General features: G+C 62.0%; 51 protein-coding genes, 1 other RNA gene and 1 pseudogene (1 of these 53 cut by a window edge). 33 read left to right on the top strand and 20 right to left on the bottom strand.

Annotated elements, in window-relative coordinates:
- Positions 1-475: 475 nt before the first annotated feature.
- The 7 genes from C6Y62_RS05990 to ftsE all read right to left on the bottom strand — a co-directional run bounded on the left by C6Y62_RS05990 (position 476) and on the right by ftsE (position 8,476).
- Entirely contained in the window at positions 476-916 is a 441-nt protein-coding gene (locus C6Y62_RS05990) for a hypothetical protein (protein WP_173953192.1), read from the bottom strand.
- A gap of 240 nt (positions 917-1,156) precedes the next feature.
- Positions 1,157-3,766 (bottom strand): adenosylcobalamin-dependent ribonucleoside-diphosphate reductase, encoded by a 2,610-nt coding sequence (locus C6Y62_RS05995; protein WP_173953193.1) that lies wholly within the window; start codon positions 3,764-3,766, stop codon positions 1,157-1,159.
- A gap of 787 nt (positions 3,767-4,553) precedes the next feature.
- Positions 4,554-4,913: a hypothetical protein gene (locus tag C6Y62_RS06000; RefSeq protein WP_173953194.1), complete on the bottom strand. Its 360-nt coding sequence runs from the start codon at positions 4,911-4,913 to the stop codon at positions 4,554-4,556.
- 180 nt (positions 4,914-5,093) lie between these two features.
- Positions 5,094-5,882, bottom strand: a complete 789-nt coding sequence (locus C6Y62_RS06005; RefSeq protein ID WP_246274415.1) for a lysophospholipid acyltransferase family protein — start codon at positions 5,880-5,882, stop codon at positions 5,094-5,096.
- Positions 5,883-5,885: 3 nt separating this feature from the next.
- The gene (locus C6Y62_RS06010; RefSeq protein WP_068464872.1) at positions 5,886-6,539 is read right to left on the bottom strand and encodes a YdcF family protein; all 654 of its coding nucleotides are present in this window, start codon (positions 6,537-6,539) and stop codon (positions 5,886-5,888) included.
- A gap of 190 nt (positions 6,540-6,729) precedes the next feature.
- The gene (locus tag C6Y62_RS06015; RefSeq protein ID WP_173953195.1) at positions 6,730-7,836 is read right to left on the bottom strand and encodes a cell division protein FtsX; all 1,107 of its coding nucleotides are present in this window, start codon (positions 7,834-7,836) and stop codon (positions 6,730-6,732) included.
- On the bottom strand, positions 7,820-8,476 hold the full coding sequence (gene ftsE, locus C6Y62_RS06020) for a cell division ATP-binding protein FtsE (protein ID WP_068464868.1): 657 nt from the start codon (positions 8,474-8,476) through the stop codon (positions 7,820-7,822). Before ftsE ends, C6Y62_RS06015 begins: the two co-directional genes overlap by 17 nt.
- A 224-nt stretch (positions 8,477-8,700) precedes the next feature.
- Here ftsE and hpt point away from each other — a divergent pair, with 224 nt between their 5' ends.
- The 3 genes from hpt to C6Y62_RS06035 all read left to right on the top strand — a co-directional run bounded on the left by hpt (position 8,701) and on the right by C6Y62_RS06035 (position 11,358).
- Positions 8,701-9,252 (top strand): hypoxanthine phosphoribosyltransferase, encoded by a 552-nt coding sequence (hpt, locus tag C6Y62_RS06025; RefSeq protein ID WP_068464865.1) that lies wholly within the window; start codon positions 8,701-8,703, stop codon positions 9,250-9,252.
- 269 nt (positions 9,253-9,521) lie between these two features.
- Positions 9,522-9,908: a response regulator gene (locus C6Y62_RS06030; protein WP_173953196.1), complete on the top strand. Its 387-nt coding sequence runs from the start codon at positions 9,522-9,524 to the stop codon at positions 9,906-9,908.
- A gap of 118 nt (positions 9,909-10,026) precedes the next feature.
- Positions 10,027-11,358 (top strand): hypothetical protein, encoded by a 1,332-nt coding sequence (locus C6Y62_RS06035; RefSeq protein WP_173953197.1) that lies wholly within the window; start codon positions 10,027-10,029, stop codon positions 11,356-11,358.
- A 22-nt stretch (positions 11,359-11,380) separates the two neighbouring features.
- Here the strand turns inward: C6Y62_RS06035 and C6Y62_RS06040 are convergent, their stop codons facing one another.
- The 4 genes from C6Y62_RS06040 to mobA all read right to left on the bottom strand — a co-directional run bounded on the left by C6Y62_RS06040 (position 11,381) and on the right by mobA (position 14,911).
- Positions 11,381-12,064 carry a class I SAM-dependent methyltransferase gene (locus C6Y62_RS06040; protein WP_173953198.1) on the bottom strand — a complete coding sequence of 228 codons (684 nt, stop codon included), beginning with the start codon at positions 12,062-12,064 and terminating at the stop codon, positions 11,381-11,383.
- Between the two features lie 166 nt (positions 12,065-12,230).
- Positions 12,231-13,256 carry a GTP 3',8-cyclase MoaA gene (gene moaA, locus C6Y62_RS06045; RefSeq protein WP_173953199.1) on the bottom strand — a complete coding sequence of 342 codons (1,026 nt, stop codon included), beginning with the start codon at positions 13,254-13,256 and terminating at the stop codon, positions 12,231-12,233.
- A 435-nt stretch (positions 13,257-13,691) separates the two neighbouring features.
- The gene (gene mobB, locus C6Y62_RS06050) at positions 13,692-14,234 is read right to left on the bottom strand and encodes a molybdopterin-guanine dinucleotide biosynthesis protein B (RefSeq protein ID WP_173953200.1); all 543 of its coding nucleotides are present in this window, start codon (positions 14,232-14,234) and stop codon (positions 13,692-13,694) included.
- A complete protein-coding gene (mobA, locus tag C6Y62_RS06055) occupies positions 14,231-14,911 on the bottom strand; it encodes a molybdenum cofactor guanylyltransferase MobA (protein WP_173953201.1) in 681 nt (226 codons plus the stop codon). Before mobA ends, mobB begins: the two co-directional genes overlap by 4 nt.
- Before the next feature lie 63 nt (positions 14,912-14,974).
- On the opposite strand from mobA, the gene C6Y62_RS16175 reads away from it, so the two are divergent.
- A complete protein-coding gene (locus C6Y62_RS16175) occupies positions 14,975-15,139 on the top strand; it encodes a hypothetical protein (protein ID WP_198491335.1) in 165 nt (54 codons plus the stop codon).
- Between the two features lie 31 nt (positions 15,140-15,170).
- Positions 15,171-16,292 carry a twin-arginine translocation signal domain-containing protein gene (locus tag C6Y62_RS06060; protein ID WP_173953202.1) on the top strand — a complete coding sequence of 374 codons (1,122 nt, stop codon included), beginning with the start codon at positions 15,171-15,173 and terminating at the stop codon, positions 16,290-16,292.
- 65 nt (positions 16,293-16,357) lie between these two features.
- On the opposite strand, the gene C6Y62_RS06065 is transcribed toward C6Y62_RS06060, so the two are convergent.
- The 5 genes from C6Y62_RS06065 to C6Y62_RS06085 form a co-directional block, all read right to left on the bottom strand.
- Entirely contained in the window at positions 16,358-16,843 is a 486-nt protein-coding gene (locus tag C6Y62_RS06065; RefSeq protein WP_173953203.1) for a hypothetical protein, read from the bottom strand.
- Entirely contained in the window at positions 16,840-18,057 is a 1,218-nt protein-coding gene (locus tag C6Y62_RS06070) for a tetratricopeptide repeat protein (protein ID WP_173953204.1), read from the bottom strand. The genes C6Y62_RS06065 and C6Y62_RS06070 overlap by 4 nt, the downstream gene beginning before the upstream one ends.
- Positions 18,058-18,292: 235 nt before the next feature.
- Complete coding sequence (locus C6Y62_RS06075; protein ID WP_173953205.1) at positions 18,293-18,739, bottom strand: cupin domain-containing protein; 447 nt, start codon at positions 18,737-18,739, stop codon at positions 18,293-18,295.
- Positions 18,740-18,887: 148 nt separating this feature from the next.
- Positions 18,888-20,693 (bottom strand): TRAP transporter large permease, encoded by a 1,806-nt coding sequence (locus tag C6Y62_RS06080; protein ID WP_173953492.1) that lies wholly within the window; start codon positions 20,691-20,693, stop codon positions 18,888-18,890.
- A 32-nt stretch (positions 20,694-20,725) separates the two neighbouring features.
- Positions 20,726-21,325 (bottom strand): TRAP transporter small permease subunit, encoded by a 600-nt coding sequence (locus C6Y62_RS06085; RefSeq protein ID WP_173953206.1) that lies wholly within the window; start codon positions 21,323-21,325, stop codon positions 20,726-20,728.
- 356 nt (positions 21,326-21,681) lie between these two features.
- Between C6Y62_RS06085 and C6Y62_RS06090 the strand changes: the two genes are divergently transcribed.
- From C6Y62_RS06090 to C6Y62_RS06135, 10 genes and pseudogenes are all read left to right on the top strand, one after another.
- The gene (locus tag C6Y62_RS06090; protein ID WP_173953207.1) at positions 21,682-23,304 is read left to right on the top strand and encodes a P-loop NTPase; all 1,623 of its coding nucleotides are present in this window, start codon (positions 21,682-21,684) and stop codon (positions 23,302-23,304) included.
- A 214-nt stretch (positions 23,305-23,518) separates the two neighbouring features.
- Positions 23,519-24,040 (top strand): annotated as a pseudogene (gene infC / locus C6Y62_RS06095) (translation initiation factor IF-3); the annotation flags it as partial.
- A 319-nt stretch (positions 24,041-24,359) separates the two neighbouring features.
- Positions 24,360-24,560: a 50S ribosomal protein L35 gene (rpmI, locus tag C6Y62_RS06100; RefSeq protein WP_068464816.1), complete on the top strand. Its 201-nt coding sequence runs from the start codon at positions 24,360-24,362 to the stop codon at positions 24,558-24,560.
- Between the two features lie 73 nt (positions 24,561-24,633).
- The gene (rplT, locus tag C6Y62_RS06105) at positions 24,634-25,005 is read left to right on the top strand and encodes a 50S ribosomal protein L20 (protein ID WP_068464813.1); all 372 of its coding nucleotides are present in this window, start codon (positions 24,634-24,636) and stop codon (positions 25,003-25,005) included.
- A 263-nt stretch (positions 25,006-25,268) separates the two neighbouring features.
- Positions 25,269-26,351, top strand: coding sequence for a phenylalanine--tRNA ligase subunit alpha (gene pheS, locus C6Y62_RS06110; RefSeq protein WP_173953209.1), 1,083 nt, complete (start codon positions 25,269-25,271; stop codon positions 26,349-26,351).
- 24 nt (positions 26,352-26,375) lie between these two features.
- Entirely contained in the window at positions 26,376-26,609 is a 234-nt protein-coding gene (locus C6Y62_RS06115) for a hypothetical protein (protein WP_173953210.1), read from the top strand.
- 7 nt (positions 26,610-26,616) lie between these two features.
- Positions 26,617-29,055, top strand: a complete 2,439-nt coding sequence (gene pheT / locus C6Y62_RS06120; protein ID WP_173953211.1) for a phenylalanine--tRNA ligase subunit beta — start codon at positions 26,617-26,619, stop codon at positions 29,053-29,055.
- A 154-nt stretch (positions 29,056-29,209) separates the two neighbouring features.
- Entirely contained in the window at positions 29,210-29,806 is a 597-nt protein-coding gene (locus C6Y62_RS06125; protein WP_173953212.1) for a nucleotidyltransferase domain-containing protein, read from the top strand.
- 313 nt (positions 29,807-30,119) lie between these two features.
- Positions 30,120-30,332: a hypothetical protein gene (locus tag C6Y62_RS06130; protein WP_173953213.1), complete on the top strand. Its 213-nt coding sequence runs from the start codon at positions 30,120-30,122 to the stop codon at positions 30,330-30,332.
- Between the two features lie 276 nt (positions 30,333-30,608).
- Complete coding sequence (locus C6Y62_RS06135) at positions 30,609-31,949, top strand: NAD(P)/FAD-dependent oxidoreductase (protein WP_173953493.1); 1,341 nt, start codon at positions 30,609-30,611, stop codon at positions 31,947-31,949.
- 199 nt (positions 31,950-32,148) lie between these two features.
- On the opposite strand, the gene C6Y62_RS06140 is transcribed toward C6Y62_RS06135, so the two are convergent.
- Complete coding sequence (locus C6Y62_RS06140) at positions 32,149-33,558, bottom strand: lytic murein transglycosylase (RefSeq protein ID WP_173953214.1); 1,410 nt, start codon at positions 33,556-33,558, stop codon at positions 32,149-32,151.
- Between the two features lie 178 nt (positions 33,559-33,736).
- Between C6Y62_RS06140 and lepA the strand changes: the two genes are divergently transcribed.
- The 6 genes from lepA (at position 33,737) to C6Y62_RS06170 (ending at position 39,493) form a co-directional block, all read left to right on the top strand.
- Positions 33,737-35,539 carry a translation elongation factor 4 gene (lepA, locus tag C6Y62_RS06145; RefSeq protein ID WP_173953215.1) on the top strand — a complete coding sequence of 601 codons (1,803 nt, stop codon included), beginning with the start codon at positions 33,737-33,739 and terminating at the stop codon, positions 35,537-35,539.
- 279 nt (positions 35,540-35,818) lie between these two features.
- Positions 35,819-36,157 (top strand): BA14K family protein, encoded by a 339-nt coding sequence (locus tag C6Y62_RS06150; protein ID WP_338074331.1) that lies wholly within the window; start codon positions 35,819-35,821, stop codon positions 36,155-36,157.
- Between the two features lie 404 nt (positions 36,158-36,561).
- Positions 36,562-37,278, top strand: coding sequence for a D-Ala-D-Ala carboxypeptidase family metallohydrolase (locus tag C6Y62_RS06155; protein ID WP_068464793.1), 717 nt, complete (start codon positions 36,562-36,564; stop codon positions 37,276-37,278).
- Between the two features lie 527 nt (positions 37,279-37,805).
- Positions 37,806-38,012 carry a cold-shock protein gene (locus tag C6Y62_RS06160; protein WP_068464790.1) on the top strand — a complete coding sequence of 69 codons (207 nt, stop codon included), beginning with the start codon at positions 37,806-37,808 and terminating at the stop codon, positions 38,010-38,012.
- 139 nt (positions 38,013-38,151) lie between these two features.
- The gene (gene infA / locus C6Y62_RS06165) at positions 38,152-38,436 is read left to right on the top strand and encodes a translation initiation factor IF-1 (RefSeq protein ID WP_068464787.1); all 285 of its coding nucleotides are present in this window, start codon (positions 38,152-38,154) and stop codon (positions 38,434-38,436) included.
- Positions 38,437-38,833: 397 nt separating this feature from the next.
- Positions 38,834-39,493, top strand: coding sequence for a thermonuclease family protein (locus C6Y62_RS06170; RefSeq protein WP_246274416.1), 660 nt, complete (start codon positions 38,834-38,836; stop codon positions 39,491-39,493).
- 311 nt (positions 39,494-39,804) lie between these two features.
- Here C6Y62_RS06170 and C6Y62_RS06175 read toward each other — a convergent pair whose 3' ends face one another.
- Positions 39,805-40,482, bottom strand: a complete 678-nt coding sequence (locus C6Y62_RS06175) for an SH3 domain-containing protein (RefSeq protein WP_173953217.1) — start codon at positions 40,480-40,482, stop codon at positions 39,805-39,807.
- A gap of 463 nt (positions 40,483-40,945) precedes the next feature.
- Between C6Y62_RS06175 and C6Y62_RS06180 the strand changes: the two genes are divergently transcribed.
- Positions 40,946-42,136: a hypothetical protein gene (locus tag C6Y62_RS06180; RefSeq protein WP_173953218.1), complete on the top strand. Its 1,191-nt coding sequence runs from the start codon at positions 40,946-40,948 to the stop codon at positions 42,134-42,136.
- A gap of 389 nt (positions 42,137-42,525) precedes the next feature.
- On the opposite strand, the gene C6Y62_RS06185 is transcribed toward C6Y62_RS06180, so the two are convergent.
- Complete coding sequence (locus C6Y62_RS06185; protein WP_173953219.1) at positions 42,526-44,355, bottom strand: phosphoenolpyruvate carboxykinase (GTP); 1,830 nt, start codon at positions 44,353-44,355, stop codon at positions 42,526-42,528.
- A 458-nt stretch (positions 44,356-44,813) separates the two neighbouring features.
- On the opposite strand from C6Y62_RS06185, the gene rnpB reads away from it, so the two are divergent.
- Both rnpB and C6Y62_RS06195 read left to right on the top strand, forming a co-directional pair.
- Positions 44,814-45,260, top strand: an RNA gene (gene rnpB, locus C6Y62_RS06190) — RNase P RNA component class A.
- Positions 45,261-45,659: 399 nt separating this feature from the next.
- A complete protein-coding gene (locus tag C6Y62_RS06195) occupies positions 45,660-46,010 on the top strand; it encodes a hypothetical protein (protein WP_157066874.1) in 351 nt (116 codons plus the stop codon).
- 57 nt (positions 46,011-46,067) lie between these two features.
- Here C6Y62_RS06195 and C6Y62_RS06200 read toward each other — a convergent pair whose 3' ends face one another.
- The gene (locus C6Y62_RS06200; protein WP_173953495.1) at positions 46,068-46,472 is read right to left on the bottom strand and encodes a RidA family protein; all 405 of its coding nucleotides are present in this window, start codon (positions 46,470-46,472) and stop codon (positions 46,068-46,070) included.
- A gap of 497 nt (positions 46,473-46,969) precedes the next feature.
- On the opposite strand from C6Y62_RS06200, the gene C6Y62_RS06205 reads away from it, so the two are divergent.
- The 9 genes from C6Y62_RS06205 to C6Y62_RS06245 form a co-directional block, all read left to right on the top strand.
- Entirely contained in the window at positions 46,970-47,479 is a 510-nt protein-coding gene (locus C6Y62_RS06205) for a division/cell wall cluster transcriptional repressor MraZ (protein ID WP_068464773.1), read from the top strand.
- Positions 47,476-48,504 (top strand): 16S rRNA (cytosine(1402)-N(4))-methyltransferase RsmH, encoded by a 1,029-nt coding sequence (gene rsmH / locus C6Y62_RS06210; RefSeq protein ID WP_173953220.1) that lies wholly within the window; start codon positions 47,476-47,478, stop codon positions 48,502-48,504. The genes C6Y62_RS06205 and rsmH overlap by 4 nt, the downstream gene beginning before the upstream one ends.
- Positions 48,505-48,633: 129 nt before the next feature.
- Positions 48,634-48,951: a cell division protein FtsL gene (gene ftsL / locus C6Y62_RS06215; protein WP_157066873.1), complete on the top strand. Its 318-nt coding sequence runs from the start codon at positions 48,634-48,636 to the stop codon at positions 48,949-48,951.
- A gap of 2 nt (positions 48,952-48,953) precedes the next feature.
- Positions 48,954-50,750: a peptidoglycan D,D-transpeptidase FtsI family protein gene (locus tag C6Y62_RS06220; protein WP_246274417.1), complete on the top strand. Its 1,797-nt coding sequence runs from the start codon at positions 48,954-48,956 to the stop codon at positions 50,748-50,750.
- Between the two features lie 56 nt (positions 50,751-50,806).
- Positions 50,807-52,258 carry a UDP-N-acetylmuramoyl-L-alanyl-D-glutamate--2,6-diaminopimelate ligase gene (locus tag C6Y62_RS06225; protein ID WP_173953221.1) on the top strand — a complete coding sequence of 484 codons (1,452 nt, stop codon included), beginning with the start codon at positions 50,807-50,809 and terminating at the stop codon, positions 52,256-52,258.
- 3 nt (positions 52,259-52,261) lie between these two features.
- Complete coding sequence (locus C6Y62_RS06230) at positions 52,262-53,671, top strand: UDP-N-acetylmuramoylalanyl-D-glutamyl-2,6-diaminopimelate--D-alanyl-D-alanine ligase (protein WP_173953222.1); 1,410 nt, start codon at positions 52,262-52,264, stop codon at positions 53,669-53,671.
- An 89-nt stretch (positions 53,672-53,760) separates the two neighbouring features.
- Complete coding sequence (gene mraY / locus C6Y62_RS06235) at positions 53,761-54,843, top strand: phospho-N-acetylmuramoyl-pentapeptide-transferase (protein ID WP_068464761.1); 1,083 nt, start codon at positions 53,761-53,763, stop codon at positions 54,841-54,843.
- A gap of 40 nt (positions 54,844-54,883) precedes the next feature.
- Positions 54,884-56,311, top strand: a complete 1,428-nt coding sequence (murD, locus tag C6Y62_RS06240) for a UDP-N-acetylmuramoyl-L-alanine--D-glutamate ligase (protein WP_173953223.1) — start codon at positions 54,884-54,886, stop codon at positions 56,309-56,311.
- Positions 56,308-56,632 carry the 5' end (the start) of an FtsW/RodA/SpoVE family cell cycle protein gene (locus C6Y62_RS06245; protein ID WP_068464757.1) on the top strand. The gene runs 866 nt beyond the window's last position, so the window shows 325 of its 1,191 coding nt (coding positions 1-325); its start codon is at positions 56,308-56,310; its stop codon lies beyond the right edge, outside the window. Before murD ends, C6Y62_RS06245 begins: the two co-directional genes overlap by 4 nt.

A 56,632-nucleotide genomic window follows, 5' to 3' on the forward strand; every position in this document is an offset into this window, starting at 1 on the left:
GTTTCGCGCGCTCATGGCGTGGACGTGGCCTGGCGGCCTGAGCACCGACGGGTTGACACCGCAGCGCTGGAGGATGCGGGAGCGGGTTTAGTTCAGCCGCTATCGCGGTTCGTGTTCGCCTCTAGCTGCGCAGGTTTTCAACCTCTTCGCATTGGCAGAGATCTGGCTCAGCATGGAATGCTGTCGCGAAGAGCGATCCAAGAGATTCGATGCTGCCGGAGAAAGCGGCCGCCCCAGTTGCTGACAGTGTCGCGCTGTCACCTTAGCCTTTTTGATGCGATCGATGCTTCATACTGCGGCTTCGTGGGTCTAAAGCGTTCAGGCGCCAATGCCGCGCATCGGATCGCGCGCGTTTCCACGCGCGCAGTTCAGGCAATACCGGACGAGAGAGCTGCTTGCTTCGCGTTGAAGCCACGTCTTGAGGCACGCAGCTAACGCGTCTGTCTGGGTGACCAAATATTTCGACAAGCCGGGTTCAGTGGAGGCGATTGGAGCCCGCACTCGCTACGTTCAGCTCAGTCTGTGCCTGGGCCGTGCGCAGATCGAACTCAATCAACTTGCTGATCTTGTTCGACGGTGCCAGTAGGTGGACATGCACCTCGTCGGCGGCGAGCTCGGCACCGCGCTGACGAATTTCTGCGAGGTTCAGAGTGTCAGCCTCGTGCGTCACGCGACCGATAGCAAGCGCTTCTGCGCGGCCGTCTTCATGTCGGCGAACAAGCACATAATTTGCGGCGGGCAATGCCGGGCATTCACGCAGGCTGTAGATGTGATGCACATAGCGCTTGCCTGAAGCGCCGGCCCAGAAGTGGAAGCTTGCTCGCTCCTTCGCGAGCGCGGCTTTCTCAGCAACTTCCCGGTTAGCTAGGGTTCGCTGTGCCCGATACACGGCCAGCTCAATGATACGCGCAACCATTACTGATGTTCCCTTCGCGGCCTTGCGGCGCGCGCTGTGTTCGACGCTCTTTTCTTTTCGTGCCAGCCTAGGGTTCATTCCTTAACGATGAACGTGGTTTCGAGCTTAATTGTGGCTCGATGTCAGTGTTTTTTGGGCAAAGTGAATGCATTCTTGCGGCGTGTCGCAGACATTGATGCGCCGGCGCGGAGCAATAATTTAATTGACCGTTAGTGTCCGTTTATGGACTTTCAGCGCCAATCACCCGCAACGGGAAAATCCGCATCTGTTGCATGTCCAGCAGCCTTCTCTTTGCACGTAATCGGCGTCCGAGCAGCGCGGGCACAATTTGATGGGAGCTCGCGCAGTCTGTTCCGCTGATGGTGTGGCACTGCTGCGTGAAGGCGCGCGTTCGCTAGAACTGATCAGTGAGTGAGCAGCGTGTCCGGCAGCGGATTTCGCGGTGTCGTTATCGCGGGCCTCAGCCGGTGCCGCGCTGGAACCGCTGAGAGCACCGATGCGGCGCATGTGGTTTTCTATGACCTCGCCGATGGCAGCCAGCAGGCTGGGTACGTAGCGGCCGCCGAGCCAGTGGCCTCCCTGCGGGTCAAATACCGCTTTCAATTCCTCCGCGACGAAACTGACATCGCCGCCACGGCGGAACACCGCGCTGATCATTCGCGTGAGCGCGACTGTCCATGCATAGTGTTCAAGGTTGCGGGTGTTGATGAAAATCTCGAACGGTCGCCTACGTTTTTGTGACGTTCCCGGCACAATCTGTTCGATGTCGTTGATGGTGACGTAAATCGCGTGGTCGCTGGCTGGCCACCTGAGTTTGTAGGTTTGTCCGGACAGCACCGGCTCGCGCTGCAGCGGTTGAGCCATGTAGACGACGCCGTCGTGGCCGGCGGTGGAGTTGCGGAGAGCTGAAGTGCCAAGCTCGCGCGTCAAACCCTCGCCTTCGAAGTCATGCGTTGAGGAGAGTGGCGATGGCTCCGGCTCCAGATATGGGACTGCGGGGCGAGGCGTAGCGCCTAGTGTTGTGCCTGAAGCCGCTTCCTCGACCCCAGAATGGGGTGAAGGCGAACCGGCAGTCGATGGCATAGCAGCGGCAGCGCCGGGAGAGGGCGTGGATGGGGCAGCGGCAGCGGTTTGCTGGATCGATTGCAGGACCGACCCGGTGATTGGGTTGGGACGGTAGGTGGTGCACCCCTTCAAGCCTGAACCGTACGCGCTGAGATATACATCTTTGAAGTTATCGAACGGGATGTCTTCCGGGCAGTTGATGGTCTTGGAGATGGCGCTGTCGACATAGGGCTGCAGCGCTGCCTGCATCGCCAGATGTTCTCCGGGCGTAAGATCAGACGCCCGCACGAAGGTGGCGGGAAGTGGCGTATCTGCGCCAAAGCGTTCCCGGAAGCGAGCGTAAGCGTAGTCCTCAACGGTTTCTTCGTGGCTAGTTCCGTCGCGGGCCAGGATGCGCCGCGTGTAACGGTAATCGAACACGGGTTCAATGCCGCTGGAAACGTTGCCCGCGAGCAATGAGATTGTCCCTGTCGGTGCGATCGAGGAGAGGCAGCCATTACGAATGCCATGCTGGCGGATCGCCTTGCGCACGTCCTTGTCCAGCAGTGCAACGTTGGGCGAGGCAAGAAATGCATCGGCCTTATAGAGTGGAAATGCGCCTTTCTCAGCTGCAAGGTCGGCGCTAGCGGCATAGGCTGAGTTTTGGATGGCTGACATCCAGCTCTCCGCGGCGTTGACTGCTTCGGGAGAGCCATAACGCAACCCGCAGAAAATGAGCGCATCGGCAAGCCCTGTTATGCCAAGGCCGATACGTCGCTTTGCGAAAGCTTCATCCCGCTGAGCTGCCAACGGATAGTTGGAAATATCGATGATGTTATCGAGGAAGCGAACGGCCACCGCCACCCGCTGCCTAAGCTTCTTCAGGTCAATCCGTGCGCGATCGGTGAACGGATGCTCGACGAGCCGGGCAAGATTGATCGAACCGAGAAGACACGCGCCGTAGGGCGGAAGAGGCTGCTCTCCGCAGGGGTTCGTGGCGCTTATTTGCTCACAATAGTGCAGGTTGTTGCGCGCATTGATGCGGTCAATGAAGATGACGCCGGGCTCGGCAAAGTCATAGGTGGAGCGCATAATGCGCTCCCAAAGCGCCCGTGCTGAGACTGTGCGATACGTCTTGCCTTCGAACTTGAGATCCCACGGCTGGTCAGCGCGCACGGCGGCCATAAAGGCATCGGTTACGAGCACCGATAGGTTGAAGTTGCGCAGCTTGAGCGGGTCGGATTTGGCATCGATGAAAGCCTCGATGTCCGGATGATCGCATCTCAGCGTTGCCATCATGGCGCCCCGCCGGCTGCCTGCCGACATGATCGTGCGGCACATGGCGTCCCACACTTCCATGAAGCTCACTGGGCCGGAGGCATCGGCGCCTATGGAAGCGACGGCGGCGCCGCGTGGGCGCAGGGTGGAGAAGTCGTGACCTATGCCGCCGCCCTGCTGCATCGTGAGTGCAGCTTCCTTCACGCCGTCGAATATGGCGGACAGATCGTCTTCTATGCGGCCGAGGACGAAGCAGTTGAAAAGCGTGACTTGCCGGCCGGTGCCAGCGCCCGCGAGAACACGCCCTGCGGGCAGAAAGCCGAAGTCAGACATGGCTGAGTGGAAGCGGCTGGCCCACTTGGACCGTGCTTTCCGCCCTTTTTCTGGTGCGGCGGCGGCATTGGCTACACGCCAGAACGTGTCATCCAGCGCACCATCGATCGGGGCACCGTGTGCATCCTTAAACCTGTACTTGCTGCCCCATATTTCGCGGGAAATTGGGGCTGGAAAGTCGCCTACATCAGACATCGGACCATCCTGGCACTCATTTCTTTCAATATAGGAATGCGGGAGCTACACGTCAATCAAATGTTCCCACTATGATCGCTAAATGTTCTTGCGCAAATGATTGGCTGTGGCTAGGCTGCAGAGGATGACAGTCAGCGCGCGGAATAGAGGGCATGGGTGTCGGGATTGGAAAGTACGGTCTTGGAGAGGATGAGGCTGGGGCCTTTGAACGAAGGGGGAAGCAAGAACCCGTACAGCTTGCGTGTTCAGTGAACGTCATCGCGTGCGGTAGCGGAGCACTGCAGATGCCATAGCTTCAGAGATAGGAGGCAGAGAAGAGGAAGATCTCGTGCTGTGAGGTCAGGCGTAACCAGACAATGGGCACGGAAGCAGCGCACAGCAACTAAGGGCTGCTCAGCTGTGAACAGGCCGGGCGTGCGGTGTCGAGCGGGGTGCGCGAAGGCGTGTGCGCATGGTGGCAATGATGGGTTTTACGTGAATATCGGGCCGGTCGGCCGAGCGCGCGGGCGATCTGGAATGTCGGCTATCGCCTCGAGCAGCATAGCGCGGCGGTCCGCCAAGCACGCACGACGCCGATGTTGCAGTGCTGTTGCGCAACTGCGGCCGAGGTTCAATGCGCTCTTCTATCGTGCGCAGATGTGAGGAGACGCTCGAACGCCAGCGGATAGATGCATCCGGGTGATTTGCGGGAAGTGAGCGAGTGTAGGAGGGGCAGAACCAACTGGGCTTGGGGCCAGTGCGTGAGCAGGGAAGTCGAAGCATGATTGAAGGCAGCGACGGGTGCTGCTCAACGACGTGGCAATGATGGCGCATCGAGGCCGTTCTGCACAACTTTACATGCAGCACACTGAATAGCGCCGGTGGACCACTGGTAGAATGTGATACAGCCGCAATCGCAGCACCACATTTCGGGTTCATGCTGCTCTTTGCATTGCGTGTGATTGCGACGCTGACGTTCTGTATCCAGATCGACGAGGTTCGACATGGCAAAAGCTTCTTCCACTAAGAGCTCTGGCAAAGCACCGGCCACGGGTAAATTCGTGGCTCCGGCGGCGACCAAAGCGAAAACAGCGGTTGTTGAACGCCGCAGCTCTGCTGCTCCGGCGAAGACAAAGTCCGCATCCGTGAAAACTAAAACGGCCGCCAAAAAGAAGTAGTTGTGAAATTAGATAGAGTTTTTCGCATCCCGCATGAATTGCGTGCGGCAGATGTGAAATGCGCCGCTCCAGGGCGGCGCTTTTGTTTTTGTAAAGCATGGCCGGCGCGGGGCGGCGGCGGTCACCAGCAGTCTCGTAGCGTCCGAGTTTGTAAGCGGGTTGCTGCGGGGCTATTCGGACGTGGCGGCTTCGGCGCGTCCCAGGACATCAGCGGGAATCGGCGGCGGGTTCGCGGAGCGGGATGCTTCGGCGATCAGGCGATTGGACGCGGCTTCGATGCGGCTCTGCAACTCGGTGCGGAAGGCAGCGCGCGATAGGCCAGCGGGGATCGGATCGAGGATCTCGACGACGATGGTGCCAGGATAACGCATGAGCTGGCGACGCGGCCAGTAGAGGCCGGAGTTGAGCGCTACCGGCACGCAGGGAAGCCCAAGGCCTTCATAAAGGGCGACCGCGCCGGATTTGTAGTCGGGCTGGGCGCCGGGTGCGCGACGGGTGCCTTCGGGGAAGATCAGCACTTCGCGGCCGGCTGCTGCGCGATCCTTGGCGTCGGCGATGAGGCGGCGCAGGGCTGCCGGGCCGCGATCGCGCCGGACGAAGATGTGCTCGAACTTGCGCGAGAACCAGCCGTAGAACGGGATGAGCGTCAGCTCCCATTTCATGACCATCGCCGGGTCGTTGAAAATGGGGATGAGGGCGAAGGTGTCCCATGCGGATTGATGCTTGGCGGCGACGAGGTGGGGCGCTTGCGGCAGCCGTTCGCGTCCGCGCACCTCCATGCGGATGCCCGCGATCCAGCGCAGCAGCCACAGACTGAACCGCGCGTGGCATTTCAGGCCAGCCATGGCCCAGCGGCGCGGGCCGAACATGAGCGGAAAGCCGCCGATGACGAAAACGGCTGTGCCGACATAGAACAGCGCGGCGAAGATGAGCGAGCGGATATAGATGATGGTGGACAAGGGCTAAAAGATCCCGGCAGACGAACTCTCAGCTGCTTCCTTCGCGACCGAGCTTGATGAGGCCGATCGCACCAGCCGCGCCATGGTGAGGCGGGCCGCACGGGGCAGAAATTTAAGGTACTCGGAAATGAGCGTGCGCGTCACGGCGGTGTTCAGCCACCAATGCGAGGTGGGAAAGCTGCCGGGCATCACCGGGTGCGGAATGAGCTCGACATCGGGCAGCGCCAGGGACAGTTCGGCGAGGCTGCGCGGCATGTGATAGCTGGCGGTGACGACGATGACGCTGTTGTAGCCATGGGCAGCGGCCCAGTTGCGCGTCTGCTGCGCGTTGCCGACGGTATCCAGGGCGGCATAGTCTATATCGACACAGCAATCGAACTTGTCTTCGGGCAGGCCGGATATCTCCAGCAACGCCTTTTTGCCGGTGCGTGGGAAGACGCCCGAAATCAGCATGCGGCCGGCGCGGCCTTCATCCAGGAGGCGGGCGCCTTCGGCAATGCGTGCGCTTTCGCCGGTAAGGACAACGATGGCATCGCCGTTCGGGTTGGCTTCCATGACAGGGCTGGTGACGACGTTGGCGAAGACAACAAATCCCAGCATCAGCAGCACAGCAATGGCCGCCGACCCGAAAACCAGAACTCGCCACAAGCTGCTCATTGCCAGGGCTATTCGCCTACGCTTTCTTTCATCGCGCTGTCTGCAATCTAAAAACGCGGCACCACCCTAACCGATTTGATGGCGAATGGGACAGCCACTCAAGGGTGCAGCGACCACCTGCCCACACCGGAGCGGGGCACGCAGGTCGGGGACCGATTCAGGTCAGCATCCGGCAACTTTGCGGAGCCTGTTACAGCTTGGCATTGAGGATGCGGAAGACGCCAAATCGCGACGTGAGCATGCACAGCGCGGATATGATTATGACAACGATGCCGAGCAGCACGTAGCCGGTGGCGTCGAGCCCGCCCGATCCGATCAGGCGGTGTACCTCGGCATTGGTCATGCCGCCGCCGCCCAAAACGCGCATCATGTAGGGCATGCCGAAAAACACGCCCATAGCGCTCGCGGCGCCGACGATGCCGGCACGGATGCCGAGGCGCAGGAAGTGGCGCTCGAACTCGCGGGCGATGTAACGGTCGGTGGCGCCAACCAGATGCAGCACCTCGACGATCTCGCGGTTCGATGCCAGCGCCGAGCGGGTGGCGGAAATGATGATGGCCGTGGTGGCGGCCGCAACCAGCAGCAGGATGAACAGGCCACCCAACGCGAACGAGCGCATCACGGTGCGGATCTGCTGCTGCCAGCGGCGATGGTCGTCCAGCGTGGCCGAAGGAAATTTGCGCGTCAGCTCGGCGCGCAGGGCATCGGTGTCGGGCGCAGCGCTGCGATCAATCTCGACCGCGATCATACGCGGCACCGGCAACTCGGACAGCACATCGGATTTGCCGAGCCACGGCTCCAGCATCTTGGTGGAGCTTTCAAGGCTGAGCGCGTCGGCGCGGGCAATACCCGGCTGCGCACGCAGGAAATTCTCCGCATCGCGCAGGGTTTTTTCCATGTCGATGCCGTCGCGCGGCTCAACCTGCACGGTGACTTCGCTGGCGATGTCCTGCAGCCAGGCGTTGGCCGACTGGTTGATCATGTAGACAGCGCCGGCGGTGAGGCAGGCGAGGAAGCACATGATCGCGATGACGAGCGTGAGCGAGCGGCCCGTTACCGAATCGGGCGGCACCACGGGCGTGCTGGCGCTCTCGTGCTTCGGCTTGCGGCCGCGCGTTGAGGGGATGCGTCGGCGCGGTGGCTCGGTGCGCGTCGGCTCCGGCTGCGCGCCATAGCCCTGCTGGCCGTAGCCATCCGGCGACCCGGTCATCGTGCTGTCATAGGGATCATAGTCGGCCGCTGCGTGCGACCCACTGCGATCCCCGCGACCGCTCGGCCTGTCATACGATCCGGACATGGCCGTCGTGAAGCTCCAGTCGCGGCGCCTTGAACTGCCGCATCAGTTGATGGTCGTGGGTGGCGATCAGCACCGAGGTGCCGAGCCGGTTCAATTCGATAAAGAGGCGCAGCAGCCGGCGCGCCATCTGCGGGTCGACGTTACCGGTCGGCTCGTCGGCCAGCAGCAGCTCCGGCTTGCCGATGACGGCGCGGGCGATGGCCGCACGCTGCTTTTCACCGCCGGAGAGAATGGATGGATATGCATGCATGCGATCGCCCAGGCCCACCCACTGCAGCAGGTCGGTCACATCCTCGCGGTAGTCGCCGAGGCGTTTGCCGACGACGCGCAGCGGCAGGGCGACATTCTCCCACGTGGTGAGATGGTCGAGCAGGCGGAAATCCTGAAACACGATGCCGATGCGTCGGCGCAGCTGCGCGCGCTTGGCGGTGGAGATGCGGCTCACGTCCTGATTGAACAGATGGATCTGCCCGCGCGTCGGGTGACGCGACATGAACAGCAGCCGCAGCAGCGAGGTTTTGCCGGCGCCCGATGGTCCGGTGAGGAAGTGGAACGAGCCCGGCCGCAGATGAAAGTCCACCTCCGAGAGGATGTCCGGGCCATCCTCATAGGCGAGGGCGATGTTCGAGAGGCGAATCACGGATGTCAGCTAGCCGGTTGCAGCGCGGGGCCTCAAGGCTCCAGGGACGACGGAAACCACGGGAATTGCCGATCAATCGGGTACGAATGTGGCGGGTTCGTGTGCAGCGAGACGCACGAATGGAATAAACCCGTTATGGCGGTATTGCCGCGGGGATGCAATGTCCTGCTATTCTGCCGCCATATGATGCGGGTAGGCGCGGGACAGGGCTGGGGGTGGAGCTGATGAACGACGTGACGAATGCACCGAATAACGAGCTTGAGGTCATCTTCACGCCTGAAGACATCGCCCGGCGGCTGGACGAGCTGGCGCAGGCGATCGCGGCGGCGAAGCTGGACAACCTGCTGGTGGTGGCGATCCTGAAGGGCAGCTTCGTGTTCGCGGCCGATCTGATTCGCGCGCTGCACCGCCACGGGCTGGCGCCGGAGGTCGATTTCATGACCCTCTCCAGCTACAAGAAGGCGCGCATCTCGTCAGGCCAGGTTTCCATCCTGCGCGATCTCGATCTCGACGCGCGCGGCCGTAACATTCTCATTGTCGATGACGTGCTCGATTCCGGCCGCACGCTGGCGTTCGCAAAGGACCTGCTGGCGGCGCGCGGCGCGGCCTCGATCCGCACCTGCGTGCTACTCGACAAGCAGCTGCCCCGGGCCGTCAATCTTGAGCCCGATTATTATGCCTTCCTGTGCCCGAACGAGTTTGTGGTCGGCTACGGCATGGATGTGGCGCATCGCTATCGCGAGCTGCCGTTCGTCGGTCGGCTTGTGCGGCCGTAAGGGCAGCTGTGTGCGGCGCGGGCTGCGGGTGTGTGGTGCGCGTGGCGCTGACGGGGTGATGACTGACAGCGACGATGGTTGGCGTGGCGTGCTGGTGCGTGTGGTGGACGAAAGACGACGCGGTTCCTGACATTGAGAGATGCTCTTGAGCCTTTCAGCGTTTCGTTGAACCGCGGGAAGACTCCAGATGATTTGTTCTGTCGTGCTTCTGTCGGAAAAAGCGGTTCCCACTTTTCCGGAAGCACTCAAGCCCCGGAGGCACCATCACCATGGCCCGCATTCTCCTTGCCGACGACGATGCATCGACGCGCGATCTGGTGCGGCGCGCGCTGGAGGCCGATGGCCACAGTGTGCTGGTCACGCAGGACGGCGCGGAGGCGCTGGAGCAGTTGCAGGCTGGCGGCGGCGGTGCAGGCGGGAAGGCCGGCGGGAATACGTTCGATGTGCTGGTGAGCGATGTGGAGATGCCGCTGCTGGACGGCATCTCGCTGGCCGAGCACGCGCTGAAGCAGCCGCAGATGCGTGTGCTGCTGATGTCAGGCTTTTCCGAGCAGCTCGATCGCGCCCGCGCGCTGGCGGGCACGAAGCTGGCGGTGATTTCAAAGCCGTTCACGCTTGAAGATGTGCGTGCGGGGGTGAGGCGGCTGTTGGGTTAGTTATCGGCGCTTTCCGCCAACTCGGTCGACAGACATCCACAGTATTTGCTGTTCGCGGCTATCAAAATTGATGGATAGACGCTCTGATTGTGCTTGGCGAACGATTCGGGTGGCGCAAATGCAGCTAGCACTTTTACCGCTTTCAGACCTCGTAGTGAATCCGCACAATGATCGACACGGTGAACTCACGGATGAGAGCACTGCTGTGGCGTGGCTGTTGTCACACCGAGAAGAACATATGCGAAATTTAGCTAGCGATATCGTAGCTCAAGGAGGAATATTTGAATCACCGCTTGTTATGCTACAGGGCCGCAAACACATCGTTTATGACGGAAACAGGCGTGTAACATGTTTGAAGCTGCTTGCTAATCCGAGTGCCGCGCCAACACTAGAACTTCACAGGTTCTTTGAAAAGTTGCGCGGCAACTGGCAGGGACCTTTCCCAGAAGCGATTAAGTGTCAGGTCGAGGATGACCGGGAAAGGATAGACAAGATCCTGTTTCGCCGACACACAGGATCGCAGTCAGGCGTTGGTCAGAGCGACTGGGATGCAGCTGCGAAGCAGAATTTCATTTTACGGACCGGTCGCGGTTCGGGAACCCTCGCCGCGGGGATAGAAAAGAGGCTGGTATCAATGGGGGCCGTTGCGGCTGAAGGGGATCTGCCTCGATCCAACTTAAATCGGCTTCTCTCATCTGAGGAGCTGCGCAAACTTGTTGGAGTTTCTTTTGCTAATGGGAAGCTTCGCTTTACGGCGACGCCAGATAAAGTGCTTAGGGTTCTTGATCGGATTGCACAAGACTTAATGACTAAGAAGGTTGTGCTGAGCCACATTTGGAATAACGAAGGTAAGCGCGCGTATCTTTCTGAGTTGCGAGATGAGGGATTGCTTCCTTCTAAGGAAGACGAACTTTTACAGCCAGTCTTGTTTAATAGCGCTCCGCCAATAAAACGGGCGCAGCCTCGCTCGAGGCCAATGTTGGTTCAGCCTCGTTCGACGTTAATCCCACATGAGATGAATAATGCGATTTCTTGGACAAACGCGACAATTCGTTTGAAAGAAATTTGGAATGAGCTCCAGCAGCTGCATGTTGAGCGCTATCCGAATTCTGTTGGGATAAGCCTTCGCGTTTTTCTTGAGCTCGCTGTAGATCACTACCTTCGAACTAATCCCGGTGCAGGCGCGGGGGAGCACGATAGGTTGGCGAAGAAGGTAGAACGGTCGGCGCTCCATTTGGAAACTGCGGGTTTGATCTCGCAAAAGTACATGAAGGAGATCCAGCGTTTTGCGAACGGTGACGAATTAATTTCGACGTCAGCAATGCACAGGTACATTCATTCTCTAACATACGCCCCATCTCCACGACATTTGATGGCGGTATGGGACACTCTGTCAGAGTTTCTGATTCAATGTTTGAATACTAAACGGGCGCAGCTGCAGGTCGCATAATTTATGCGCTGGCGTATTAACTTCACGCACTCCCAACCCACCCCCTGAACGTAAAACCGGCGTAGAACAGCTCGATGTCGGTGAAGTCGGCGTCGCGCAGGATGGCTTCGTCCTCGTCGGGTGAGAGGATCGTCAGTTGTTGGGCGATGGCGGCGCGGGCGGCTTCGGCCTTTTCCGCATCGACGCCCGACGCAGTCGCGAACGCTGAATAACGCTGCAGCCACAGTGCGCGCTGCGCCTCACTACCCGGAATGGAAAAGTGCGCGACGACGAATGGCGCGCCGGGCTTCAGGCGTCGGCGGACCTCGGCGGCTGTGCGGCGGCGCTCCTCCACATCCAGAAAATGCATCGTAAGCAGACACGTTGCGCCGTCGAACGGGCCTTCGGGCGCGTCATCTATGGTGCCGCGGTGGAGGCGGATGCGCGCCATGTGCGGGGCGGCCACCTGCTCCGCCAGGGCCAACATTTCCGCTGACGGATCAACGCCGTCGAAGGTCCAGTGCGGGTGGGCGTCGGCGAAGCTTTTGAGTTCGAGGCCGCCGCCCGCGCCGAGCACCAGCACGCGGCCGGTGGGGCCGATGCGCTCGGCCAGCAGCAGGCCGGCCATGCGTTGCATGCCGGTGTAGCCGGGCACGATGCGCGGCGGGCCTTCGGTGTAGCGCGCGACCGCCTGCGGATCGGAGAACGCGGTGCTGGCGCTGGTCATGGCGGGGTTCTCCTGCTGCTTGCGTGCGTTGCGGTGAATGGGCCGGGTGCGGTGGCGTCGGCAGTTGACGTAACAATAAATGTTACATGACGGGGCGAGGGTCAAGGGCAGCAGTGTGGGCAAGGCGCACGGGGGCAAGGTGGTGGCGATGTCAGGGAGCGCGCGGCTAACCGCCGGTGACGCTCATGTGGCGGGCGACGGAGGGGCGGCCAGCGCGGCGATCGATGACGAAGTCGTGGCCCTTGGGCTTCAGCAGCATTGCTTCGTCGATGGCGGCGTGCAGCGCGGCGTCGTTCGATCCGGCACGCAGCGGCTCGCGCAGATCGACAGCATCTTCCTGACCCAGACACATGAACAGCGTGCCGGTGCAGGTGAGGCGGACGCGGTTGCAGCTTTCACAGAAGTTGTGCGTCATCGGCGTGATGAAGCCGATGCGGCCGCCGGTTTCGCGTACGCGGACATAGCGCGCGGGGCCACCGGTTTTGTAGGGGATGTCGTCCAGCGTCCAGCGGTCGAGCAGGCGCGCGCGCACGATGGAGAGCGGCAGATATTGGTCGAGGCGATTGCCGTCGACTTCGCCCAGCGGCATCGTTTCGATGAGGGTGAGGTCGTAACCGCGCCCGTGCGCGAAACGGATGAGATCGTCGATCTCGTCCTCGTTGGTGCCCTTGAGCGCGACCGCGTTGAGCTTGACCTTGAGCCCGGCTTCGCTGGCGGCGTCGAGCCCCTGCAACACGGTGTCGAGGTTGCCCCAGCGGGTGATGGCGCGGAAGCGATCGGGCTGCAGCGTGTCGATGGAAACGTTGATGCGCTCAACGCCGGTGGCCTTAAGCTCGCGAGCGAAGCGCTTGAGCTGGCTGCCGTTGGTGGTGAGCGTCAGCTCCTCGAGCTTGCCGGAATCGAGGTGGCGTGAGAGCGCCTGAAACAGCGACATGATGTTTTTGCGCACGAGCGGTTCACCGCCCGTGATGCGCAGCTTGCGCACGCCCCGTTCGACGAAGGCGGTGCAGACGCGGTCAAGCTCCTCCAGCGATAGCAGGTCGCGCCGGGGCAGGAAGTTCATGTTCTCGGACATGCAGTAGACACACCGGAAGTCGCACCGGTCGGTGACGGACACCCTGAGGTAGGTGACCGCGCGGCCGTAACGATCAATGAGCTCTGGCTGTGCCTGAGTTTTAGCTGGCTGACCCACGGCTTGTGGTACGCTCCGAGGCTTAGGTGTGAGGCCGGTTGGCCTTTCGCTTATGGATAAATGGTACGGGCCTGTCGGGCAACCCACGCCGCACCGGACCGTTATGAAGATTGGGGCGGTTGAGCAAGTGATCAAGGCCGCCGCGCCGGGGTGGAGCGGTGATGCGTACGGTCATAGTTCTGCAATGGCTGGTCGCTCGGGCCGGATTGGGGGCGCGGTTTGCGGGCGGCGGCGAACTCGGTGGCGCGACGGCGGATCGCGCTGCCCGGCTGGTTCCCGTGCCCGGAGAAGAGCTGGAGCCGGAAGTTGGGCGGTCTCTGATTGAGAGCGGCGCGTTGTGGCTTTTGATCGGCTTTGTGCTGGTTTTGGTGGGAATTGGATATCTGCGGCGGCGCTGGCGGGGCAGGCACGGGGAGAGCCCGGTGTGGGCGAGGCTTAGCCGTTTTTCGCAGCGCCGGCCGCGATGAAAGCCGCGATGGCTGCAACATCATCAAGATCGAACAGCGGCAAGTTACCAACATCGGTGGCGTGATCGGTGGCGATGGCGATGATGTGCGGATCGGACGGCGCCAAGGGATCGCGGGTTTTCGAGGCGGTGCGGCGTGTTTCGATTTTTGCAATCGGCGCCGACTTGAAGCCCTCGGCGATGATGAGATCGGCGTCGCCAATGATGCGCGGAATTTCCGTCAGCTGCGGTGGTGGCGATGGCTGATGCGCGCCGTCAATCTCCCAGGTGTCCGGTGCGATGACGATGGACGCGATGGCGCCAGCGCGACTATGGCGTTCGCCGTCGGTGGCGCCGTCGTGCGGGCGCAGCTGATGGTGCGTGTGCTTGACGGTGACAACGCGCCAGCCGCTGCGTGTGAAGTGCGCGACCAGCCGTTCAACGAGTGTGGTCTTGCCGGAGTTTTTCCATCCCGCGATACCGATCATGTAGGGCGATGATGCCGCTTCTGGCGGTGTGCGATCAGCGCTCATAATGCACCGAGATTTGTGGCCGCTGCATGGATGGCGCGCGCCTGTTCGTATTCTTCGGGTGTGTTGACGTTGAAGAACGGGTCAACAGAAACATCGCCAAACGATAGAGCTGGAAATTCGACGATGGCGCAGTCGTTGGCGTCGGCAAAGCGGTGCAGGGCCCGCATGTTGCGCGCCAGTGCGTCGGCGGCGGCATCGGCGAGGCTGACGCTCCATAGCCCGGCAACGGGGTATTTCTCGCCAGCGTGGGCGGCGATGGCGCATGGTTTGCCGGATGAGCGGATGGCGTCGGCGAGACGTTGCACGAGGTTGAGCGGCACGAACGGGCTGTCGGCCGATGCTGTTGCAATATAACGCGCGGCTGGGGCTTCGCGTTGCGCCCAGAGGAGGCCCGCATGGAGACCGGCCAGTGGGCCCGCGTGGCCCGGGATTGCGTCGGCGATGATCGGGTAAGGGAGCGCGGTGAAGCGAGCCGGATCGCCGTTGGCGTTGATGGCAATCTGGTCGACCTGCGGCTCCATGCGGTCCAGCACGCGGCGGAGCATGGGCTGACCGCCGAGATCGAGCAGCGATTTTTCCGGCCCGCCCATGCGCGATGACAGTCCGCCAGCCAGCAGGATGCCGACGACGCTGGCGCGGCGGTCGGGGATGTCAGCGGTGCCGGTCTCACTTTGCATGCTGGCGATTTAGGGGGCCGGTGCGATTGCGGCAAGCTTGCTGCGATGCAGCATGGCAGGCCGATGGTAGAGAAGTTGGTAACTGGCGCCGCGATCGACGTCGGCCATGACGCGCGTGGGCGCGCGGAACGGGTTGGTGGACGAAACGGTGCGCAGTATAACGGCGGCAACGGAATGATGTCTGTCGATCCTGCGCTGAGCTGGATACAGGCGAGCGGGCTGCCTTGAGCGCGGTGGCTGCACGGAAGGATGAGGCCCGGTGCCGAACAATGTTGATCGACGCAAATTTCTGACCACGACCGCGGCCGGAGCGGCGGGTGCGAGCATCGCTATTCCGGCGGTGGCGTCGCCAGCGGTTATTGCATCCAATCCGGTTGTCGAGTGGCGGCTGGTGTCGAGCTTTCCGAAGTCGCTCGATACGATCTATGGCGCGGCTGAAACGTTCGCCAAGGCGCTTGGTGAAATGTCAGGCGGCAATTTTCGCGTGCGTGTGTTTGCGCCGGGAGAACTGGTGCCGGGGATGAACGCGGCTGACGCGGTGCAGAATGGCTCCGTCGAGGCGGCGCATACAGCATCGTATTACTATTGGGGCAAAGATCCGACATTCGCCATCGCGACGGCAATGCCGTTCGGCCTGAATTATCGGATGCAGAATGCGTGGATGTATCAGGGCGGCGGCATCGACCTGATGAATGCGTTTTATCAGCGCTACAACATTATCGGGTTTCCCGGCGGCAACACCGGCACGCAGATGGGCGGCTGGTATCGCCGTCAGATCAATGCGCCGGAGGATTGGCGCGGATTGAAGATGCGCATCGGCGGACTAGCTGGCGCGGTGATCGCGAAGCTGGGCGGTGTGCCGCAGCAGATCGCGGGCGGCGATATTTATCCATCGCTGGAGAAGGGAACCATCGACGCCGCCGAGTGGGTCGGTCCGTACGATGACGAGAAGCTCGGGTTCTCGAAGGTTGCGCGCTATTATTATTATCCCGGCTGGTGGGAAGGGCAGGCGATGCTGCACTTCTTCATCAACATGGACAAATGGAACGCGCTGCCGAAACATTATCAGGCGATGGTGCGCAGTGCGGCGACGATGGCGGACATCGGCATGATGACGCGCTACGACCTGCAAAATCCGGCGGCGATCAAACGGATTGCAATTGGCGGTGCGGAACCGCGGCCGTTTTCGGAGGCGGTGCTGGAAGCCTGCTTCAAGGCATCGAACGAAGTGTTCGACGAGATCTGCGCCAAGAACGCCGACTTCAAGAAAGTGTATGAGGCGACGCTGGCTATTCGCGGCGAGGACTATCTGTGGTTCCAGCTCGCCGAGCACACCTATGACACGTTCATGATGATCCAGCAGCGCAAGGGGCTGGTTTAAGCGCATAGTGCGAAACGATGCACGGTTCAATCCGGCGCATTTATCAAAGCGCCTCTCTGCAGGATTTATTCGATCGGCAGGTCGTCGTCGACATTCAGTGCCCGGATAAATTTTTCGTTCAGTCCGAAGTAATCCGACAGGTCTTCCTGATACAGCGCGTTGCCTAGCAGCAGCCGATCCGCTTCGGCCTTGCTGATCTGCGGCACGAAGAAGGCGCAGACATCGAGCTTGTGCTCCACCGTTGTGAGGCAGCGAGCGTAGTCTGGCACTGGCGCGCCGAACCGGACCGCGGCGTATTCGTTGGTGAACTCAAATTCGCCCAGCCGTTTCTCGCGCACATCGGAATATAGCTGCGCCGCTTTCGGACCGGTGCAACGGATGACCACGCCGATGATCTTGCCGCTGCTATCCTTGAACTCGCGCGCATCGGCCCGGTCGCCGAGGCAAATGTCGAGGCTAAGCGCGACGTCACTCGTCAGGCGGTCGGCGTGTGCCGGCGCGGTGCACAGCAAGGCCGCCGTCAGCGCCACAAGTTTGCGGAATGCGGTCATGGCTTTTGCCCCGTTCGCGCCGAAAGCGTATTGGCCAGCTTGCATTTGCTGAAGCCGGCTTCTTTGAACAGCTCTTCCACTCCGCGCTTTGCATCAGCCGCGTTGGCGCTAGCGAAGGCGGCGCAGCCGACGCGAGGTTTGCTGCAGCACATAACTGCGAAGACATCGTCCAGGTTGCCAGTGACCGCAGGCTTGTTTCCGCATGCATCCGATGTCGATCTGCATTGCTGCATCGACAACTCGCTTGCAACCTGTACCGACGGCCCCCAGACGACACGCGACGTATGGTGCTCCGTCGGCGTGTAGGCTGCGAAAATCCCGCTGGTTGCGGGGACGCTGGAAGTTTCAGCCGATGTTTCGTTGGGCGGTGTTTCGCTGCCAGGATTTTTCTCTGCGGGGCTTTCGTCGAGAGGCGCAGCCATTGCCGTGGCGAGCAGCTTCAGGTCACTGCCGGTGAGATCTTGCGCTTGCAGACGTTGCAGAGATGCGGCGCACGCTTGTCGCTCGGGGTCGTACTCCACGCAACGTGCGTAGTCGCTTCTCGCGCGGAAAATCAGCTGTAGCTTTTCATAGATGGCGCCGCGCGTTTCGTAGACGTCAGCCTGATCGGGCGAGCGCGGTTCGGTGCTTTTTGTCAGCAGATTAAAAGCCATGTCGGCATCCCGAAGAGCGGAGTTGTCGAGATTGAGTTCGGACAGCGCCCTGGCGCGACCCGTGTAGGCAAATATGAAATCGTCATCGCGATTGATGTATGCGGTGTAGTCAACCACCGCGTTGGCGAATTGTCCGCTGCCGAGATGGGCGTTTGCGCGGTGATACAACCCGCGGAGATTACGCCTGTCGTTGAGAAGCTGGTTTGCGTCGGCGATGGCAGCATCGAAGCGGCCCAGGCGAAAATTGACGTGGCTTCTTGCGGTGAGATTAGCCTCCTGGTCGGTGTCCTGAAGCAGCGCCGCGTTTAGGTCGCTCAGCGCCTTTTCATACTGACGCGCGGTAGCGTACAGCATACCACGCTGGCTGAGTGCAGCTGCGTTAGTTGGATCTTTGGTGAGGATGCGCGTGCAGGCGACGATGGCCTCGATGCCTTCGCCCTCGCATTCCTTTGCTTCTTCTAGCGCATACGCAACCGAAGTTACCAAAAGCAACGCGAGCACCGCTTTGCCTGCTTGCTTCAGCGCAAAGGCGATGCGCGCGCGGACTTCCCCCAACAACATGATTTTTGCCCTATCACACGAGCCAAACAGGCGCTGGAAAGATGCGTCGGGAATGGCCGTTGTTCAGTGAAAACGAGCAGTAAAGTAATGTAGTAATTGAGGCTTCAGAATATTATCCGCGCACGAACTTTTCAATGACGGTTTTCATACGGCGAAGCTGTCGCGCGCCGGGCCGACGATATGATTGGTAGGGAGTTGGGGCGGCAGGCGAGGGCGGTGCAATTGATGTAACTGTCTAGGCCATCTGTTTGGCGATGCGGGCGATGGCGGCTTCGGCCACCTCTTCCAGCTCTGGCAGCAGCACGACGCTTTCCTGCTCGTTGGGGTCGGTGCGCGCAATGACGGCGGAGATGGGTTTGTCGGTGAGGTTGACCGGCAGATGCGGCACGCCGGCGGGGATGTAAAACAGGTCTCCGGCTTTGGTGAGAATGTGATGCTCCAGGTTGTCGCCATAGAGCGTCAGGCCCTCGCCATCCAGAATGTAGATCGCGGTTTCGTGGCTCTCATGCATGTGCGCCTTTGCGCGACCACCGGGCGGGATGGTGAGCAGGTGCATGCAGATGGCCTGCGACCCGACAGTCTCGGCGGCGATGCCGGCGAAGTAGGTTAGCCCCTGCTTGCCGTCATAGGTATCGCTGGGCCGGATCAACCGGCAGGTCGGTTTTGTCGGTTGCTCGCCCATCAGATGCGCCTCCAGTGACGATCAGCACACGTCTCGAAGTACAGCTTAGGGCCGTTCCGTTTGTTATAGAACAACGAAACAGCTCCAATTTGTTTGCCGCCCTTCTCATCGGAAAACAGGTGCCCACTTTTCCGGAAGCGCTCCAGCCTTACGGCTTCACCTCACCGGGCTTCACGAGATCGGGAGGCACGGACATATCCAGTGTTGGCGCCCCGGGGCCAGTGGTGTCGGGCGGTGGGGCGCCGGGGATTGACGGCGGATACGGCGGCAGGTGGAAGCCTTCGCTTTTGAATGCGGGCGCTGCCCCGCCGGGTGCGGTTACAGCCGCGGGGCGGTGGGCCGACGGCGGCGGATCGTGCCGGACGAGGCCGGGGAAGGCGATCAGCAGCGCCACGACGAAAAGCTGGATGCACAGATAGGGGAGCGCGCCCCAGTAGATCTCGGCCGTCGTGACCGGTGGCATTCTCTGGCCGGTGACCTTGTCGATGTAGGGAGCGCGCGGCGCGACGGAGCGCAGGTAAAACAGTGCGAAGCCGAACGGCGGATGCATGAAGCTGGTCTGCATGTTCACAGCCAGGATGACGCCGAACCAGATCAGGTCAATGCCGAGCGCTTCCGCAGCTGGCGCCAGCAGCGGCACGATGATGAACGCGAGCTCGAAGAAGTCGAGGAAGAACGCGAGGAAGAATACCAGGATGTTGACGAAGATGAGGAAGCCCACTTCGCCGCCGGGCAGCGACGTAAGCAGGTGCTCCACCCACAGGTGTCCGTTCACACCGTAAAAGGTGAGCGAGAAGATGCGCGCGCCGATCAGGATGAACATCACGAACGCCGACAGCTTGGCGGTCGATTGCGCGGCGGAACGCATGATCTCGAAGTTGAAGCGGGCGCGATTGCCCTCGCTGTATCGCTTGCCGAGCGCGAGCAGCATGGCGCCGACCGCGCCCATGGCGCCGCCCTCGGTTGGGGTGGCGACGCCGATGAAGATGGTGCCCAGAACCAGGAAGATGAGCAGCAGCGGCGGCACCATGACGAACACGACATGCTCGGCCAGAGACGACAGGAACTGCGGTCCGCCCACAAGGCGTAGCAGCCAGTTGATGCCCGCGACGATGACGGCGAAGCAGACACCGAGCGTCATGGTGAGAACGACGAAATCGGCGCCGCGATAGTGAGTCTGAAGCATGATGAGCAGCGCAGTCACCGCACAGATGCTGGTGAGTACGACAAGTGACGTGGATCCGCGGCTGCCATCGGGTTGACGGTAGCGGATGGCTTCGACCGGCAGGCCGGGCGCAGCCGATTTCCAGATGAACGCCACCGCGAACGCGAACGTGGCGTAAAGGCTGGTGAGAATAAGCGCCGGAACAAGCGCGCCGGTGTACATGTCGCCAACGGAGCGGCCGAGCTGGTCGGCGAGCACGATCAGCACAAGCGACGGCGGGAAGATCTGCGCGAGTGTACCCGAGGCGGCGATGGTGCCGGCGGAGAAGCGCCGATCATAGCCATAGCGCATCATGATGGGCAGCGAGATGAGGCCCATCGAGATGACGGAAGCGGCGACAACGCCGGTGGTGGCGGCAAGCAGTGCGCCGACGAAGATGACGGCGAAGGCGAGGCCGCCGCGCACGCTGCCGAACAACTGGCCGACCGTTTCGAGCAGATCCTCGGCCATGCCGGAGCGTTCGAGTATCAGCCCCATGTAGGCAAAGAAGGGGATGGCCAGCAGCGTGTCGTTGGTCATCACGCCGAAGATGCGTTCGGGCATGGTGCCGAGCAGCGGCCACGACAGATTGATGGCGCCGCCGGAGTAGGGCGCAAGCTCGACGCCGATGACAAAGAACACGAGGCCGACGGCGGCAAGCGAGAACGCGGCCGGATAGCCGAGCAGCAGAAACAGCACCAGCGCCGCGAACATGATCGGCGCGAGGTTCTCGGCAATGAACGGCAGCAGCATCAATCCCCCTTCTGGTCCGCTGGCGGCGCTTAGTTGTGTTTGCCGGGTGGCGGGGCAAGGATTGGAAGCTCTGATGCTTCCGATGCCTGCTGCTGGGCGGTGGCGGGTGTGTCGCGGTCGTCCGGCAGATCACCGCGCATGATGGCGATGCGCTTGATCAGCTCGGAGATGCCTTGCGCAAACAGCAGCCAGAACGCAATCGGGATCAGAAATTTGATCGGCCACTGCGGCAGGCCACCGTAGTTGGATGACTGTTCGTTCTGCTCCCATGACATCATGGCGAAGCCCCACGACGTGTAGGCAATGAGCGCCGCTGTGGGCAGCAGGAAGAACGTGTGCCCGATCAGTTCAATGATGTTGCGCGTTCGTTTGGACAGCCGCTCGTTCACGATGTCGATGCGGATGTGCTCGTTGATGGCGAGCGTCCAGGGGGCTGCCAGAAGGAACACGGCGGCGAAAAGCCACCATTGCACTTCGAGCCACGCGTTGGAGCTGCTGTCGAGCAGCTTGCGCACGACGGCGTTGCCGGCACTGATGACGGCGGCGACGATGACCAGCCAGGCAACGGATTGGCCGATGATGCGAGTGGCGTTGTCTATCCAGCGGCTGAGCGCAAGCAGCGCTCGCATGCATCTCTCCCTGATCTTGGTGCGCCAGTTTTTTTGACGCCCATCCTGTGGCGAACGAGCTGGCATTGTTGCAAGGCTGCTCAATTCGGTGTGGCATCCTATATCGATGCCAGTCCGTGACTTCCAGTAAAGCCTCTGACACTCTAGAATGACTCTAGAGCCGATCTGATTTAGCGGAAACGCGGAACGGCTCTACGATTTTATTTGTTTGGCCGTACTTCGCATCGGAGAAACCGGTTCCCACTTCTTTGGAAGCCACGCTGTTCAATCGTGCTTCTTATCGGAAAACCGGGATCCACTTTTCGGAAGTACTCCAGGCGATCCTCCCTCGCCGCCTATGCCCCCTGGAGCTGGAAATGACTGTTTCGAAGACGCAGGTTCTCGACGAGCTGCGCCGTATAAAAGGCCCTGATCTGGAAGGGAATATCGTGGATCTCGGGCTGGTGTCTGAGGTGCTGCTGAAGGACGATCGCGTTTATTTTTCCATCACTGTGCCGGCGGCGCGCGCCGAAGAGCTTGAGCCGCTGCGCCAGGCCGCGGAGACGGTGGTTAAGGCGCTGCCGGGCGTCGCGGGTGTGAGCGCGGTGCTGACCGCGGAGGCGACGCGTCCGCAGGCAGCGCCCGCGGGCCGGGCGCCGGAAAGTGCGCGGGTTGCGCAGGCGCGGGCGCAGGGTGTGGGCCTGCAGGGCGGCAACGGCGGCGGGCAGGGACATTCGCACAACCACGACCATGGGCATGACCACGGTCACGACCATAAGCACGATCATTCGCACGGCCACAGCCACGGTCCGGTCGGCGCATCGGCAACTCCGCCGCCGGGTGCAGAAACCGGCAAGCGCGAGCTGCCGGAGGTGCCGGGCGTCAAATCGCTGATCGCGGTTTCGTCGGGCAAGGGCGGCGTCGGCAAGTCGACGGTGGCGGTGAACCTGGCGCTGGGCATGGCGGCCGCGGGCAAGAAGGTGGGCATCCTCGACGCCGATATTTTCGGACCGTCGCAGCCGCGCCTGCTTGGCCTCAAGGGTCAGCCTCAGGTTGTGAAGGGCAAGACGCTGAAACCGCTGGAAGGCTATGGCCTGAAGGCGATGTCGATGGGCTTCCTCGTCGATGAGGAAACGCCGGTGATCTGGCGCGGTCCGATGGTGGTTGGTGCGCTCAACCAGATGCTGCGCGATGTGGCATGGGGCGAGGATGGCGATCTTGACGTGCTCATCATCGATATGCCGCCGGGCACGGGCGACGTGCAGCTGACGATGGCGCAGCAGGTGCCGCTATCGGGCGCGGTGGTGGTTTCCACGCCGCAGGATCTGGCGCTGATCGACGCCCGCAAGGGTTTGGCGATGTTCCGCAAGGTGGGCGTGCCGGTGCTGGGCATCGTCGAAAACATGAGCACCTTCATCTGTCCGAAGTGCGGTGAGCGCTCCGACATCTTCGGCCACGGCGGCGCCCGCAGCGAGGCTGAGCGTCTGGGCGTGCCATTCCTGGGCGAGGTGCCGCTGGATATGGACGTACGGCTGCGGTCCGATATCGGTCAGCCGGTGACGGCAACGCTGCCTGACAGCGAGCACGCGCGCATTTTCAAGGACATCGCCAAGCTGACGCTGCAGGAGCTGGATCAGGCGAAGCAGAACGCTGTGCGCCCGCCCCGGCTGGAGATTACCGGCGGCGGCACGGGACTGATCGTCGAGTTCGCCTGCAAGACCCGCTATGAGTTCACATCCGAGATGCTGCGGGTGATGAGCCCGTCGGCGGAGGTGCAGGGGCATTCCCCGGACCAGCGGGTGACCGTGGGCGGCAAGCGTAGCGTGAAGATCAAGGATCTGCGCGCGGTCGGTAACTATGCGGTGCGCATCTCGTTCGACGATCGCCACGACACCGGCCTTTATACGTGGAGCTACCTGCAGCAGCTTGGTCGGGAAAAGGAAAAGCGCTGGACGAAGTATCTTGAGGAGCTGGGCGAGAAGGGCCTGAGCCGGGGTTGAGCCCCGGCAAATGGGGCCGATCTGATACTTTTTTGGGTGGGGTGATGGCGGTGCGTGCCACGATCCACCCTTGACTTGCGCCCGTTTCTTCTCAATCCTTTTGCGCTATTGTAGCCTGTTTCTATGCCGGTTCAGCTCCTGGGAGCTTGCCCGGCTTTCCGCGTAGAAACGGATTTATCGAAGCAATTCAAGGAGACGCAACATCCGCCGACCAATGCGAGCCGCGCCCGAGCGCGAGCCATCCGGCCCCCGGATCAATGAGGCAATCCGGGCCCGCGAAGTGCGATTGATTGACGAAGACGGACAGAACGTAGGTGTGGTGAGCCACGCCGATGCGCTCGAGCGGGCCCAGAATGCGGGCCTGGATCTCGTGGAGATCTCGCCTGAGGCGACGCCGCCCGTTTGCAAGATCCTCGATTATGGAAAATTCAAATTCCAGTCGCAGAAGAAGGCAGCCGAGGCGCGCAAGCACCAAAAGACCGTTGAGATCAAAGAGATCAAGATGCGTCCGGCGATCGACGACCACGACTATGATGTGAAGATGCGGTCGATCAAGCGGTTCTTCGAAGAGGGCGACAAGGTAAAGGTTACCCTGCGCTTCCGTGGCCGCGAGATGGCGCATCAGCAGCTCGGCATGGCTGTTCTGCAGCGGGTGAAGAGCGATCTGGGCGAAGCCGCCAAGGTCGAATCCGAGCCGCGTCTGGAAGGTCGTCAGATGGTCATGGTGCTGGCGCCGTCGCCGTCGAGCATCAAGGCAGCGCCGAAGCCGAAGGTTGAGGCCGAGGCAGCACCGACGCCTGCTCCGGTCGAAGAGTAGTGTTCAAAGGTTAGCCCAAGTTAACCTTTGACCGCTTGCCGTTTACTGAAGGCGCTTCTATAAGGACGCCGAAGCCGCCCGGCGGGGCATGCCGTGGCGGCTGCTATTGCTTTGACAAGCCTCAAATAGGCGACCCCTCCCGCACAGGGAGTTTCCCGACCGGATCTGCACCGAATTGATCGGTGCCGCGCCGGACGCGGAATGAGGGTTTGCCGCGAGTTAGAAAGGATCGAGCCAAATGCCCAAGATGAAGACCAAGAGCGGCGCCAAAAAGCGCTTCAAGATGACGGGTACCGGCAAGGTGAAAGTCGCTGCTGCCGGCAAGCGTCACGGCATGATCAAGCGGACTTCGAAGTTCATTCGCGATGCGCGCGGCACCATGGTGCTGAGCGAGTCGGATGCGAAGATCGTCAAGAAGTACATGCCTTACGCACGCTGAGCCCAGGCACGTGATTTTCAGTCACGTGCTCGACCAGCAAGACCCTATTCACGTCATCTAACGGAGCAGCATCATGGCACGCGTCAAGCGCGGTGTTACCGCCCATGCCAAGCACAAGAAGGTTCTGAAGGCAGCCAAGGGTTACTATGGCCGCCGCAAGAATACGATCCGCGTCGCAAAGCAGGCCGTCGAAAAGGCACTGCAGTATCAGTATCGCGACCGCAAGAATCGCAAGCGTACGTTCCGCGCCCTGTGGATCCAGCGCATTAACGCAGCCGTGCGTGAGCATGGCATGACCTATGGCCGATTTATCGATGGTCTGAACAAGGCCGGCATCGAGATCGACCGCAAGGTTCTGGCCGACCTCGCTGTCAAGGACGCTGCTGCGTTCAAGGCGCTGGCCGATCAGGCTGCCGCCGCTGTGCAGAACGCCGCCGCTGCCTAAGCCTAGTGCGCGAAGCACTCTGAGACCAATGATCCATGCTTCGGACTGAATAGGGTCCGAAGCGATCATGGAAGTTTCTGAGACCGATGATTCACACTTCGGACTAACAGGGTCCGAAGTGATCATGGTCTAGGGTTCTCTGCCTCTACGCTTGTCATCCCCGGCCGTCAGAATTGGCCGGGGAGCCAGGCATCCGCTTGCACAGCGCAAGGGATCGTCGGGACAAGCCCGAGGATCACACTTGAGAGAAGCTGGACAAGCGAATGTCTTCGACCGCGACAGGCTCTGACCTGAAATCCCTCGAAACTGAGCTGCTGGCGGGCATTGCCGCTGCAGGCGATCTGCCGGCCATTGAGCAGGTGCGCGTTGGCGTGCTGGGCAAGAAGGGCCGCATCGCCGAGCTGATGCAGACTCTCGGCAAGCTGCCGCCGGAAGAGCGCAAGACGTTCGGCCAGACCGTCAACGAATTGAAGGGCCGCGTTACCGACGCGCTTGAAGCCCGCAAGGCGGTGCTTGAGGAAGCGGCGCTGGCGCAGCGTCTCGCCAACGAGCGCACGGACGTTACGCTGCCGGTGCGGCTTGGCCCCGTTGCCGAAGGGCGCATCCATCCAGTCAGCCAGGTCTATGACGAGTGCATCGAGATTTTCGCTGACCTCGGCTTCTCGGTTGCGGAAGGTCCGGATATCGAATCCGACGACCTGAACTTCACCAAGCTGAACATTCCGGCTGAGCACCCCGCGCGCCAGGAGCACGACACGTTCTACTTCCAGCCGAAGGAAGATGGATCGCGCCTGCTGCTGCGTACGCATACGAGCCCGGTGCAGATCCGCACCATGCTGGGCCAGAAGCCGCCGATCCGCATCGTTGCGCCGGGGCGCGTCTATCGCTGCGACAGCGACCAGACGCACACGCCGATGTTCCACCAGATTGAAGGCCTCGTTATCGACGAGACCACGCACATGGGGCACCTGAAGTGGGTGCTTGAAGAGTTCTGCAAGGCGTTCTTCGAGGTGGACGAAGTGAAGATGCGTTTCCGCGCGTCGCACTTCCCGTTCACCGAGCCTTCAATGGAAGTGGATGTCGGCGCCGAGGCAATCGGCAAGCCGGGCCAGTGGCTGGAGATTCTGGGTTGCGGCATGGTGCATCCCAACGTCATCCGCAACTGCGGGCTCGATCCGGAGAAGTACCAGGGCTTCGCGTTCGGCGTCGGTCTCGATCGCCTGACGATGCTGAAGTATGGCATCCCGGATCTGCGGGCGTTCTTCTCCGGCGATCTGCGCTGGTTGCGCCACTATGGCTTCTCGGTGCTGGACGTTCCGACGCTGTCGGGCGGCATTTCGGGTTAGCTTTTAAGGGCGGAGGAACAAATAATGGCTTGGATTACGTCGTTCGAACTGAAGGCGGGATCGGGCAAGCTTCATCCGACACAGTTGGTCGGAGCAGTGAAGGTGTTTGTTCCCGAGCCTGGTAAAGCCATTGTTCAAATCGACACGTACGGTTCTGACGAGCGCGAAATGCCGAACAAGCAGAGCCAGACAATTCAGTTTGGACGTGAGTCTGCGCATCAGCTGTTCACGATCTTAAAAGAGACCTACGAATTCTGAGGCTAAGATGAAATTCACGCTGTCCTGGCTGAAGGATCACCTCGACACCAACGCTTCGCTCACCGAGCTGGAAGCGAAGCTGTCGGCGATCGGACTTGAGGTCGAAGGCATCGACGATCCAGCTGAGAAGCTGGGCGCGTTCAAGGTTGCACGCATCGTTGACGCACGGCGCCACCCCGATGCTGACAAGCTGCAGATCGTGATGGTCGAGATCGATAAGGGCGCGCCGCCGGTTGAAGTGGTGTGCGGTGCTCCGAATGCGCGCACCGGCCTCGTCGGTGTGTTCGCGCCGCTCGGCACTTACATTCCCGGCAGCGACATCACGCTGGTGAAGAAGCCGGTTCGCGGTGTCGTTTCCAACGGCATGATGTGTTCGGCGGCCGAGCTGGAGCTTTCCGACGAGAGCGCTGGCATCATCGAGCTGCCGGAGGACATGGCTGCGCGTGTGGGCGAAGCCTACATCGATGCGGCTGGCCTGAACGATCCCGTCATTGATGTGTCGCTGACGCCGAACCGCCCAGACTGCACGGGCGTGCGCGGTATTGCGCGTGATCTCGCTGCGGCTGGTCTCGGCACGCTGAAGCCTGAGCCGACACTCGGCGCGGTGGAAGGCGATTTCGATTGTCCGGTGGATGTGAAGCTTGAGTTCAGCGCCGACACTGCCGATGCGTGTCCCGCGTTTGCGGCGCGCTATGTGCGCGGCGTGAAGAACGGTCCGTCGCCGGAGTGGATGCAGCAGCGGCTGCGCGCGGTTGGCCTGCGGCCGATCAATGCGCTGGTCGATGTGACCAACTACATCAGCCAGGATCGCGGCCGCCCGCTGCATGTCTACGATGCCGACAAGCTGAACGGCGCCATCGTTGCGCGCCTCGGCAAGGCGGGTGAAAAGTTCCTCGGTCTCGACGGCAAGGAATACGCGGTCGACGACACGATGTGCGTGATTGCCGACGCGAACGGTCCGCTGGGTTTTGGCGGCATCATGGGCGGCGAAGATTCCGGTTCGACGGAAGCGACCGTGAACGTGCTGATCGAGAGCGCGTATTTCGATCCGGGGCGTACGGCTGCAACCGGCCGCAAGACCGGCCTTGTTACCGACGCGCGTTACCGCTTCGAGCGCGGTGTCGATCCGGCGTCGGTGCTACCGGGGCTGGATCTTGCAACCGACATGATCCTGAAGCTTACGGGCGGCAAGCCGTCGAAGCATCGGATGGCGGGCACGCCGCCGGTCGAGCAGCGCGTCATCGCGTTCGACTATGCGCGCGTTGCCAAGCTGAGTGGCATCGATGTTTCGGATGCGGAAATCACGCGCATCCTTGAGGCGCTGGGCTGCACGATTGCGCAAGGCGGCAAGGGCAAGCCTGCGCAGGTGACGGTGCCGACATGGCGTCCGGACATTCACGGCGCGGCGGATCTGGTGGAAGAGGTGGTGCGCATTGCCGGCCTCGACCGTGTGCCGTCAACGCCGCTGCCGCGTCCTGAAAGCATCGCCAAGCCGGTGCTGACCGAGCGGCAGAAGCGGGCACGGCGCGCGCGTCGCGCACTGGCTGCGCGTGGGCTTACGGAAGCGATTACGTGGTCGTTCCTGCCCGAGGACGATGCCAAACTGTTCGGCGGCGGTGATGCGGCGCTGCATCTGGCCAATCCGATCTCGGTTGAGATGTCGGTGATGCGTCCAGGCCTGCTGCCGGGGCTGATCTCGGCGCTGGGCCGCAACCAAAATCGCGGTGTGCACGACGTCGCGCTGTTCGAACTCGGGCAGGCCTATCGCGGCGACGCCGAGGGTGACCAGTATCTTTCCGCTTCGGGCGTGCGCTCGGGTACGGCGAAGGCGGCTGGTGGCGGACGTAATTGGGATGGCGCGGCAAAGGCCGTGGATGTGTTCGACGCCAAGTCGGACGTGTTCGCGCTGCTGGCGTCGCTGAACGTCGATCCGACCAAGGCGCAGGTCACGCGCGATGCGCCGGACTGGTATCACCCCGGCCGTTCCGGCACGCTGCGTCTCGGTCCCAAGACGGTGCTGGCGCACTTTGGTGAGCTGCATCCGGCGACGCTGAAGGCGCTGGATGTCGATGGTCCGGTTGCCGCGTTCGAAGTGTTCATCGATGCGCTGCCGGCGCAGAAGGCCAAGGGCCGCACGAAACCGCGCCTTGAAATGAACGACCTGCAGGCGGTGCGGCGCGACTTTGCGTTCGTGCTCGACAAGGACGTTGCGGCCGGCGACGTGGTGCGGGCGGCGGTTGGTGCCGACAAGGCGTTGATCCAGGATGTGTCGGTGTTCGACGTGTTCGAGGGCGGCGCGCTTGAGAAGGAAGGCAAGAAGTCGATCGGCATCGAGGTGGTGCTGCAGCCGACTTCGGAGACGCTGACCGACAAGGACATCGAGGCCGTTTCGCAGAAGATCACGGCGGCGGTGAAGAAGGCGACGGGCGGCGAAATCCGCTCGTAAGCCGAGCACTGCGCGAAGCCGACACTCCAGCCCGACGCGCGGATGGTGGCGGGCAGCGCTGCCGGAGTTTGTCCGGTTGCTGCCTGCTGCGGTCGCGCGGTTTGTGGCCGCGAAGCGCGGAACAGCGCCGAGATGATGGACACGCGCTTCCAATATGCAGCCGCCTTCTGACGATGCCTGGAGCGCGTGGAACCCTGAGCAATTGGCGCAGCGCCTGAGTTGCGTGCCGTGTGTCTGGTACGTCGTCGGCGGATGGGCGCTGGATCTCTGGCACGGCGAGCAAACACGGCCGCATGACGATCTTGAATTTGCGGTGCTACCGGAAGACATCGCTGTTTTTCGCGCGGCTCTGGGCGAGCTGGAATTTTTCACCGCGCATGACGGCCAGCTGGCTCATCTGGCTGCGGGTGCCCTGCCCGCGCCTCACATCGGGCAGATGTGGGGGCTGGACCGGGAAGCGAAGTGCTGGCGCGTCGACATGATGATCGAGCGCGGTACGCAAACGCGTTGGGTCTGCAAGCGCACCGAAGCCATTCATGCGCCACGTGCGGAGGTGGTGCGCAGAAGCGCAGACGGTATTCCGTATCTGGCACCGGAGGCGGTGCTGCTGTTCAAGGCCAAGTATCGGCGCGAGAAGGACGAAGCGGACTTTGCGCGTGCACTGCCGAAGCTTGATGCGGGGCAGCGCAAGCGGCTGGCGGACTGGCTGGCGGTCGTCCATCCCGGCCACGGCTGGCTGGCGAGCCTTTGAGGCGCAAGATCGCCGGACGCGCCGAGGGTAGAGCATCGCACGCAAAATTCGCAAGCCGTTACAACCCGCCGGTTGCCCGCCGATTGATGGCTGCTCGGGGCTGAAATGCCGGGGCATGGGGCGCAGAACCGCGGCAGCTTAGCGGTTTCTCAGGAGATTATGTGCTTCGTGGGTGCTGAATGAGACCGTGATCGTTTCGGGCCGCACCGGTCCGAGGTGTGGATCATTGGTTCGGTCAACAGGGCCGGAGCGGCATCGCTTTTCAAAAAAGAGTGATCGCGATCCGGCTGCGCGCAACGGGGAGCCCCACGCAATGATGGACAATCGCAAGTTTCTGATTTTCGGCTTCGTGGCCTGCATCCTGGCTGCTCTTGCCTATGTGTTCGTGTTCGCCGATCTGCCGTTTGCCACCGGCCCGGATTCCAAGGCTGCCATTGAGGCCGAGGAAGCTATGGAAGCGCAGACTGAGGCTCCGGCCCCGGTTCCCGCCGAGGCTCCCGCAGCCCAGCCGGACGCAGCGCAGTAATTCAGCGCTTTCCGCTTTGGCCGGGTGCGGGTGCGGCAATGCCGCCGCCGCGTAGCGCCTATGCGTCTGTGTGGCTAGCGCCGCACCGATATGCTGATGCTATAAGCCCGGTTTAGAGTGCTTCGAAGTTCTGCTGCGGAGCACCATTCCATGGAATGGACCGAAGCGTCCTGTGCAGCAAATGCGGCGCGGGGGTTTCGCTGCCCGTAGGTTCACCACCCAAGAGGCGTGCCCGCGATGACCGAGATGACCACTGCCGATCTGCCCACCAAGATCATGCCCGTTGGCGAAGGCGACAAGGATCTGCCGCACATCGTCATCGTTGGCGGCGGCGCGGGCGGGCTGGAGCTGGCGACCCGCCTGGGCAAGAAGCTGGGCAAGAGCGGTCGCTGGAAAAAGAAGAAGGCGAACATCTCGCTGATCGAAAGGTCACGCACGCACATCTGGAAGCCGCTGCTGCACGAGATCGCGGCGGGCAGCATGGACGTGTCGCAGCACGAGCTGGAATATCAGGCGCAGGGCTACTGGCACGGCTTCAAGTTCCGCTACGGTGAGATGACCGGCGTCGATCGGGAAAAGAAGCTCGTCTATCTGGCGGCGACCTATGACGAGGAAGGCCGCGAGATCACGCCGGTGCGCTCGTTCCGGTATGACATTCTGGTGATTGCGATCGGTTCGGTGGGCAACGCATTCGGCACGCCGGGCGTTGAGAAATACGCGATCATGCTCGACACGCCCGTGCAGGCGGAGCGGTTCAACCGTCGGCTGATCAACGCGTGCGTGCGCGCCTATGCGCAGGAAGGTCCGGTGCTGCCGGGTCAGCTCGATGTTGCCATCATCGGCGCTGGCGCGACTGGCACGGAGCTGGCGGCGGAGCTGCATCGCACGGCGCGCGGCGTGGTTGCCTTCGGCCTCGACAAGATTGATCCGGAAAACGACATCAAGATCACGCTGATTGAAGCTGCGCCGCGCATTCTGCCGGCGTTGCCGGATCGCATTTCGCAGGGCGTATCGGAGACGCTGAAGGGTCTGAAGGTCGATATCCAGACCAATTCGCGCGTTACCGAAGTGACCGACAAGGGCGTGCATCTTGCCAATGGCAATTTCATCCCCTCGGAGCTGGTCGTGTGGGCAGCGGGCGTGAAGGGTCCGGCCGTGCTGGGCAACCTCGGCCTTGAGGTCAGCAAGTCTAACCAGCTTGTGGTGTCGCCAACGTTGCAGACGAGCGATCCAAGCATCTTCGCGATGGGTGATTGCGCCTATCTGGTGCCGGAAGGCGAGACGCAGCCTATTCCGCCGCGTGCGCAGGCGGCGCATCAGGAGGCCTCGCACCTCTATACTGAGATCCAGCGCAAGCTGAAGGGCGAGCCGCTGCGTCCGTTCAAGTATCGTGATTTCGGATCGCTGGTATCGCTGGGCCACTATTCGACGGTGGGTAGCCTGATGGGCTTCGTCGTTGGCCGCAGCTTCATCATCGAGGGGCTGTTCGCAAAGCTGATGTATCGCTCGCTGTACAAGATGCACGAAGTTGCGCTGCACGGGCCGTGGAAGGTGTTTCTGGACACGCTGTCACGCACGCTTACGCGGCGCACCGAGCCGGTGGTCAAGCTGCACTGACCTCCTGCTATTTCAGCACCGGCGACTCCCCCAAGGGGAGCCGGCCGGCCGCCGGTGCGAAAGAAAAAACGTTTTGCCGGGAAGGATTCCTACGCGCTCGGCGGCCGGCTCCGCGAAGCGGAGTCGCCGAGCGCCAACAAAAAAAGCCCTCGGAGAAATCCGAGGGCTTTTCAGTTTATGCAATGTACTTGCGTGCGGATCAGCGGTTGCGGCGCAGCGCGTTGAGCAGTTCCGGCGTGGCGAACGAATCCGCCGGCAGGCCGAACTTGATCTGCACGTCCTTCACCGCAGCGCGGGTTTTTGCACCGGCCAAGCCGTCGACCTTGCCGACATCATAACCGCGCGCCACCAGCTGACGCTGCAACTCCTTGGTGCCTTCATAGTCGAGGCCGTTGGTGTTGCCGCGCCCCATCCCCATCGCGCCCGCGCCATCGATGCGGGTCGAGAGATAGGCGGCGGTGGTGGCGTAGTTCAACGAGTTGTTCCACTCGGTGTAGATGTCGAAGTTCGGATAGGCGAGGAACGCCGGACCGAAGCGGCCCATCGGCAGTAGCAGCGATGCCTGCAGGTTGTCAGATGCGACCGGGCTGCCATTCGGATACTGGATGCCCCACTGCGCCCACTGCGAGCGCGGCAGCTTGATGGCCAAGTCGGCCTGATCCCACGGCAGGTCGCGGGTGACGCGCACTTCCTCAAGCCAAGGCTCGTTGGAGCGCCAGCCGAGGTTCTTCATGTAGTTGGCGGTGGAGCCGATAACGTCACGGTCGTTCGAGAACAGATCGATGCGGCCGTCGCCATCATAGTCGATCGCGTAATCGAGATAGCGGGTCGGCAGGAACTGCGTCTGGCCGATCTCGCCAGCCCATGAACCGATCATGGTGGAGGGCGTCATGTCTCCGCGCTCGATGATCTGCAGCGCTGCGATCAGCTCTTCGGTGAACATGTAGCTGCGGCGGCAATCATAGGCGAGGGTGACGAGCGCGGGCATGATCGGGAACTTGCCCATGCCGGCGCCGAAGTCGCTTTCCAGCGCCCAGAAGCCGGTGATGACCGAGGCGGGCACGCCGAATTCCTTGGCGGCGCGATCGAACGTGTCGCTGTGCTGGGCAATCTTGCGCTTGCCGGACACGACGCGGTTCTGGGTTGCCAGGCGCTTCTGGAAGTCCAGGAAGCTCATGGCGAAGAATGACTGCTTGCGGTCGCGCTGGATGATGGTGGGGTTGAGCTGGGTGCCGTCGACAATGGCGACGGAACGGTTGCTCAGGCCACGCTCGGCGGCGAGCTTGCGGAAGTCGCGCTTCCAGGCGTCAAACGATTTTGTGTTCTTGCAGTTGTCATTGGGCGGAGGATAGGGAGCCCGCTTTTCCGGGTGCGTCTCATGCGAGGTGACGGGCTGAACGCGGGAATTGGCGGCGACCTGCACCAGCGACCGCGAATCAGCGGCAGCGGCCTGAGGCAGGTTCGGCAGCGGCGCGGAGCGGCTTGCTTCCTTTGGTGGTGGCTCGGTTCTGAAGGCGGGAGAAGGCTCTTTCTGGGCCTGGGCGGGGTATCCCGCACCGAAAATGAAGGCCACGGCGGCAATTGCCGTACAGAATTTCAAAGCGTTCATCGGTCGTCCTTCGGCGTTTTTCACATTTTTCGAGGGTAACACAATCCCGTGGTATGTGGCCGCGTCAAGACACCGGCTACCCTCGGGAGTGCGGTATTTTCAGCCTTCCCGGAAAAAGGGGCTGCCAGCCAAGTTACAGCCCCTTTCTAGGCGGTTGGGGCAGTGCTATCTAGCCGCCATGACCGATACCTCTCACATTCGCAATTTCTCGATCATCGCCCACATCGACCATGGTAAGTCGACGCTGTCCGACCGGCTGATACAGCTTTGCGGAAACGTCGCCGACCGGGAGATGAAGGAGCAAATTCTCGATTCGATGGAGATCGAGCGAGAGCGCGGCATCACCATCAAGGCGCAGACAGTGCGCCTCGATTACAAGGCCAAGGATGGCCAGATCTATCAGCTCAACCTGATGGATACCCCAGGCCACGTGGACTTCGCCTACGAGGTGTCGCGCTGTCTGGCCGCCTGTGAGGGCGCCATTCTGGTGGTGGACGCTTCCCAGGGTGTCGAAGCCCAGACGCTGGCCAACGTGTATCAGGCGATCGATAACAATCTCGATCTGCTGCCGGTGCTGAACAAGGTCGATCTTCCGGCCGCTGATTCCGACCGCGTGAAGCAGCAGATCGAGGACGTGATCGGCATCGATGCCTCGGATGCAATCCCCATTTCCGCCAAGACCGGCCTCAATGTTGAAGCGGTGCTGGAAGGCATAGTCGAACGTCTGCCGCCGCCGCAGGGCGATGCCAGCAAGACGCTGAAGGCCCTGCTCATCGACAGCTGGTACGATGCTTATCTTGGCGTGGTCGTGCTGGTGCGCATCATCGATGGCTCGCTGAAGAAGGGCCAGAAGATCACGCTGATGTCCACCGACGCCAGCTATCAGGTGGAGCGCGTGGGCGTGTTTCGCCCCAAGCAGCAGATGCTGGACAGTCTTGGTCCGGGCGAGGTGGGCTTCTTCACCGCCGCCATCAAGCAGGTGGCCGATACGCGCGTTGGCGATACGGTGACCGACGCCAAGAACCCGACCAGCGATCCGCTGCCGGGCTTCAAGCCGGCGCAGCCGGTGGTGTTCTGCGGTCTGTTCCCGGTGGACGCGGCGGATTTCGCCGACCTGCGCGAAGCGATGGGCAAGCTGCGCCTGAACGACGCCAGCTTCTCGTTCGAGATGGAGACTTCGGCGGCGCTGGGACTGGGCTTCCGCTGCGGCTTCCTGGGCCTGCTTCACCTTGAGATCATCACCGAACGCCTAGAGCGCGAGTTCAATCTCGATCTCATCACGACGGCGCCGAGCGTCATCTACCACATCTATCTGACCGACGGTGAAATGGCGGAGATGCACAACCCGGCCGACATGCCGGAAACGACGCGCATCGACCGCATCGAAGAGCCTTGGATCAAGGCGACGATCATGGTGCCGGACGACTATCTGGGCAGCATTCTCAAGCTGTGTCAGGACCGGCGCGGCCGGCAGAAAGAGCTGACGTATGCGGGCAACCGCGCGATGCTGGTTTACGAACTGCCGCTGAACGAAGTGGTGTTCGACTTCTACGATCGCCTCAAGTCGATCAGCAAAGGCTATGCCTCGTTCGACTATCAGATCATCGGCTATGAACGGAACGATCTGGTGAAGCTGTCCATCCTCGTCAACGACGAGCCGGTGGATGCGCTGTCGATCATCGTGCACCGTACGCGCGCTGAAAGCCGTGGCCGCGCCATGTGCGAAAAGCTGAAAGAGCTGATCCGCCCGCACCTGTTCAAGATTCCGATTCAGGCGGCCATCGGCGGCAAAGTGATCGCGCGCGAGACCATCAGCGCGTTGCGCAAGGACGTGATCGCCAAGTGCTATGGCGGCGATATCAGCCGTAAGCGCAAGCTGCTGGAGAAGCAGAAGGCGGGCAAGAAGAAGATGCGCGAGTTCGGCCGCGTGGAGATTCCGCAGGAAGCCTTCATCGCCGCGCTGAAGATGGACGATGACTGATCTGTGCCTGATAGTGAGCGTTGCGTGCGCTATGCAGTTTTTTGCGCACGCACGCTCATCGGCACGGCATCAACGGCAACTTTCATGGCCGTGCTGCGTTGATCGCCCGGGGCTGTCGCACAAGGGGACCCCGTGCGACGGAACCTTAGTCTCATCACCGTTCATGTGGACATGACATCGCCGCGCTGTCGCCGCGCGAATGCCATTGATGCACGCCATTGTGTGCGCAACCCATGTATCTGGAATTTTGATCGCCCCTGGCTTGAAAGGAACGTGACCGTGAAAGTGAAATCGTCTGTTGCCGCGCTTGTGTGTGCTTCATTGCTGGTGCCGCTGGTCCAGACGCAGGCGATCGCTGCGCCGATGCCGAAGCCCGCGATCACCAACGCTGACAGTGGCGTGACGCTGGTGCATCGCCGTGGCCGCGGTCCGGCGACTGGCGCTGCCATCATTGGCGGTCTTATTGCTGGCGCGCTGATCGCCGGTTCGATACGCGAAGGCCGCGCCGAAGAGCGTGATATTCGTCGCTGCGAACGCGATTTCTACTCCTTCGATCGCCGCACCGGCACCTACATCAACCGCTACGGCGACGAGCGCATCTGCCCATACCTGCGCTAAATCCTGCCGACATCCGCATGCGTATAATGCGCGTGCATAGGGTGCGGTAATGCCTTGATGCAACAGGCAAGAATTATAACGGGGTGTCGATTGAAAAATCGGCGCCCCGTTGCTTTTTTAGGACGCATACGGCGCATCGACGCAGACGGTTAACCTTGCCGTATTCTTACCCAATCCTGTGGCATGGTGCGGCCAACCTGGAGCGGGCCGCCGTCGAAACGGCGACGCGAACCGCCGCCCTTAACTGAGGCGAGACGGACCGGGGACTGAGCGGGATCGTTCACACGGCGGCTGGCTGATTGCGGCTCCGTGGGGGGAACGGTCCGGCGTTTCAAACCGATTGGGCGCCAGCGACCCCATGCTGGGTAGGGCGGCCCGAGATCTCGACATATCCAGGAGTACCCATGATCAAGCGGCTCTCCACCGCAGCGATCTGCGTTGCGCTCGTTTCCATCCATTCCGCCGTTGCTGCGCCCAATCCGGGCTCGAAAACGCCAAAGCAGGCCAATGGAACCGCGGAAGTGAAAGCAGACCCAAGAACCAACGCCCAGTCAGAAACGAAGGCTGTCTACGGCGCCGACGTGAAGCCGGCCGAAGACAAGAAGCCTGTGAAGCGCCTGGCCGATGCCAGAGGCGCGCCGCGCAAATGTCTTTCGGCGCCAGCGCGGGCACTGCTCGATCAGATCGAAGAAAAGTTCGGTCCGGTGCGGGTTATCTCTACGTGCCGGCCGGGCGCACGTATTGCAGGGTCTGGGCGCATTTCACGCCATGCCAGCGGCAACGCGGTCGATTTCGATGCGGGCAGCCGCAAAGGGGCGATCGTCAGCTGGCTCGTGGCCAATCACAAGAGCGGTGGCACGATGACCTATCCAAGCATGAGCCACATCCACGTCGATATCGGCCGCCACTTCGTTTCTCTGGCTGGCGGGCGCAGCAAGACAGCCAGCCGTTCCAGCGGCAAGCGCAGCCGTTATGCCTCGTCAGGGTCGCGCTATTCTGACGGTGAGGTCTACTACGGCGGCTCGTATTCATCACGGTCGACCAGCTACAGCGGCGGCAGCTACTACGGCAACGGCTCTGGCACCGGACGCTATTCCGGCGGCTATGCAACGATGTATTGAGCCAAGATTTTCTGAGGTTGCGGCCGGTTAGCTGGCGGGCATCGGCGCTTCGGCGCCGCCTCGGAAACCGATCACGAGAAATGTCGAAGAGGGCGTCAGGCGCAGGCTTGGCGCCCTTTTTGCTGCCCTGCCGAGCGGCTGGCATGCGCCGGGAGCTCAATCGTTGGGTTTCGGCAAGGATTTGAACACCTTCGGCGAAGAAATCCGCCGCAAAATTGCCGCGATTTGACAGCGGCGCAAACAGGCTTCAAGGTAATGCCACTTCTACGCCTTTCTATAGCAAGTCTTGAGAATCATGGGTCTTTGCTGTCGCACTTGGTCTCTGCATGGGGCCGAGAACAATTTCGTGTGCCTAACTAACGTCGCCTTGCCTTTCCAGCTGGACCAGTCCATATAATGCGGATCGAACACGCCTTGGTTCACTCTACGGCGGTGCCCTTGTGTGCCGACACTGGACGTCTCCATCGCGCGATTTGATCTTCCCGGGGCAACCCGGGCAATTTGCCTACCTGCTTTGGAGAGACTTGATGGCAAACGGCACCGTAAAGTGGTTCAACGGTCAAAAGGGCTATGGCTTCATCCAGCCGGATGAAGGTGGCAACGACGTTTTCGTGCACATTTCGGCTGTTGAGCGCGCTGGCCTCTCGACTCTGCGTGAGGGTCAGAAGATCGCTTACGAGACCGAGACCGGCCGGAACGGTAAGGTGGCTGCAGTTAACCTGCGTCCGCTCTAATAGACTACGGATTCATTTCCGCTTAGGGGAGCGGCGCGTCTGCTCCCCTAATGCTTTTCTGACTTCCGATTTTTTGCACCTCCCGTGCTCACACGCGCAGCGGCGTCTGCCTGCAGCGCTGCTTCACCTAAGGAACCTGATGGCCAAGGAAGAGATGCTCGAGTTCGAGGGCGTGGTGGAAGAAGTGCTTCCCGATGCCCGCTGCCGCGTGAAACTCGACAACGGACATGAAGTGGTCGCCTATACCTCTGGGCGTATGAAGAAAAACCGCATCCGTATCCTTGCCGGTGACCGTGTTACGATCGAAATGACGCCCTACGATCTGACGAAGGGCCGCATCAACTTCCGCCACAAGGATGTGCGCGCAGGTGGACCGCCACCGCCGCCGCGCCCCGGTGGTCCTGGCAATTTCCGTCGCCGCTGATCTGACTGATGCCTGTGCCTGCGCATCGCGCGGGTTGTCTGATAGCCGGGTAACGCTGCAAGGCGTTGGCCCGGCTTTTGTATTTGGGCTGAGCTGTTCGCTCTCTTCGGTCCGTAAGTGTATCCGCTTGTGCTGCCGTCATCTCCGCCCTCCGGTCATTGTCGCTGAACGGCGGGAGCGATTTCTTTGGAATGCGCGCTGCGGATTCAGGTCACGGCAGTCGTCAGTCCGCCTCGCCACAATTCTCCCGTTGATTGCATAATCCGCACACGACTCCGCCAAGGTTGAGTCAAACGAATCAGCATTTGTTGGAGGCATGTATGTATGTCTCTCGCGTTTGTCCTTCCGTCGGCCGGTGGCGTCTGCGCTGGTTGGCGTTCTCGCATTTGGTGGGCTGTTGTCACTGCCCTCCGACGATGAAGCCGCGGCACGCGTTGTCGCCAGCGGCGATGCCTCGCTCAGCGGAACCGCACGGGTGATCGACGGCGATACGCTGGAGATCGCTGGCCGTCGCGTGCGCCTGGAGGGGATCGATGCGCCGGAAACGGGGCAGGTGTGCGCCCGCTCCGGTGGTTCAGGCAGCTGGAGATGCGGTGAAGCGGCGGCCGAGCGGCTGGCCAGCCTCGTCTTCAGGCACTCGGTGAGTTGCGAGAACCGGGGCTATGACAAATATCGGCGCATGCTGGGCATCTGCTTTGTCGGCGACACGGACATCAATGCGCAGCTTGTGCGCGAAGGTCTTGCGTGGGCGTTCGTGAAGTATTCAGCCACCTATGTCAGCGAGGAGGCGAAGGCGCGCGCGCTGCGTGTGGGCGTTTGGCAGGCTGAAACCGCGCCTGCATGGGAATATCGCGAGCAGCGTTGGGCTAGTGCGGAGCAGGCCGCGCCGGAAGGCTGTGCCATCAAGGGCAACATCACCGGCAAGGGCCGCATCTATCACATGCCGTGGGGCCCCTGGTACGGCAAGGTGAAGATTGAGGAGGCGAAGGGCGAGCGCTGGTTCTGCAGCGAGGCGGAAGCGGCTGAGGCGGGCTGGCGGCCGGTGGTGGCGCAGTAGCAGCTGGCGTTGGGCCAGCTCCGCCGAGCGAGATGACCAAGCCTGCGTGGCTCTGTGCAGTGCTTCTCGATTGGGCTTGCGTCAGGACGCGTTTGGTTCGGTCTGCGTTACAGTGCTCGATCGCGTCATCGGGTGCAGATGTGTTGATCTGTGTCCGTGCATGTATCGTTTGCCGATATTTGTGCGCGTAACCTCGTAGTGCTTTGACTGACGCGCACGTGCTTTCTGTTGCGTGAGGCATTGGCATAATAAAAACGCCCCCTGCGGCGATGCCGAGGGGGCGTTTTCTTGGTGTCAGCTATGCGCTGAAATCAGCGACGGTGCTCGTGGCCGCGATCATGACCGCGGTCGCCGCCGCCACGGTGATCGCCGCCACGGTGGTCGTTTCCGCGACGATCATCACGACGGTCGGGCCCGCGGCTGTCGCGGCGATCCGGGCCGCGATAGTGGTCATGGTTGCGGTGATTAGGTGGGCGGTTCCAGCGCTGCGGCGGCGCCTTCATGCCACGCGGAGCGTTATAGCCATCGCGCCACCAGCCAGCACGGCGCTGGCCTGGAGGAGGAGCGCGCCAACCCGGACGCGGCCGTACCTTGTAGCCGTACCAGCGATTGCGCTCGGCGTACCACGGGCGTCCGACGTAGTAGCGGCCCCAGTAATCGCGAGCGCTGAAGGTGACGTACGGAATGCGGAATGCCGCCAGCCCGATATCGGGCACGGCAACCATGTTGCCGCGGTAATCGAAGGCCAGATATTCGCTGTAAACCCAACCGCGGTCCGGTCCCCAGCGAACATCGCACCACGATTCATCGCGCAGGCAGCCTTCAATGTAGATTGGCTCGCCTTCGGGGATGACGCCGATGCTCGGGAAGTCGATATCGGGGCCGGTGCGCATGTTCACGTTGGCGGTAGAGTACCCGGGCTCTGCCTGGGCCGCCGCCGTGATGCCAAGCGTCGCCAGAACGGCGACGGCGGCTAGGAAGCTTCGCATTATCATTTTCGTCCGATTGCTCCTGGTTCGGTTCAAAACCCCTCGACTGATCATGAGGCCCCTAACCTTGGCGGTGTCTTGGCAGGGGCAGGGCCTTTCGGTGGCATTCAGTTGTCGGCGGGTTTTGGGGTCGGTTCAGCGGGTTGGAGGGGGGAGGGTTGGTGGTGGTCTGACGGGATTACGTTGCGGGTCTTTGAAATCCGTCGTGCGGGGCCGTCCTGCGGATTCCAGCGACAGGATTTTCAAAAGCGATAACGTGCAGAGGACCACTACGGTTCAAAGATTAACCGTATGCGAACGTCCGTTGGGCGCGCAGCGATTTGGAGGCGGCGGGAGAAGCGCTGGTGTCCGCGTGAGCATCACGCTCATCGCAGCCCTCCGGCTGTTGCGATGCAGGATGTACAACAATCGAATTTCCGAACATTCTGTGGTCTGAGTTTCAGGGTGGTCGGGGGATCGTTTGGTGGTTTTGTATGCGTTTGCCCATCGGCTTTTGCTGATGTTCGGCTTTTTCGTTCTGGTCATTACGGCATTCACGGCAGCTAAGATAAACCTGCTCGGGCCGGCGGCGTTTGGTTGGGTCGAGTGGGGACTATCCGAAATCGGCCGGCTTTATGATCCCAACAAGGACGATATCGACATCGCCGCGAAACTGATCGGCGCGTTCGGTTCATTTCTGATGGCCGTATGGACTATCCACCGTGGCTGGCAAATAGCTGAAAGAAACCTGCCGGCGCGCATTGCCGAGTTCAACGCACGCTGGAAGCGGCAGGTTGAGGACGCGAGGCCCCGTACGCTCCCCATGCTTGCCAATCATACCTCTATTGCGACGCCTTACGCTGATGCGCACCGCGGCTGGCATGCCAGGCATCTCAGATGGCTATGGGATCCTGATCGTCGGGCAACCGCGCGCGCTCAGGAGGCGGTAGAAAAGTGCAAGGGCGAATTCAATGTTTTGAAGACCAGCAGGGTGCGTTGTCGCGCCGAGCTGGTGAGTGCGGAGCTGGAGTTGGGGCAGTGTTTCGCCCGCTTGGGTAATGGTGAGCAGGCGCTGCACCACTTCCAGCAAGCCGTGAGCGTCAACAGCAGCGATATGGATGCGTTGGAGCTGTCCGGGAAGCAGGCTAGCGCGCTGGGGCAATCGTCCGTAGCAACCGACTATTTTGCCCGCCTTGAAAGAACAGCGGCGAAATCCGGCAATACGCTACGGCGTGCCCGCGCAATGCGGTTTCGATCGGAGATCCTGAAGTCTGAAGGTGAACCGCAGCGGGTTGAAGCGAAGAACTTGCTGGAGGGCGCGCTCGGATTGTTGAACGACGCGGCTGAGCTGGAAGACGCCGCGAAATCGGAAGAGCTTAGCCTCGCATACGGCCAGCTATGCGAAGTTCAAACATTGCGCGGCAGGCTGTTCAGCGCGCGCACGGCCTTCAATCGCGCCAACGCGCATGTGCTGCGTGTGGAGCGGCTGGATCGAGCGGTGGGCCAACGGCTGGCGCCTAGGCTTGAGGAATTATTGCGTCGGCTTGAAGAAGCGGAAAAAGATCGCGACAGCAGGGATGCGCCGTCACAATCCCCACACCAGGACGGTGGCACGGCCAGCGCCGAATGCAGCGGCGGCAGCGATCAGCGCAATCAGGGAGCTGCCGGCAAGTAGCATCGATTGCGCCGTGAAATTGGCCGACGCGGCGTAGCGCGTGTAATGCGCCTGATGCTGCAAAGCGGCGGCGATCACGAGCGCGGCGGCGCTGGCAACAATTGCCCACGCACTGGCGGCGAGCGCGCCGGCGAGACAGCTCGCGAGCACTGCGATGAAGCTCCAGGCGCTGTGGGGGAACGCCATCGGTCAACCTCCGAATCGGCTTGGCGATTGCAGCAGTCTCGGAGCGATGCCGACAACGGAGCAAGTGCAACCTAAAAGCGGCAGGTGGATAACCGTATAGGCAGCGGAATTTGCTTACGAAGCGCCATCAGGATTGAAAGAGCCGCGAAGGGTGCCCCGCGGCTTTGAGGTGGTGCCGGTGGCCGTTTAAAGCGGCGCTGTGGTCAGTCCAGACGCTGCTCCAGGGCGGAAAGTTCGTCGTTGAGCTGTTGCGGCAGCTTGGATCCGAAGGTCGCGAAGTGCGCGCGGATCGAAGATAGTTCAGACTTCCAGCCGTCTCGATCGACGCTGGTCAGGGCCTTCATGTCGGCAGGATCGACGGCCAGCCCGTGCGTATCCATCGAACCTTCCGCAGGCAGTCGGCCGATAGCCGTTTCGGTGGCGGCGGCGTTGCCATCGCAGCGCTCGAAGATCCATTTGAGCACGCGGCTGTTGTCGGAATAGCCCGGCCACATGAATCTGCCCTTGGCGTTTTTGCGGAACCAGTTGACGTAGAAGATCTTCGGCATCTTATCGCCGCCCCTCTCGCCCATCTTCAGCCAGTGCGCGAAGTAGTCGCCCATGTGGTAGCCGCAGAACGGCAGCATCGCCATCGGGTCGCGACGCAGTTCTCCAACCTGGCCGGCTGCTGCGGCGGTTTTCTCCGAAGCCATGATGGAGCCGAGGAACGTGCCGTGGACCCAGTTCAACGCTTCCATGACTAGCGGCACCGTGGTGGCGCGGCGACCGCCGAACAGGATTGCGTCGATCGGCACGCCGTGCGGATTTTGCCATTCGCTGGCGATTACAGGGCATTGACTGGCGGGAGCTGTGAAGCGCGCGTTGGCGTGTGCAGCAGGGCGGCCGCTGTCGGGGCGCCACGAGCGGCGCATCCAGTCGGTGAGATGTTCAGGCTGCTTTTTGGTCATGCCCTCCCACCACACATCGCCGTCATCGGTGAGGGCGACGTTGGAGAAGATGACGTTGCTGTGCAGGGTGCACATGGCGTTGAAGTTGGAATCGTTGCCGGTGCCCGGCGCCACGCCGAAGAAGCCGGTTTCGGGGTTGATCGCGTAAAGGCGTCCGTCTGCTCCGAATTTCATCCAGCAGATGTCGTCGCCGATCGTTTCTGCTTTCCAGCCGGCGATGGTCGGCACCAGCATGGCGAGATTGGTCTTGCCGCATGCGGACGGGAATGCCGCCGCGACGTACTTCACCCTCCCCTCCGGATTGGTGAGCTTGAGGATGAGCATGTGCTCGGCCATCCAGCCCTCATCGCGCGCCTTCACGGATGCGATGCGCAGCGCGTGGCACTTTTTGCCCAGCAGTGCATTGCCGCCGTAACCGGAGCCGTAGGACCAGATCTCGCGCGTTTCGGGGAAGTGCGAGATGTACTTGGTGGCGTTGCAGGGCCAGGGAACGTCTGCGGTCGTGCCGGAGCTGAGCGGCGCGCCAACCGTATGCATGCCACGCACGAAATCATCCGAGTTGCCGAGTGCGTCCCACACTTTTGAGTCGACGCGCGTCATGATGTGCATGTTGGCGACTGCATAGGCGCTGTCCGTCACCATGACGCCGATGCCAGCTATGGGCGAACCGATGGGGCCCATGGAATAGGGCACCACGTACATCGTGCGGCCTGCCATGGCGCCGTCGAACAGCTGCGAAAGCGTGGCTTTCATTTCGGCTGGATCGCGCCAGTTGTTGGTGGGGCCTGCGTCGTCCGGCAACTGCGAGCAGATGAATGTCTGATCTTCGACGCGTGCAACGTCAGCCGGGTCGGAGCGCACGAGAATGGAGTTTGGGCGCAGCTGCTCGTTGAGCCGGATTGCGGTTCCGCTGTCGACCATGGTCTTCACGAGCAGCTGATATTCCTCCGGCGACCCATCACACCAATAGACATTGTCCGGTTGGAAGCGCGCGTTGGCTTCTGCAACAAAAGCCAGAACCTTGGGGTTGGCGGTGGGCAATGCGCCGTGGGAGGCGGCGGCTCTGATCGGCGCTTGAACGTTCATGTGTGACGTTTCCTCGGATGGTCGTGTCAGCGCTTGGAATTTTCCGAACCTTCAGAGCGGGCCCGTTTGAACGCGCCTCAGGCAACGGGCGTCGCAGGGAAGTGCATGGCTTGCGACGCCCGGGTTGCTTTTAGCGGTCTTGCGGCGCATTTCGATTATACCATTGGGTAGGTTGAAGACTAATGCGTACCTGTTAGATGGTTGGTCAATCGCCTTGTATATTGGCCGATATTTTCAGGTGATTCCAGTCTGATTACTACCCAGAAGGGTAGTAGCATAAGTTTGTTTTTCACCCAAAGGGGTTGGCTTGTTCGCTTGGTGGCGTTCTGGCTCGCCAAGTCAGTGCGCGCGCCGGCTGGGTTGCTGGCTCTCGGCCTCTGACTGGAGGTGGGCGCGATGCTGGGGAGCGCGGGCGAGAGGCCTTGACGTCGGGGGTGTCTGGCCCCTTATTCGCCGGGTCAGCCGGCTGGACGGTCGCTGTTGGATTCGTGGGCGGCAACGCCGGCGGCTTCGATGGAGGAAAGTCCGGGCTCCATGGAGACACGGTGGCGGCTAACGGCCGCCGGGGGCGACCCCAGGGAAAGTGCCACAGAAAGCAAACCGCCCGGAGAGGCTTCGGCCCCTGCCGGGTAAGGGTGAAAGGGTGCGGTAAGAGCGCACCGCGCCGACGGTGACGTCGGTGGCAGGGTAAACCCCACCGGGAGCAAGACCAAATAGGGGTGGCCAGGCGCGCGGCAACGCGGCGCCAGATCCGTCTTCAGATCCGCTACCCGGGTTGGTTGCTAGAGGCGTTCAGCAATGGACGTCCCAGACGAATGGCCGTCGCGGAGGATTTGGCCAGCATTCGGCATGCCGATGTTGGGCTCGCCTCCAGACAGAACCCGGCTTACAGGCCGGCTGACAAAATTTCTCGTTCGCGGCTTCCTGCTTTCGCGCGCTTGTCCGTCTCGTGGTGGTTGGCTGTCTGCGTGTCGGTCGCCGGCTTGGGTGCGTGCCGTCGCTGTGCAGGTGTCACGGATGTCGGGCGCGGGGCTATCTGCTGCCGTTTGTGCGTCGACGATTATCGCGTTTGTCTGCGCGCAAGACGCTGCGCTGAAAATTAGCGCTTCGGTAGTCATTCCTGCCGGCCGTTAGCGAATGCGATTGTCGGATTGTGCGTGTGGGCTTGTTGCTGTCGCGCTTTGGCACAGGCGCGCAAAACGCATTAATTCGCGCCCGATTTAATGCCTGATTTTGCTTTGAAATTTCAATTCAGCAGTAAGCAATCGGGCTTAGCTTCCATGTACGGGTTCATGGAGGTCCACATGCGTAAAGTTCTCTTGTCACTGCTCTGCGGAGCGGCTGCTGTCGCCACTTTCGGTGCCACCGCTGACGACGCTTCCGCGCGTTCCTATCGCTGGTATCGCGATTATGCGCCGATGTATCCGCAGGTCTATTACGGACCGCCGGCCATGTATGTCGTGCCGCCTGCTTATCCGTACTATCCGCGCAAGGTCTACTCGGCTTGCTGTGGTGGCTACGTTGTTGGTCCGGCCTACACGTATTATCCCGCGCCGGTTGTTGTTCCGGTGCAGCGCTATGTGCAGCCCTATTACGTAGCGCCGGCACGCGGTGCCTACTACGGCGGCCGTCGCGCGGCGCGTTGCTGCCGCTAACGGGTGTTGAGCTGCGCGGCGCATTTGCAGCATGCGCCGCGGCTCTGTTCCCGTTGCTTACTTCTGCCCGTTATCGACGAGCCAGGCCGGGTTGAACCATCGATCCGCTGGCCCGTCGTACGGCAGGCGGGTGATGTCCCAGTGGCGAATGTATTTCGCGTAGACATCCCATACCGGCGGGCCGCCGCCGATGTACACGACGCGACCGGCGAACTGCGCCAGCGTCTCCAGCGGATCCATGTGTGAGCGCAGCTCGAAGATCGTCATGAACTGACGTTCGTATGCTGGGACTGCGCGGCATGTCGTTGGCCCCGCCATCAGCACGTGCCCGCGCGTGTTGCGGAAGAAGTTGGCGACGTCTTCGCGGAACTCGGGATCTGGATTGCCTTCCCACGGCAAATGTCCGTTGAGGCCGATCTGTCCGGAAAGGCCGATGGCGCACATCGATCGCACGTCAGGCATCTGCATTGTCTTCACTCGCTCGCTTTCGCTTCTTCGCCGTTTTCACAACAGCATCGGCCATAGAGCGGTTTGACCGAAGTTGAAACCCGCATTCGTGGCGCGATGGCGCGCATGAGCGTCGCAACGGGCATGCGCATTGGTGTGCGCAGGATGGATGTGTGGCGCCAACGTAACAATTGCGCCCGAGTTGAGGCGCTGCCTCCACACTTGCTGTGGATACCCGCTTGTGACGGAGCAAATTCCCCGTCGATCCATTGACGCCCATAAGATCCCATGCGATCCCATTGATGCCCGAACCGCACCGGGCAGGGTTTCGTGGCAGGGCGCCGGTCTTCGAATGAGGGCTCGCAGACAGCGAGCGACCGCCACGGCCCTCCGGTTCGCGCAGGCGAGCGGAAGGCAACGGTGCGCCAGGCGGGTTGAGCAAGGCGAAGAGGAAGTCCGTCCTTCGGCGTTGAGTTTTGTGTTCGAGAGTTATGCGAGGCCGAAAACAGGGGATGGACCGCTTTGTCTCGACGTTCACCAACAAGATTGACGCCAAAGGCAGGGTTTCCGTGCCAGCCTCATTCCGCGCTGTGCTTGAGCGCGACGCCTATGCTTCCGGAGGCGCAGCCGGCATCTATTGCTACCCCGCGCTCGAAGCTCCTGCCCTTGATGCAGGCGGCGAGAGACTTGCGCAAAAAATCGACGGGCTTCTCGCAGGCCTGCCGGACTATTCGGATGAGCGGGACGAGCTCTCTGTCGCGCTCTACGGCGACGTCCAGATTCTCTCGATCGATGGCGATGGCCGCATCAACCTTCCTGAAGCGTTGCGCGCTCACGCCGGTCTCACTTCCCAGGTCACTTTTGTCGGGCTGGGCGACAAGTTTCAAATGTGGAACCCGGAGCAGTTCGCAGAGCGCCGCGAACGTGCCCGCCAGAAGGTTCATCAGACACGCAAGCTCTTTGGCGCGGGGAGCCGCTCATCCTCAGGCGAGGATGACGGTAGCGAAGGAGCACGGGGATGACGGCAGGACGCGGACCGGGAGACCGATCAACTAATCCCGATCGCGCGCGCCACATCCCCGTGCTGCTCGCTGAAGTGCTTGAGGGCCTTCAGCCGCAGGATGGGGGTGTTTATGTCGACGGCACGTTTGGCGCCGGCGGTTACACGCGCGCCATTCTGGAGGCGGCCAATTGCAACGTGCTGGCGCTGGATCGAGATCCGTCTGCCATTCTCGGTGGGCAGCCGCTGGTGCGCGAGTTCGGCGATCGACTGACGCTGGTTGAATCGCGCTTTTCAGAGCTTGAAGATGTTGCGCGCGAGCAGGGCATGGCGCCGGTGGATGGCGTCGTGCTCGATATCGGCGTTTCGTCGATGCAACTCGATCAGGCGGAGCGTGGGTTCTCGTTCCAGTCCGACGGTCCGCTCGATATGCGCATGGCGTCATCGGGGTTGTCGGCAGCGGATGTCGTCAATGACGCCGAGGAAGAAGATCTTGCGAACATCATTTTCCGTTTGGGCGAGGAGCGCCGTTCGCGCGCGATAGCCCGGGCGATTGTTCGTGTGCGGGCGGAGGCGCCGATTGAGACCACCCGTGTGCTGGCGGAGACGGTTTCCAAAGCGGTGGGCGGTCGTCGCGGTGATGATCAGCACCCGGCCACCAAAACCTTTCAGGCGCTGCGGATTTATGTGAACGACGAACTGGGCGAGCTGGCGCGTGCGATGGCCGCAGCCGAGCGCTGCCTGAAGCCCGGCGGCAGGCTGGTGGTGGTTACGTTCCACTCGCTGGAAGACCGCATCGTGAAGCGCTTCATGCAGGAGCGCGCCGGCAAGGAAGAAGGGGTTTCGCGCCACCTGCCGGAGAGAAAGATAAAATTGCAGCTACCCAGTTTTGAGATTGTTAACCGGCGTCCATTAACTGCTTCGAAAGCAGAACTTGAGGTAAACCCGCGCGCCAGATCGGCACGCCTGAGGGCAGCAACCCGGACCGATCAGCCGGCCTGGCCTTTGGATGAGAAACGGCTCGCGGTGCCTTCAACGGATGACTAGCTGGACTGCGAAGGCCTGGAGCGTGATCGCTTCTCTTCAGAATTGCGATGCGCTCTAGCCATTTGCTGAGGCCGATGATCCACGCTCCGGACTGATGGTCTGCAGCGATCATGGTCTTAAGGGGGTGCGATGCGGATCATCATCCTGGGTGCATTATTGGCAACCATTGCCAGCGCTTTCGTCCTCTATTCAAGCAACTACGACACCCGGCTTCTGGAAGAGCAGGTGGCGAAGCAGGAGCGCGCAATTGAGCGCGCACGCAGTGATATCGCCGTGCTGAAGGCGGAGCGCGCGCACCTTGGCCGCCCGGCGCGCATTGAGCCGCTGGCACGCGCGCTTGGGCTGGGGCCGGCTTCGGAGCGACAGCTCGCGCCATCGGTGGCGGCAGCGCTCGACCGTGCATCCGGTTCCGACACCGGCTCTGTTCCGCAGAATCGGGGGCGCTGAATTTGCAAACGCCGAATGCCAACGATGAAGCCGCTGCTGCAATTGCTTTCGACACGGCAATGACGGGAAGGCGCGCGAGCGGTCCGTTGCGGACGCTGATTGCTACCCTTGCGATGGGGCTGGCCTTCGTTGCGGTCGGCGCGCAACTCGTGCGGCTGGCCATTCGCGGCCAGGGCGGCATGTCAGTGTCGATCAACGAGACTGTGGCGCAGAGTTTCGCGCGCCCTGACATTGTGGATCGCAACGGGCGGCTGCTCGCCACCGACGTTGAGGCCTATTCGCTGTTTGCCGATCCGCAGCGCGTCATCGATCGCGATGAGGTGATCGAGAAGCTGGGCGCGGTGTTCACCGACATCGATCGCACGGCGCTGCGCCGGGATCTCTCCGACCGCAATCGCCGCTTTGTGTGGCTGCGGCGCGGACTGTCGCCGCGCGTTGCCCAGCAGGTGCATAACCTCGGGCTGCCTGGGCTGGATTTCCGCCGTGAGCTGCGCCGCGCCTATCCTGCCGGCAACATCGCGGGGCATACGATTGGCTATGTAAACATTGACAACAAGGGCGTTGCCGGGATCGAGCGCTACGTCGATGAAGTTGTTGGCGTCGATGCTGTGCATACGGCAACGATTGCCGATCGTCCGCCCGTGCGGCTCTCAATCGATGTCGGTGTGCAGCACGCGGTCGAGGCGGAGCTTGCCGACGCGATAGAGCGCTACAAGGCCAAGGGTGCGGCCGCGCTGGTGATGGATGTCAACACCGGTGAACTGCTCGCTTCGGCATCGCTGCCGACGGTTGATCCGGCGCGACCGGGCACGAGCCTCGACACCGCCTTCGCCGACAAGATTTCCTCCGGCACCTTCGAGCTTGGATCGGTCTTCAAGACTCTGACGGTGGCGATGGCGCTCGACCAGCAACTGGTGACGCCGGATACCGTGATCGATGTCGGGCGCGAAATGAAGACCGGGCGCTTCACGATCAAGGACGTGCACTCGACCGGCCGACCGCTGAGCGTTGCGGAAATTTTCCTGCGCTCCTCCAACGTCGGTTCGGCAAAACTGGCGTTGCAGGCCGGGCCGAAGCGGCAGCAGGAATTTCTGCAGCATATGTCGCTGCTGGAAGGAATGAAGACGGAGGCGGGGCCGGTGCCACCGCCGCAGGTGCCCAAGCGCTGGGGCGAAGTTGAAACCGTAACGGTTTCCTATGGCCACGGCATTGCGATGGCGCCGTTGCAGTTTGCAGGCGCGGTGGCCACGCTCATCAATGGCGGCCGCAAGGTGGTGCCGACGCTGGTGAAGCGGAACCCCGGCGCCGATGATGCGCAGGCGGCCCCGCAGCAGCAGTTGATCTCGCCCGCCACCAGCGCCGCGATGCGCATCCTGATGCGCGGCAACGTCAGCGGCCCAGTGGGCACCGGAAAACGCGCCAACGTGCCCGGCTATGATGTCGGCGGCAAAACCGGAACGGCTGAATTGCCGGGGCCGGGCGGCTATCGCGAAAAGGCCGTGATTTCCTCGTTCATCGGTGCATTCCCGATGGAAGCGCCGCAGTATGTGGTTTTCGTGCTGCTGTTTGAGCCCAAGGGAACGGCGGAGACGGGGGGTGAAATTCTTGCCTCGCGCAATGCCGCGCCCACCATGGCTCGGGTTGTGTCGCGTATCGGGCCGCTGCTGGGGATACTGCCCAAGCAGTCGGCCTCGGCGGACCGTGTTCCGGGCCCATCTGGCCAAGGCAACGGGTCTCTGGCGCTACGGTCGCGGCTGGCGTTTGACGCTGCTACGGTGGCAAAATATGAAACTCGGTGACGTCCTGGTGCGGGGCGTTTATTCGAGGCGTTGCGTTCCACAGCACCTGGAGAACCATGCTTCTCTCCTCTCTCATAGGGGCTGACGCCAGCGCTCCGGCAGGCTCCGGAAACGTGCAAGTCAGCGGCATCACATCCGACAGCCGTCAGGTGCAGCCGGGCTTCGTGTTCGTAGCCGTGCCCGGTGCCAAGGCCGATGGTGCGCGCTTCATCGCCAACGCGGTTGCGAGCGGCGCGGCGGCCGTTGTTGTGTCACCCGACACTGAGGTGTCAGGTGCGGGCGAGGTGCCAGTGGTGCGGGCAATAGAACCGCGTCGATTGCTGGCGCTGATGGCGGCGCGGCTTTACGGATTGCAGCAACCGGCCACAACGGTTGCGGTGACGGGCACCAGCGGCAAGACATCGGTCGCCGATTTCACCCGCCAGATTTATGCCGCGCTCGGCCATTCCAGTGCATCGCTCGGCACTATCGGTGTCATCAAGGGCGATGAGGCGGTTTATGGATCGCTGACGACGCCCGATCCGGTCTCGCTACATCGAACGCTGGCGCAACTGGCGGCCGACGGCGTTACGCATCTGGCGTTCGAGGCCTCGTCGCATGGGCTCGATCAGCATCGGCTTGATGGCGCGATTTTGAAGGCGGCGGGGTTCACGAACCTTGGCCGCGACCATCTGGATTATCATCCGACCGTTGAGGAATATCTGGCGGCCAAGCTGCGCCTGTTCAGCGATCTGCTGCCCGATGATGGCGTCGCGGTTATCAATGTCGATGCTGAGGGCGGCGCGCGCGCGGTCGAGGTGGCCGAGGCGGCGGGGCGGCGCGTGTTCACGGTCGGTCGTGCGGGCACCGGTTTGAAGCTGGAACGTCTGGTGCGTGAAGGTTTTGCGCAACGCATGTCGGTGGCGCATGAGGGCCGCGTGTTCGACGTTCGTCTGCCGCTGCTGGGCGAATATCAGGCGGCGAATGCGCTGGTCGCAGCGGGGTTGGCGATTGCTACCGGTGAGGTTGCCGGCCGCGTGCTGCCCGCGCTGCAAAGTCTGAAGGGCGTCAAAGGGCGGCTGGAGATTATCGGCGAAAAGAACGGCGGTTTGGCTGCCGTCGACTATGCACACAAGCCTGAAGCGCTGGCGGCGGTGCTGGATGCGCTGCGTCCGTTCGCGACCGGCCGGCTCATCTGCGTCATGGGCTGCGGCGGCGATCGTGATCGCGGCAAGCGGCCGATCATGGGCGCCATCGCGGTGGAAAAGTCCGACGTGGTCATCGTGACCGACGATAACCCTCGCACGGAAGATCCGCAGGCGATCCGGGCTGAAATTCTGGCTGCGGCACCGGGCGCACAGGAGATCGGTGACCGCGCGGCGGCCATCGCGGCCGCCGTTGCCATGCTTGGCGCTGGGGATGTTGTGGTCGTTGCTGGCAAAGGCCACGAGACAGGCCAGATTGTTGGCGATACGGTGCTGCCGTTTTCCGACCACGACGAAATCCGCAAAGCGCTGGAGCGCGACTAGACGATGACCCGAGCCCTGTGGACCTGGGACAGCCTTGTGCCGGCCGCGATTGGCATGGCTGAGGGTGTGCCGAGCCAGCCCATCACCGGATTTTCGATCGATACGCGCTCGCTACAACCTGGCGAGGTTTTCGTTGCTCTGCGCGATGTGCGTGATGGCCATGATTTCGTGCTGGAAGCGTTTCGCAGAGGTGCGTCGGCGGCGCTGGTCGAGATGGCCTATCGTAAGGCCGATGGCGACGGCGCGCTGATCCGGGTCGATGATGTTTTGCAGGGGTTGCGCAGCATCGCGGCCGCCGCCCGACGCCGCACCGATGCGCGCATCGTCGCTGTCACCGGCAGCGTCGGCAAAACCGGCACCAAGGAGGCGCTGCGCTGCTGCCTGTCGCTGATGGCGCCGACGCATGCGGCCGAAAAATCGTTCAACAATCATTGGGGTGTGCCGCTGACACTGGCGCGCATGCCCGCCGATGTGCGCTACGGCGTGTTTGAAATCGGCATGAACCACGCGGGCGAGATCACGCCGCTGACGGCGCTCGTGCGACCTCATGTTGCCATCGTCACCACCGTGGAGCCGGTGCATCTGGAGTTTTTCGGCACCACGGACCGCATCGCCGAGGCGAAGGCGGAAATTTTCTCGGGGCTGGAGCCCGGTGGTGTGGCGGTGCTGCCGCGCGATAATCCTCATTTTGAGTTGTTGGCGGCCCGCGCGGCGGTGCATGGCGCGCGGGTGGTTTCGTTTGGCCGTCATGAAAACGCCGACGTGCGACCGGAACAGTGGGTGCTCGATGCTGAGGGCAGCGATCTCACCGTCCGCTTCGGTGATCGGCTGATTTCGTATCGCATCGGTGCACCCGGAGCACATCAGGCGCAGAATTCGCTGGCGGTGGTTGCCGCGCTGGATGCGCTAGGTGTTGATGTCGAGGCTGCCATATCGGCGCTGGCTGAGGTGCGCGCCGCCAAGGGGCGGGGTGAGCGCAGCCGGATCGATCTGGTGGACGGCCCGCTTTTGCTCATAGATGAAAGTTACAACGCCAATCCCGCTTCCATGCGGTCGGCGCTGGAGGCGATGGCAACGGTGCCCCGTGCGCAGTATCAGCGCCGGATTGCGGTGCTTGGCGATATGCTCGAACTGGGGGAAGCATCCGGCGACCTCCACGCCGGACTGAGCGCGACGGTGGAGGCCGCCGAGGTGGATCTGGTGTTCGCCTGCGGGCCGAATATGCAGCGGCTGTATGAGGCGCTGCCGGCATCGCGGCGCGGCGCCTGGGCACCGGCGTCCGACGGCATAAGGGACGCGGTGCTGGGCAACGTACGCGGCGGCGATGTGGTGGTGGTGAAGGGTTCGCTGGGCTCGCGCATGGCACCGCTGGTCGACGCGCTGGTTGCCAAGGGGCAGGAAGCACGCGCCTGATGAATTTACCGGAGCGCTTGACGGGGCTCCGGTTATGGCACGAGAGGGAGAGCGGCCGATGCCGTTGGAAGTGTTGGGCGGAGACTTGAATGCTGTATGAACTTGTAGCCTTCAGCGACCAGATCAGCGTGCTGAACGTCTTTCGCTACATCACGTTCCGCACCGGCGGCGCTATCTTCACCGCATTGCTGTTCGTCATGCTGTTCGGACCCGGCATCATCGATCTGTTGCGGGTTAAGCAGGGCAAGGGGCAGCCGATCCGTGACGACGGGCCAAAGTCGCATCTGTCGAAGGTGGGCACGCCGACCATGGGCGGCCTGATGATTTTGGCGGGCATCACCGTTTCGGTGCTGTTGTGGGCCAACCTCAGAAACCCCTACATCTGGATCGTGCTGGGCGTCATGCTAGGTTACGGCGCCATTGGTTTTTATGACGATTATCTGAAGGTTACGCGCCGCACGTCGTCGGGCTTTTCGAGCCGCATGCGGCTGGGGCTGGAGCTGCTGATCGCGGCTATCGCCACCGGCGCGGTGATGTATCTGGGTCCGCCGGAAATCAGCCAGGTGCTGACGCTGCCGTTCTTCAAGAACATGGTGCTGGATCTGGGGCTGTTTTTCCTTGTGGTCGGCGTGTTCGTCATCGCCGGCGCGGGCAATGCGGTGAACCTGACCGATGGTCTCGATGGTCTTGCTATCGTGCCGGTGATGATCGCGGCGGCTACCTTCGGCCTCATTGCGTATTTGATCGGCAACGCGAAGTTCGCCCAGTATCTGCAGATCCACTATGTGGCGGGAACGGGTGAGCTGGCTGTCATCTGCGGCGCGCTGATCGGCGCGGGCCTCGGCTTCCTGTGGTTCAACGCGCCGCCAGCCATGATCTTCATGGGCGACACCGGTTCGCTGGCATTGGGCGGCGCGCTGGGGGCCATCGCGGTGGCGACGAAGCACGAGATCGTGCTCGGTATCGTTGGCGGCCTGTTCGTGCTGGAGACGCTGTCGGTCATCATTCAGGTGGCGTCGTTCAAGATGACGGGCAAACGCGTGTTCCGAATGGCGCCGCTACATCACCATTATGAGCAGCAAGGCTGGCAGGAATCGACGGTCGTGGTGCGCTTCTGGATCATCTCGGTGATCCTGGCGCTGGTCGGCCTCGCAACCCTCAAGCTTCGCTAACATCAACGCCTCCGGGCCTCAGTCGCGTTAGATTTCACGCATGATTCGCATCACCAGCTTTGCAGGCAAGCGGGTGGCAGTGTTCGGCCTTGGGGCTTCGGGCATTGCTACCGCCAAGGCGCTCGTCGCGGGCGGCGCCGATGTTGTCTGCTGTGACGACAATGCCTCGGGGCTTCAGGCCGCAGCGGATGCCGGGTTGGCAACCGCCGATCTGAAGGAAGCCAACTGGGCCGTTTATGCGGCGCTGATCCTCGCCCCCGGTGTGCCGCTTACCCATCCAGAACCGCACTGGACCGTGCGGGCGGCGCGGCTTGCCGGCGTTGAGGTTATCGGCGACCTGGAGCTGTTCGTGCGCGAGCGGCGCTTGCAGGATTTCGATGTGCCGCTGATTGCCATCACCGGCACCAACGGCAAATCGACCACGACGGCGCTTGTTGGCCATCTGCTGCGCGAAGCGGGCCGGGATGTTGAGGTCGGTGGCAACATCGGCACCGCCATGCTGGCGTTGGAGCCGTTCGCGCCCGGCCGCCATTACGTGATCGAGTGCTCGTCCTATCAGATCGATCTCGCGCCCGGCATCGATGCCAGCGTCGGCGTACTGCTGAACGTGACGCCGGATCATCTGGATCGCCACGGCACGATCGAAAACTATGCGGCGGTGAAGGCGCAGCTTGTGCTGCAAGCAAAGCACGCCGTTATTGGCGTCGACGACAATTATTGTCGCGCCATCGCCGACAAGCTGATCGACACCAAGGGTGCAGAAGGTGTGCTGCGCATCTCATCGCGACCCGAGGCGGTGTGCGATGTCGGCGTCGAGGATGGCGATATCGTGCTGCGCCGCGACGGCTGGGAATCCACCATTGCCGGACTGGCGGGCATCGGTTCGCTGCGTGGCGCGCACAATGCCGAAAACGCCTGCGCTGCCGCGGCGGCACTACTGTCGCTGCCGCAACCGCTGAAGCCAAACGAAATCGATGCTGGACTGAAAACGTTCCCCGGACTGGCGCACCGGATGGAGCAACTCGGCCGGGTGGGGCAGACGCTGTTCGTCAACGACTCGAAGGCGACCAACGCGGATTCCACCGAGAAGGCGCTGCTTTCGTTCAAGGGCAACATCTTCTGGATTCTTGGCGGCAAGCCCAAAGCCGGCGGCATTGCCGAGCTCGTTCCGTATTTCGACCGTGTCGCCAAGGCGTATCTGATCGGCGAAGCGACCGAGGATTTCGCGGCGACGCTGGAAGAAGGCAAGGTGAAGTTCGAGCGTTGCGGAACGCTGGAAGCTGCAACGAAAGCTGCCGCGCGCGACGCCGCAGCTTCGCTCAACGGTGCATCCGCTGAGCCGGTGGTTCTGCTGTCGCCCGCGTGTGCCTCGTTCGATCAATTCCGCAATTTCGAAGTGCGCGGCGATGCCTTCCGCGCGCAGGTCGCCGCTCTGCCCGGCTTCAGTGCTTTCCGGAGCGGGGCATGAGGCTGTCGCGCGCCGACAGGAGCCGCGTCGCCGACTGGTGGTTTACGGTCGATCACGTGCTCGTCGGTGCTATCCTGGCGCTTGTCGCGGCCGGCCTGGTGCTGTCGTTGGCGGCCAGTCCCGCCGTGGCGCTGCGCAAGGATTTGCCGACGTATCATTTCGTTGAGCGGCATCTGATCTTTTCCGCCATCGGCGTCGTGGTGATGCTGGCGGTGTCGCTGTTGAGCCCGCGCGGCGTGCGCCGCCTCGCGCTGTTGCTGTTCGGCGCTTCGCTTGCCGGATTGCTGGTGGTGTTCTTTACCGGCGCTGAAATGCAGGGCG

The organism is Hyphomicrobium sulfonivorans, assembly GCF_013306565.1.
Classification (GTDB): domain Bacteria; phylum Pseudomonadota; class Alphaproteobacteria; order Rhizobiales; family Hyphomicrobiaceae; genus Hyphomicrobium_A; species Hyphomicrobium_A sulfonivorans.

What these genes read in the sequence shown, in the direction of transcription:
- C6Y62_RS05990 (WP_173953192.1), bottom strand. Translation starts at nt 916, where the DNA reads ATGGTTGCGCGTATCATTGAGCTGGCCGTGTATCGGGCACAGCGAACC.
- C6Y62_RS05995 (WP_173953193.1), bottom strand. Translation starts at nt 3,766, where the DNA reads ATGTCTGATGTAGGCGACTTTCCAGCCCCAATTTCCCGCGAAATATGG.
- C6Y62_RS06010 (WP_068464872.1), bottom strand. Translation starts at nt 6,539, where the DNA reads ATGAGCAGCTTGTGGCGAGTTCTGGTTTTCGGGTCGGCGGCCATTGCT.
- C6Y62_RS06015 (WP_173953195.1), bottom strand. Translation starts at nt 7,836, where the DNA reads ATGTCCGGATCGTATGACAGGCCGAGCGGTCGCGGGGATCGCAGTGGG.
- hpt (WP_068464865.1), top strand. Translation starts at nt 8,701, where the DNA reads ATGAACGACGTGACGAATGCACCGAATAACGAGCTTGAGGTCATCTTC.
- C6Y62_RS06030 (WP_173953196.1), top strand. Translation starts at nt 9,522, where the DNA reads ATGGCCCGCATTCTCCTTGCCGACGACGATGCATCGACGCGCGATCTG.
- C6Y62_RS06035 (WP_173953197.1), top strand. Translation starts at nt 10,027, where the DNA reads ATGCAGCTAGCACTTTTACCGCTTTCAGACCTCGTAGTGAATCCGCAC.
- C6Y62_RS06040 (WP_173953198.1), bottom strand. Translation starts at nt 12,064, where the DNA reads ATGACCAGCGCCAGCACCGCGTTCTCCGATCCGCAGGCGGTCGCGCGC.
- mobB (WP_173953200.1), bottom strand. Translation starts at nt 14,234, where the DNA reads ATGAGCGCTGATCGCACACCGCCAGAAGCGGCATCATCGCCCTACATG.
- mobA (WP_173953201.1), bottom strand. Translation starts at nt 14,911, where the DNA reads ATGCAAAGTGAGACCGGCACCGCTGACATCCCCGACCGCCGCGCCAGC.
- C6Y62_RS16175 (WP_198491335.1), top strand. Translation starts at nt 14,975, where the DNA reads ATGGTAGAGAAGTTGGTAACTGGCGCCGCGATCGACGTCGGCCATGAC.
- C6Y62_RS06065 (WP_173953203.1), bottom strand. Translation starts at nt 16,843, where the DNA reads ATGACCGCATTCCGCAAACTTGTGGCGCTGACGGCGGCCTTGCTGTGC.
- C6Y62_RS06070 (WP_173953204.1), bottom strand. Translation starts at nt 18,057, where the DNA reads ATGTTGTTGGGGGAAGTCCGCGCGCGCATCGCCTTTGCGCTGAAGCAA.
- C6Y62_RS06075 (WP_173953205.1), bottom strand. Translation starts at nt 18,739, where the DNA reads ATGGGCGAGCAACCGACAAAACCGACCTGCCGGTTGATCCGGCCCAGC.
- C6Y62_RS06085 (WP_173953206.1), bottom strand. Translation starts at nt 21,325, where the DNA reads ATGCGAGCGCTGCTTGCGCTCAGCCGCTGGATAGACAACGCCACTCGC.
- C6Y62_RS06090 (WP_173953207.1), top strand. Translation starts at nt 21,682, where the DNA reads ATGACTGTTTCGAAGACGCAGGTTCTCGACGAGCTGCGCCGTATAAAA.
- rpmI (WP_068464816.1), top strand. Translation starts at nt 24,360, where the DNA reads ATGCCCAAGATGAAGACCAAGAGCGGCGCCAAAAAGCGCTTCAAGATG.
- rplT (WP_068464813.1), top strand. Translation starts at nt 24,634, where the DNA reads ATGGCACGCGTCAAGCGCGGTGTTACCGCCCATGCCAAGCACAAGAAG.
- pheS (WP_173953209.1), top strand. Translation starts at nt 25,269, where the DNA reads ATGTCTTCGACCGCGACAGGCTCTGACCTGAAATCCCTCGAAACTGAG.
- C6Y62_RS06115 (WP_173953210.1), top strand. Translation starts at nt 26,376, where the DNA reads ATGGCTTGGATTACGTCGTTCGAACTGAAGGCGGGATCGGGCAAGCTT.
- pheT (WP_173953211.1), top strand. Translation starts at nt 26,617, where the DNA reads ATGAAATTCACGCTGTCCTGGCTGAAGGATCACCTCGACACCAACGCT.
- C6Y62_RS06125 (WP_173953212.1), top strand. Translation starts at nt 29,210, where the DNA reads ATGCAGCCGCCTTCTGACGATGCCTGGAGCGCGTGGAACCCTGAGCAA.
- C6Y62_RS06130 (WP_173953213.1), top strand. Translation starts at nt 30,120, where the DNA reads ATGATGGACAATCGCAAGTTTCTGATTTTCGGCTTCGTGGCCTGCATC.
- C6Y62_RS06135 (WP_173953493.1), top strand. Translation starts at nt 30,609, where the DNA reads ATGCCCGTTGGCGAAGGCGACAAGGATCTGCCGCACATCGTCATCGTT.
- C6Y62_RS06140 (WP_173953214.1), bottom strand. Translation starts at nt 33,558, where the DNA reads ATGAACGCTTTGAAATTCTGTACGGCAATTGCCGCCGTGGCCTTCATT.
- lepA (WP_173953215.1), top strand. Translation starts at nt 33,737, where the DNA reads ATGACCGATACCTCTCACATTCGCAATTTCTCGATCATCGCCCACATC.
- C6Y62_RS06155 (WP_068464793.1), top strand. Translation starts at nt 36,562, where the DNA reads ATGATCAAGCGGCTCTCCACCGCAGCGATCTGCGTTGCGCTCGTTTCC.
- C6Y62_RS06160 (WP_068464790.1), top strand. Translation starts at nt 37,806, where the DNA reads ATGGCAAACGGCACCGTAAAGTGGTTCAACGGTCAAAAGGGCTATGGC.
- infA (WP_068464787.1), top strand. Translation starts at nt 38,152, where the DNA reads ATGGCCAAGGAAGAGATGCTCGAGTTCGAGGGCGTGGTGGAAGAAGTG.
- C6Y62_RS06175 (WP_173953217.1), bottom strand. Translation starts at nt 40,482, where the DNA reads ATGCGAAGCTTCCTAGCCGCCGTCGCCGTTCTGGCGACGCTTGGCATC.
- C6Y62_RS06185 (WP_173953219.1), bottom strand. Translation starts at nt 44,355, where the DNA reads ATGAACGTTCAAGCGCCGATCAGAGCCGCCGCCTCCCACGGCGCATTG.
- C6Y62_RS06195 (WP_157066874.1), top strand. Translation starts at nt 45,660, where the DNA reads ATGCGTAAAGTTCTCTTGTCACTGCTCTGCGGAGCGGCTGCTGTCGCC.
- C6Y62_RS06200 (WP_173953495.1), bottom strand. Translation starts at nt 46,472, where the DNA reads ATGCCTGACGTGCGATCGATGTGCGCCATCGGCCTTTCCGGACAGATC.
- C6Y62_RS06205 (WP_068464773.1), top strand. Translation starts at nt 46,970, where the DNA reads ATGGACCGCTTTGTCTCGACGTTCACCAACAAGATTGACGCCAAAGGC.
- rsmH (WP_173953220.1), top strand. Translation starts at nt 47,476, where the DNA reads ATGACGGCAGGACGCGGACCGGGAGACCGATCAACTAATCCCGATCGC.
- ftsL (WP_157066873.1), top strand. Translation starts at nt 48,634, where the DNA reads ATGCGGATCATCATCCTGGGTGCATTATTGGCAACCATTGCCAGCGCT.
- C6Y62_RS06225 (WP_173953221.1), top strand. Translation starts at nt 50,807, where the DNA reads ATGCTTCTCTCCTCTCTCATAGGGGCTGACGCCAGCGCTCCGGCAGGC.
- C6Y62_RS06230 (WP_173953222.1), top strand. Translation starts at nt 52,262, where the DNA reads ATGACCCGAGCCCTGTGGACCTGGGACAGCCTTGTGCCGGCCGCGATT.
- mraY (WP_068464761.1), top strand. Translation starts at nt 53,761, where the DNA reads ATGCTGTATGAACTTGTAGCCTTCAGCGACCAGATCAGCGTGCTGAAC.
- murD (WP_173953223.1), top strand. Translation starts at nt 54,884, where the DNA reads ATGATTCGCATCACCAGCTTTGCAGGCAAGCGGGTGGCAGTGTTCGGC.